The sequence below is a fragment of the Nostoc sp. genome, assembly GCF_036917675.1.
In the GTDB taxonomy this organism is placed as follows: domain Bacteria; phylum Cyanobacteriota; class Cyanobacteriia; order Cyanobacteriales; family Nostocaceae; genus Nostoc.
In genome coordinates, this window is record NZ_JBALCT010000051.1 from 173015 (window position 1) to 230685 (window position 57671).

Sequence of the window (57671 nt, forward strand, 5' to 3'; positions counted from 1 at the left end):
ACCACCGCCAAGTTGACAGAAAAACCTGCTGCTGAAACTCCAGCAGTTGAAGTCCAGTCTTCAGAGGGGGATGCTTGGCAAGATGTGACTCCTCCCTCGCCCAGTTCTGAGAACTCAGCACCCACCGCTCCTTATACCACGCTGAAAGAGTATCTAGAACGCAACAAAGAACACCACGAAAACCGGGTTTTCTACAGCACCGATGGAGCAACCCAAGCTACTTATATAGAACTGTACAAAAATCAAGGCTTGGAAGTCCTGTTTATGGACTCCTTCATCGACACCCACTTTATCAACTTCCTAGAGCGGGAATATCAGGATGTCAAATTTACGCGGGTAGACTCAGATTTAGATAATACCCTGCTGGAACAAGACAAAGCTGCGGAAATTGTTGATCCTAATACGAACAAAACCCGGAGTGAGACGATCAAAGAGTTATTTGAGAAATCCCTCAACAAACCCAAACTCAACATCCGCACCGAAGCGTTGAAATCAGACGATCCTCAAGGGACACCACCTGCGATCGTGCTTTTACCAGAGATTCTCCGGCGTATGCGGGAAATGAACGCCATGATGCAGCAGCAGTCAGTAGAGTTTCCTGAAGACCACATTTTGCTGGTGAATACTGCTCACCCACTGATTCAAAATCTGGTAAATCTTAACCAAGGTAGTATTATTCAAGGTGATGGTCAATCGCCTACAGATCATTTAGTGAATTTGATTTGCCAACACGTCTACGATTTAGCGCTGATGTCTCAGAAAGGATTTGACGCTGAGGGAATGAAATCTTTCGTCGAGCGATCGAATGAGGTACTCACTAAGCTGACGGAACAAGCTAGTAAGTAGTGGGGGATGGGGCATTGGGCATGGGGCATGGGGCATTGGGCATGGCATTGGGCATTGGGAAATAATTCTTATAACTCCTAACTCCTAACTCCCCACTCCCCACTTCTCTCCCCTAAGACCTAGAATGGAAAGGCTGTATTAAAATAACAATCTGGAGATACTTGCTATGTCCCGTCGCTGTGAACTAACTGGTAAGAAAGCAAATAATGCCTTTGCTGTTTCCCACTCCCACCGCCGTACTAAACGCCTTCAGCACGCTAATCTACAAAACAAGCGTGTTTGGTGGGAAGGCGGAAATCGCTGGGTGAGATTAAAGCTGTCTACCAAAGCAATCAAAACCCTACAAATTAATGGGTTAGAAGCAATGGCAAAAGAAGCTGGTATTAACCTGAATCATTACTAAGTAATGTAGATTTCATAACCTGAGATTTTCGTAAGGTGGAATATAGGTGATTCGTAGGGGCGCACAGATGTTATTGCTGTCAAATTAACGTGAAACCCAGTCTATAATTAGCTTTTAGAGACTGTCTCGTTCCCAGTCTCTGACTGGGAATGCCTATGGGGGGGCTGCTGCCTCAAGACTTGCGGCAGAGCCGCAATGAAAAAACTTTTCCAGCCAGAGGCTGGAAACGAGGTTTTAAAAGGGTTTGCGCTTAAGTTTACACCAATGCCCGCCCCACAAAAGTCTTGGTTAAATTATTTTGGCAGTCCGCAGACCGAACAACAGACCGACAGATAAACCAAAGAACAAAGCTAAAAAGCCGATGTAAGCTGCAATTGCAAACATTTATTTTTCTCCACAATACTTCCTAAATCTATTGAATCATTACTTGTTGAAGATTGGGCATTAAGCATGGTGGAAGGTAAACTGGAAAACAACGTAAATTGAGCAGAAGTTGATGTGCTAGTAGCGTTGATTGAGGAGTTATTGCTTAAATTCTCCTGACTCTGACAACACAATTGGAGTAATTTCACCTTATCGTCGTCAAGTTAACGCCCTTATTCAACGTTTGCAATCTCGTTGGCTAGACTTTCTATCGTAAAGCATTGGCACAGTTCACACTTTCCAAGGTGGTCAGAAATGAAATCAGTGCTAGCAGTGGTTATATTGCATTGGGACAAGAGGGAGAACAGGTTTATATTGAGGAGTATCGCCAGCAAGTTGAGGAAAAGCTGATGAAGTTCTTGGATAAAGATAAATAGTACGCTTTTCATACTTATCTCAGTAACTATTTTGTTACACGCCTATATCAAGGCTAGATGAATGTCAAAATAGCCAACATCAGAATTAAAAAAGTACAAATTTTTAATTCAATCATTTAAATAGAAAATGGTTAATTATGAGGTATAGATGACAATTACTGAGAATAGTGTAGTTAAAGAAATTCCACTTGATAAAATTGACATCGGACTGTCTCAAGTTCGTACTAGCGATATTGACGAAGGTATTCAAGAATTAGCAGCCAGCATTGAAAAAATAGGACTCCTTGAGCCAATTGTTGTTTCTCCAAAAGCGGAAGAACGATATGAAGTAGTCACAGGTCAAAGGCGTTTTCTAGCACATCAGTATTTACGACATGAAACTATACGCGCCACAATACTTGCTAAAGCAGTAGAACCAGAAATTGCAAAGGCGATTTCTCTAACGGAGAATATGGTTCGGCAAAATTTGTCAACCAAAGACTACATTGATGCTTGTACAGATTTATACAGAAAATATGGGTCTATTAAAAAGATTTCAGACACATTAGGACTTCCATATTATAAGGTAAGCCAGTATGTTAAGTATGAGCAACTAATTACACCATTAAAAGAAAAAGTTGAAAGCGGTTTAAAACTTGATGTTGCACTTCGGGCGCAAAAAGCAGCGACAGACTCAACTAGTAAAGAAGTTAATAACGAAGCTGCTATTATTTATGCCGAAGAAATGCAAAAAATGAGTGGTCTTCAACAACGACAAATCGAGAAAGTTGCGATTCAAGAGCCAAGTATACCTCCAAAAGAAGTTATACAAAGGAGTAGACGGCAGCAGCAAATAAATCTCAGAGTAGTAGTTGGTGACAAACTATATAATGCTTTAAATCAATTTACACAAGATGAGGAGATTGACCAGAATAATGCGGTTATAACTCTTCTTGAAGCAGCGCTTTCTGAACGGGGTTATCTCTAAGTTAAAAAACTTATGTTAGATTCACTTTCGTCTGAGGAACGGCGAGATTTAATTCTCTCTATTGGAACGCATAAGAAAAATCGCAGGCTATCTCCGATACAAGTTGCTCAATTATTAAATCGCTTGTATCAAATTCAGGAAATTTCCCTCAATCAAATCGCCCAGGAACTTGAATTAAAAGACTCCTCTATTTTGCGTAGGTTCCTTTTGCTATTATCGCTCCCGCCTGAAATACAACCTCTTGTCAATTGGGGAACATCACCAGGCTATCTGTCTTTTTCCGTAGCATCTGAAATTTCGAGGGTTAAAGAGTCTGAAAATATTAACATTTTGGCTAAAGATGCACTTGAGAATCAGAGAAGCAAAGAAGAAGTTCGTGCGATTCTTCAATGCAACCTGCGGGGAGGAGGAAGCTTAACTCACTGTATAGAAACAATTGACTCGACTCGAACCAAGGTTATTCACCATTATGTTTTCCTGGGCAAACTTCCAACTCTAACTAATGGGAGTCAATGGGAAGAACAGTATAGTTTTGAGCTTCGAGCTATGTTATCTAAGCTAGTACATGAGGAAAACGTTCTTTCTACTGCCATCAAAAATGGCCGTTTTAGCTTTACATTAACCGAATCAGCTACTAAAAATCCTAAAGTTGCTCCCCATCTTACACCTCAGAAGGTCGAAGCTTTTGTCGCCAATTTACTGATGAAAAGGAGCAACAATGAATAATCTTCAAGGTGCAGCTACTGTTCGCAAAGATGGATGTATTCTTATTGGTCAGACTGTAACTTGTGATGGATTTGCTCCAGAGCGTTCTATTCGCATATAGACTAATATCAATCGCCTTAATGATTTCAGTACCAGTAAAGGACAGCAAAAAAAGATTGTCTTAAGCCAAGAAACTTATGAAGAATTGTTAAAAAAATCTCCAGATATACAGTTTAGACGTGGGCAATTTGAAGTTCTTCCAGCCGATGGAAGCTGTCATACAGTCGAGAACATTCAAATATGTCTGTTCCCATCGGGTTATATGACTGGTTCAGTTATGCCAGTGATTCGCACTGAAAATGGCATTAACGTAATATATTCATCGGATTTTTCTTGGTCTTCGAGTTTATTCGAGGCTTCTTTCCCTAAAATAGATGTTTTGGTTATAGATGTAAAATCAGACAATTTTGACTCTAATAGTGCTTATTTGAACGGAGTAGTCTCGCTAATACAAGCAGTACAACCAGCTTTTGTTATTACTTACAGTTCGGAAGATGGAAATGCTAGTTTATTGGCTGAGTACATAGAAAAAAACTTAGGAATCAAAGCAAGTTTTGAGGAACAGCCTGTAGGACTTGCTTGGGGAGGGACAGGCGGAACGACAACACCCAGTCAATATGAGACTAGAACTACTTCTGTTAGCTCAACTTCCTTAAAACGGCTCATTGTTGTTGTTCCTTCTGAAAATCAAGATACTCAAACTTGGAAGCCATTAGTTGAAGAACTTAAAAAAGAAACTAGCCTAACTGAAAGTGAATGGCTGCTTTGGGATCAGCATAATCTTAATGATTGGAGTTTTCAGAGAGGCATAAGCTTATGCGGACAGCTAAAAGGCAAAATAGACGCAAAATGGCGAGACAAAGGTCCTTTTGACGAAGTTATCCTTATCGGGCATAGCTTAGGTGGTGTTCTCATTCGGCAGACTTACCTATTAGCATCTGGTATGTACCCCAATTATAATCAAAGTCCTTGGTATGAATACGTTAGGCGATTTGTTCTTTTCGCTTCACTCAATCGCGGTTTGAACCCTACTCAATCTCTAACTCGGCAAATGGCAATGGTCTTCGAGAAAGCTACATCTTTTTCCTTACGGAGATTGATGCCATTACAAGACTTTGTTAGAGGTTCTGCATTTATCACCAATTTAAGACTTGACTGGATTCGACATTTCTCATTCTCAAAACCTTATTATCCAATAACTGTCGTTCAACTACTGGGGGCAAAAGATGGAAAGATAACTCGTGATGACAGTATTGATTTAGAGCAGTTACCTGATGCTTTTCATATAGATGTTTCTGATGCCGAACATACGAATATTCACCTCATTGATCAAGCAGAAGATAGGCAAGAAAGATATAAGCTAATTAAGGAAGCAATTCTTAGCGAAAGATCCTTATATGAAAATCAAAATTTAGAGAGGTTAATTGTTAAAAATAATGTAGTATTTATTCTTCATGGAATTCGAGCTAGTAATAGTGGCTGGGTTGACCAATTAAGAGATAAAATACTTAAAGAAGATCCAGATACAGAAGTTATCACCTCTTCCTACGGTTACTTTTCAGCATTTAACTTTATTTTTCCTGGTCTTCGTCAAATTAATATTGACTGGTTTCAAGATGAATATAGCTACTATTTTGCTAAATATCCTAGCACTGATTTCCATTTCATTGGACATAGTAATGGTACTTATATTTTAGGGGAAAGTTTAAAGAGATTACCTGGAATGAAGTTTAAACGAGTTTACTTGGCTGGTAGTGTTTTACCACGAGAATATCCCTGGAAACAGATATTTGACAAGAAACAGGTAGAGAAGCTATGCAATGCCCGTAGCTGTTTTGATTGGCCAGTTGGAATTCTGTGTAGTGGTTTACGAGGAGTAGGAATGGTAGATATTGGAACTGGAGGATTTGATGGTTTTTTGATGGGAGATCAACGATTGAAAGAGTTGTACTATTTTAATGGAGATCATGGAAAACCTGTAGAGGAGGGTAATCATACCAATATTATTAAGTATATTTTTACAGGCATCATTTCTCAACCTGAAGGGCTGAAATCTGAAGCAGAAATATCTAATTTTCAATTTTTCTCAAGGATTTCACCTTTTGCTAATCGTTTAATTTTTATAGGCATTATAATAGTCAATTTAGTATTGATATTTTATAATTTTTCAGTGATAAAGTTAGCCATAGTTTTAATATCTGATGTAGTAATTTTTTGGTTAATACGAATTTCATTAAGTGTCATATAGTCCAAATCTTGCAAATCTAAGGTCGGCTAAAACTATTTTTTCTACATAAAAGCCAAATGGCACTTATGGCTAAGTCCTTATTATCAGATATAGGTTCACTGTTCCGCTTTTCTTAGTACTATTCGGGCATGGTGCAAGGGGGAGAATTAAAATTACCTCTTTCCCCTCTGCTCCCAGATTGCGATAGAATACTGCCCACGGGCGCTTGTTTGGGGTTGGGCAATGACTTTAATTAATGTAAATTTACCAGAGCAGTCTTATGAGATTGCGATCGCACCTTCGAGTTTAGATGAGCTCGGTCAACAGATGGCCAGTCTCAAGCTAGGCAAGAAGGTACTGCTGGTTTCTAATCAGACGATTTTAAAACATTTTGGCCAAAGAGCGATCGCATCCCTGACATCTGCTGGATTTGAAGTTGCTAGCTGCATCCTACCACCTGGAGAACGCTACAAAACCCTCAACTCCATCCAAAAACTTTACGATATCGCCTTGGAAAATCGCCTAGAACGTTCTTCTACTATGGTAGCTTTGGGCGGAGGTGTAATTGGCGATATGACTGGCTTTGCGGCCGCAACTTGGCTACGCGGTATTAATGTTGTCCAAGTGCCTACCTCTCTGTTGGCGATGGTGGATTCGGCAATTGGTGGCAAAACTGGGGTGAATCATCCCCACGGTAAAAACTTGATTGGGGCATTCCATCAACCGCGCTTGGTTTTGATTGACCCAGATGTGTTAAAAACTCTTCCTATGCGCGAGTTTCGTGCCGGAATTGCAGAAGTTATTAAATACGGTGTGATTTGGGATGCCGAATTGTTTGCCCAGTTGGAAGCAAGTAAACGCCTCGACCAACTCCGCTATGTAAAACCTGACTTGATAAACTACATATTAACGCGCTCTTGTCAAGCTAAAGCTGATGTTGTTGGCAAAGATGAAAAAGAAGGCGGATTACGGGCAATTCTCAACTATGGACATACCATCGGTCATGCAGTGGAAAGTTTGACTGGTTATCGTTTAGTAAATCACGGTGAAGCGGTAGCTATTGGTATGGTAGCAGCCGGTCAAATTGCTGTGGATTTGGGACTGTGGCAAAAGGAAGACACGGAACGTCAAAATGCTTTAATTCAAAAAACGGGTTTACCGACTCAGTTACCAACTGGGGTGGATATTGAAGCAATTATTGAGGCGTTGCAGTTAGATAAGAAAGTCAAAGCGGGGAAAGTGCGGTTTGTTTTACCAACGGAGATTGGTGTAGTGACAGTTACCGATGAGGTGCCATCGGATATCATTCGGCAAGTGTTGCAGAGAATGTAAACAATTCAAAATTACGAATTACAAATTATTGAGCCATGATACTCCAAGCAAAGAATCAATTAACCTTGCAAGAGTTCCTAAATCTTCCACTAGGTGAGAGAGATATAACTTATGAGCTTGTTGATGGTCAAGCAATTCCTAAAATGTCACCCAAATTTTTTCATGCAAAACTTACCCGTGTCCTTCTCAATTTGATTGAGCAGTGGTGTGACGGGAAAGGAGAAGTTTGCCCGGAATGGGCTGTTGCATTAACCCGTCGGGGGCGAGATTGGATGCCAATTCCAGATATTTTATATATCTCTAATGAACGTTTACCCGCCAATTGGGACGAAGATGAAGCTTGTCCTGTTCCTCCCGATTTGGTGATTGAGATTATTTCGCTCGGACAAACCTTTGGACAAATGGCAGCTAAAGCCAAAGACTATTTGGATGCTAAAGTGCTGCGGGTGTGGGTGGTAGACAGTAAAGCTAGAAGTATTACTGTTTTTTATCTAGATGCAGCACCACAAACTTATATGGGAGAAGAATTACTCACAGATTCTTTATTTGAAGGATTGGAATTTAGTGTTGAGCAGGTGTTTCAAAAGGCAAAAATACCATTAGATGCCAAATAACACACTTTTTGCATCTAGCACAATTTGATGCATATCATTTTTATCGCCTGCTTGATATAAAGTCTACCCTATGTTAGTTCCCAGGCTGTCGCCCAGGAACTAGAATAATCTTGCCAAGATTAAGCGTTAGAAAACATTGTAAGCATTACTAATAAAACAACTAATGCACTAATCCAAAGTGCTAACGATCCCCAACTAACTGAATCTTTTTGTACTCTTTGCCAGAAATTGCTGACTAAATTATTCCGAATTGCCATTTTTTAACCTCCAATTTTTATGAAAATTGTTTTAACTATCAGCCTTTATTTGCTGACTCCCAGAGATTAACAAACAGAGATTTATAGCAGATTGCAACAAGCTCCTCTGTACAGATTATTGTCAGGGCACAATATTGTTCATTGGTGTCAACTTAAGCGCAAACCCTTTTAAAACCTCGTTTCCAGCCTTCTTGCTAGGAAATGCAGATCAATTGCGGCTCTGCCGCCACCAAGGGAGGCGGAGCCTCTAAAACGGCATTCCCAGTCGGAGACTGGCAACGAGACAGTCTCTAAAAGCTAGTTATAGACTGGCTTTCACGTTAAGTTGACACGTATGAACATTGTTGTGCCCCTACGTGTGTACCTCATTTACCTGAAAAACGCTGTAAATTAATCCATACAGCGATACCTACAATGGGCTACGCCTACGCAGATGTGTGTCTCAACGCATTACTGAATCTAAAAAAACAAAAATTTACAAAAAGATATTTGTTGATGCTTAACTTGATTTTCCCATACGTAAGTGTTTGCACTCCGAAATTTGGCGATTTTGAGAGAATTCTTAATGTTGCCTTAACCACGTATAAAAAATAGATCGGGAGTGTGTGTACCTCATAGTCTTTGCAAAAAGACAAGTCCCAACAATTTGAGACAGCTTGGCAAAAGCGACCAAAGCCAAGTCTCGATATTCTTGATAACCACTGCTAAAGTTGATACAGCACACAACTATGATGTTATTAGTGCAAAATTTAAATCTCTAGGAACTGCAATCAAAATTAAGTCACTAAATCAGGATTTTCAAGTCAATATTATGGAGCAAATTCAGCCACAACCGCGCCGCGTCGCTGACCAGGTATTTCAAGAATCCCTCGATCAGTTGGAGGATATCTTACAAGAAAATTCCATTGAGGAAGAAGAGACCCCCCAACTGCATACTAGCACTGTCACTGAAGTCGAACTCGATCAAGACTTGATAGATATTGATTTAGCGGCTCTTGAGGACGCAGTTGCTGATATTGAACAATTTCTCGAAGAAAAAACAAAAACCAAAGAAAAGTCATGAGTTTTAACAGACGCGATTAATCGCGTCTGTTAAAACTCATTTGCCGCCGAGCTTCGTACAACATTAAAGCGGCTGCGATCGCCACATTTAAAGATTCTACCCCAGGACTCAAAGGAATTCTGACTTGCTGATCTGCGATCGCTGCTAAATCTGCCGATAAACCAGCACCTTCATTTCCCAGTAAAATCAGACTGGGTTTGCGCCAGTCCACTTCCCAATAAGTTAAAGTCGCACTGGGTAAGGTTGCCACTACCTGCATTCCTGCCTGCTGACTTTGTTGCACTGTCGCTTTTAAATCTTCGGTTACGGCTGTTGCTAGGCGAAACCATTGCCCTGCTGAAGCCCGGAGAACTTTCGGGCTGTCTAAATCTACACTATCTCCATTTACCCACAAACCCGATGCTCCAGCCGCAGCCGCAGTGCGGATCATCGTACCCAGGTTTCCGGGATCTTGCACCGTTTCTAAAGCTAGTACTAAACCAGTAAATGGTAGTTGAGTTTGGCCAACGCTTCGCTTTGCCGTTGCCACCACACCATCCGGTTGGACTGTAGTAGCGATCGCATCCAAGATTTCTCTACTGACAATTTCGGCGCGATCGCATCGGCTACAAGCTTGCTCCCACAGCGAAAGATGGACTGCTTGCCATTCTGGGGTACAACACACTGTTTCTAGTGGGTAATTCACCGCACAAGCTTCTTCTAACAGGTGCGTCCCTTCCAGCAAAAATAACTGCTGCTTGTGCCGTTCCTTCGTGGAGTGTAGCTTGCGGATTTGCTTGACTAAAGAATTTTGTAAACTGGTCAACATCAAAAAGTTAGGAGTTAGGAGTAGAGAAGCGATTAATCACCTCTGTGCAGGAGTTAATTTAGTTTTCTTTCAACTCATAACTCTTCACTTCTAACTCCTAACTTAATAATATGCGGAACCCGGGACTTGAACCCGGAAGCCTTGCGGCACTAGAACCTGAATCTAGCGCGTCTGCCATTCCGCCAGTTCCGCAGGCAATTATCTTGATCACAACTTCCTATTATTGCGTAATTTTTTACCTTTGTCAAGTGAAAACATCACGCTTCGTTAAAAGTCTCAAACTGCAAAGGAGTCTTTCAGGGGATTGGGTCGAATCAAAATATTAACTCAACACAATAGCATTGATTTTTAGAGAACACTTAAGTTATTTTACTGAGTATTTAATTTTGCTTAAAGATACTACTGATTTGTTATTTTTTGTTAAATTTTTCAAACGCTCAAAAAGCTTGCTATTGCTTGTTTTCAGCCCGGATTTTTCACCCAAAAAACAATTTTTTTCTGCCAGATGTTGCCCTAAAACGTGGATAAATTGAATCTTTACTGTAGAATCAAAACCAACTTCAAACATCTAAAATACGTATTACTTTTGGAGGTAGGCTTATTAATCCTTCTACCAGCTTACCAGATGCCAAATTTGCTCCAAAAGCAGACTCCTCAGTCTTGCAAATTTGGGGTGGGCATCCTTTGCGAGGTCATGTGAAAATTAGTGGGGCAAAAAATGCAGCACTGGTAATCATGGCTGGAGCCTTGCTGTGTCCTGGCGATTGTCGCATCCGCAATGTCCCCTTATTGGCGGACGTAGAGCGGATGGGTCAGGTGTTATTGGCTTTGGGTGTACGCTTGACACGCCAAGGTGACATTTTAGACATCAACGCCAGCGAAATTAAAACGTCGAAAGCTCCCTACGAACTAGTTACCCAGTTGAGGGCGAGTTTTTTTGCCATTGGTGCGATTCTGGCAAGATTGGGAGTAGCACAGATGCCCTTACCAGGCGGTTGTGCTATTGGGGCAAGACCAGTTGATTTGCATGTCCGGGGACTGCAAGCAATGGGAGCTGAAGTGCAGATTGAGCATGGCATTTGTAATGCCTACGTCCCTGGCAGCAGCCGGAGATTAAAAGGTGCGAAGATTTACTTAGACATCGCCAGCGTCGGAGCAACAGAAAACTTGATGATGGCGGCGACCCTGGCAGAGGGCGAAACGATCATCGAAAATGCTGCCAGAGAACCGGAAGTAGTTGATTTAGCTAACTTCTGTAACGCGATGGGAGCTGAGATTAAGGGGGCGGGAACTAGCAGGATTATTATTGAAGGAGTCCCCAAGTTGCATTCTGTTGACTACAGCATTATTCCCGATCGCATTGAGGCCGGGACGTTTTTGTTAGCAGCAGCAATTACCCGCTCAGAACTTACCCTCTCGCCGGTGGCTCCAGAACATCTAGTACCAGTGATTGCCAAGCTGCGGGATATTGGGGTGACAATAATTGAGGACAAGCCTGAACACTTACGCATCCTGCCTGCGGAAACCCTCAAGGCAACGGATATTGAAACTCAATACCATCCAGGTTTTCCCACAGATATGCAAGCGCCGTTCATGGCTTTGCTGACATTAGCGGAAGGCGACAGCGTGATTAACGAATCCGTCTTTGAAAATCGCTTACGTCATGCCTCAGAGTTGAATCGCTTGGGGGCAGATATTCGTGTCAAAGGCAACGCTGCTTTCGTGCGGGGAGTACCAAAATTGTCTGGCGCACCAGTATTAGGCACAGACTTACGGGCATCGGCAGCGCTAGTCATAGCAGGACTGGCGGCAGAAGGACAAACTACAATTCAGGGATTACAGCACCTCGATCGCGGCTATGATCGACTCGATGTGAAGTTGCAGCAATTGGGAGCTAAAATCCTCCGCGTGGGCGAAACATCAACAGATGCAGAAATCGCTCCCACCATCAGTAGCCTATCAAGTTGAAATTGATCGGTTGAGACTGACGCAAGAACAAGGGGAATGAGGGAGACAACGTAAAATTTTGTCCCCTACTCCCCGACTCTTTTGGGTAAAAGTTTGGGTGGTTTGAGGTAATATTTATTCATAAAGAATAAAGTTATTTCCAGGCAATATTAGATTCTTTAAAACTATCATTTAGCCAATCAACAAATTTTAAAGAATAGTCATCTAACATCTAATCTGATTTCATTTATTCGCCTGTATCACTTGCAAACTACCACCTGCATATAAAGTTAGCTTACCCACTTCAAACCCAGTTTCAGTTAACAATCCAGCCAAATCAGTTTTCAACAATTGCCAAGCTGTTTCCGTCTCAAACAACAACAAAAATAGTGATACCCCAGGCCAAAATATCGGATTTGTAGGAGCATGAAAATCCACCAGTGTAAACATCCCTCCTGGCTTCAACACCCGATAAACTTCATTAATAATTTTTCGCAATTGCTGAGGCTCCATCTCGTGTAGTGCGACGCTGGTATGCACCACATCAAACAGATTATTTGGAAATGGCATCTCCTGGGCAAAAGCTTCGACATAGGAAGCTAATGGTACATTTAACCGCGCCCGTTGCAAAGACTTAGGTGAAGCGTCCAATCCTGTTACATTTTGTGAAAGTTTTACCAAAAATTGGGTCGTTTGACCACTACCACAACATAAATCTAAGACCTGACTATCTGAGTGAATTGTTAAGCCTTGCAAAGCAAGTTGCCGAAAACGGGCTTCACCACCTACATTTAAGGCTGCTAAACGCGAAATACCATCATACAACCACTGGTAACGATAACTCCAATCCCTTAAAATTGTTGCCATTGCATATTTCCTTGCTATTAAGCTTTATATTTAATAAAGATATATTGTTAACATTAGTAAAAAATCTGAAAAGATTGGGGGAAAGTAACTGCTATGGGTCGTGTAGGCGTCTTATTACTCAATCTCGGTGGCCCCGATAAGCTAGAAGATGTTGGGCCGTTTTTGTATAACCTATTTTCCGATCCGGAAATTATTCGCCTACCGTTTCGCTGGTTGCAAAAGCCCCTAGCCTGGTTTATTGCCTCGCGGCGAACCACAACATCTCAAGCAAATTATAAGCAAATCGGTGGCGGTTCTCCACTGCGGCGGATCACAGAAGCGCAAGGGGAAGCTTTAAAAGAACAGTTGGGTTATTTGGGACAAGAAGCTAATATCTACGTGGGAATGCGTTATTGGCATCCGTATACAGAAGAGGCGATCGCACAGATCACCCAAGATAATATAGAACACCTGGTAATCTTACCACTATATCCCCAGTTTTCGATCAGTACCAGTGGTTCTAGCTTCCGGCTTTTAGAAAAGCTTTGGCAAGAAGATCCAAAACTTCAACCCATTGATTACACCGTCATTCCTTCTTGGTACAAAGAACCAGGCTATCTGCAAGCAATGACCGAACTAGTAGCCCAAGAACTCGGACAGTTTCCTAATCCAGACGAGGTTCATATATTCTTCAGCGCTCACGGCGTTCCTAAAAGCTACGTTGAAGAGGCTGGTGATCCCTATCAGCAAGAAATTGAAGAGTGTACTGCTCTGATTATGCAGACCCTCAATCGACCCAATGCCCACACCTTAGCTTACCAAAGTCGGGTTGGCCCAGTAGAATGGCTCCAACCCTATACTGAGGATGCGCTCAAAGAACTAGGCGCACAAGGCGTAAAAGATTTGGTTGTCGTACCTATCAGTTTTGTCTCAGAGCATATTGAGACACTACAAGAAATTGATATTGAGTATCGGGAAGTAGCCGAAAAATCCGGAATTCACAACTTCCGTCGCGTACCTGCTCCCAATACCCATCCAGTATTTATTAATGCACTGGCAGACTTAGTGATTGATGCGTTGAAAAACCCCAGTTTCAAGCTTTCGCAAGCTGCCCAAATGAAAAAAAGGGTGAAAATGTACCCCCAAGAACGTTGGGAATGGGGTCTGACTACTAGTGCTGAAGTCTGGAATGGTCGGATTGCTATGCTGGGCTTCATTGCCTTAATCATAGAACTGATTACCGGTCACGGCTTCTTGCACATGATTGGACTTTTACAGTAAAGGGCATTGGGCATTGGGCATTGGGCATTGGAAAACTCTTCCTCTTACTTTGTCCCACCGTTCGTATATCGTCTCCGTTAGGAGAAGTTCTGTACCCCGTTGAGGATAGCGTAGCCATTTAAGGAAGTCCGATCTTTTAGACTTGTCTCCATGCCCCATGCCCTATGCCCTGCGCCCTTTGTGATACCAGTCATACCACTGCTTTGCGCTACGAACTGCAAACCAGAGCAGTATTAAAGCAATTAATCCTCCTTGCCAGGGAGCGCCAAAGGCAAAAAGTACTAGAGCAACACACAAGGTATCTTGAAGAAAGACTGCCCACAACGGTAATCCGCGTAAGCGATAGAACCAACCAACTTGAACTAACTGGAGTACTAAAGCTAACAAACCTCCAATTAAGGCAATCACCCAGTCTGGCGTTGCTGTTGCTGTAGCTACTGCTAACCCCATAATTGCTCCCACGAGGGGAGACATTAATAACTGAACTAGTTGTAGCAATCTTTGCCCCCGGAGCTTTTTTGAGGCTAATAATTCAATTAACGACCAACTGGTGAGGCAGCCTAATAATATTGGTGGAGAAATGTGAGATAAAATTGGAACTTGCGACCACAAGTTACTACCCTGCAATAATCCAATGATCAGCAGAGGTGTACCTATTCTCATTCCTGCTGCCGCAGAGGCTGAAAGTGTGGCTAGGATTTCAATCATCAAGGCACTCGAAGCACTAATAAACAAGTAAATATCTATTATTTATACTACCCAGTCCTGGCAAAAATTCCAGCACCAAAGTGATAGTCTTCAGCAATGGAATATTAAAGATTTATGGTATTTTAAAAAATTTGCGTATTTGTTGGATAACAGGTTAGGAATAAGAATTAAATAACATATATTACCTCACCCTCAATCCCTCTCCTTATAAAGGAGAGGGAAGCTAGAGACAGGATGAAGTTTTGCATTTTATTTAATCCACGTTCCTTAGTAGTGAGCGTTTGAGCGCTCACTACAAGCAAATTAATCCTAAATACCCAACCTTTGGTAAACCTCTTCTAAATGCCTCAGATGCTGCTGGGGGTCAAAACATACCTCTAGTTCTGCTGGGGACAACTTTTCGGTAACGCGAGGGTCTTTGCTAATTAAGTCCTGGAAATTACCTTCCGGCTTGTTCCAAGCGGTGTGAGCGCTTTCTTGAACGATCGCATAAGCTTCTTCTCGGTTGCTTCCCTTGTCTATTAAAGCCAGTAGCACTTTTTGGCTGAACACAACGCCGCCGTAACAGTTGAGATTTCGTTTCATGTTCTCAGGATAGACCAACAGGTTCTTCACCAAGTCGGTTATTTCTACCAACATAAAATGCGTCAAAGTGCAAGCATCTGGCAAAATCACTCGTTCTACAGAACTATGGGAAATATCCCTTTCATGCCAGAGAGCAACGTTTTCCAAAGCTGCACCCGCATGACTTCTGACGAGTCGCGCCATTCCCGTTAGCCGTTCAGAACGGATGGGATTGCGCTTGTGTGGCATGGCTGAGGAACCTTTTTGACCTTTGGCGAAGAATTCTTCAACTTCCAGAATGTCTGTTTTTTGCAGATTGCGAATTTCTACAGCAAAACGTTCGATGGATGCCGCTACCAAAGCTAATTGTTGCACATAGTCGGCGTGGCGATCGCGCGAAATAACTTGCGTTGAGGCCGTATCGGGTTTAAGTCCGAGTTTTTGGCAAGCGATCGCTTCTATACGCGGTTCAACATTCGCATAGGTTCCCACTGCACCAGAAATCTTACCCACAGCGATCGTTTGGCACAGTATTCTCAGGCGTTCTTGGTGTCGCAACACTTCTGCTAACCAGCCAGCCAGCTTGAAACCAAAAGTAATCGGTTCAGCGTGAATACCATGCGATCGGCCAGCCATCACTGTATGACGATGTTCCCGTGCTTTTTGGCGAATTACCTGAATCAAATCTTCCAGACGTTGCAATAATATATCCAGGCTGGCAACCAATTGCAATGCTAAAGCTGTATCCAAAACATCCGAACTGGTTAAACCCAGATGAATGTAGCGTCCGGCATCTCCAACATATTCGTTGACATTTGTCAAGAAAGCGATCACATCGTGGCGAACTACAGCCTCAATTTCCAGCACCCTATCGGTGTCAAAATCTGCCTTGGCCTTAATTTCCTCAACCGCCTGAGATGGAATGTAACCCAGTTCAGCTTGAGCATCACAAACAGCAATTTCGACTTGCAGCCAAGTTTTTAGCTTATAGGCTTCACTCCACAGATTAGCCATTTCGGGCAAAGTATAACGCTCAATCACAGTTCGGCACAGAATACAACCGTCATATTCTACAGTCTAATTAATGTAGATCACTTTTTAGTGCTGCTTTTTGCTCAAGGACGGGACTAGTTTTTGAATCTAGGGTGATGATACTAATCCTACCGTCAGCCTCCATATATGCAAACTTCACATCTGTTAAAAATTCCACACCTTGCTGACGTAACTTGCTCATCAACTCATCGTCTGTAATTAACTCTCGTTGCAAATGACGCTGAATCATCCGACCATTTTTTACCAATAGCAGAGGTGGCTGATTCATAAAACGTTGGAACTGGGGTATTTTGTAGCCTAACCAGTTTAGCAAGTAGCTCCAAAAAATTACAGTTCCTACCAGGATACCGCCCTCAGTAATTGATGTATAATTACTTGCCATAGCATTTTGGGCAGCTTCAGCAAATAGCACAACTACGAGTAAATCAGTTATTCCTAGTGTTCCTAGTTGTCGGCTAGGAAGCACGCGTAGCACTGAGAACAGCGCTAAATAGACCAGCGAACCACGGATAATCAACTCAAAGACGCTGATGCTAGGAATAAAGATTGCTTGCCAATTGATGAAAAACCATTTTTCCATTAGTACTGATTTTCTTCCTTTTTCAATAGACTTCTGGAAAAAATCCAGTATGAGTTTATTTATCTGTGGTATTTTTTCATAAAACTGACTTTTATTAGAGGTTAAATACTTCAACATCTATCAGATTTACAAACCTAAATTCCCAATAATGAGTAATTAAAATCGCTGATTTTTTCTTTTTTCTTTTAAGCGCTTGGGCTTTTTGAAAGACTGGAATAAGCGATTAATAAAGCGAGAAGATGGCTTTTTTGATTGCTCCGTTGGATTCGTACCATTATGTTTTGTATTATCAGAGAGAGGTATGGCATTTTTAGTTGGGGTTATGCCGCTTCCGTACCTTCTGGCATAAACTTGGGTAAACTCTGCACCGAAGAAAAGAATTTGTGCAGCATAGTTAACCCAAGCTAAAATGACTACCAATGAACCAGCAGCACCATAAGCTGAACCAAAACTGCCATTACCTAAATACTGTCCTAATAAAAATCTCCCAATAGAGAACAAAAAGGAGGTGAGAGCCGCTCCAATTAAAACATCATTCCAAGCAATTTTGACATCTGGTAGGACTTTAAAAATGAGTCCAAATAGGAACGTAGTGATGGCAAAAGAGACGATAAAATTGAGAAATTGCCAGAGGAAATCTACACCTGGTATCAAGTTGCTAAAGTATGTTGCTAATGCTCCTAACGCCGTACTAATTACCAGAGAAACTAAAAGTAAAAAGCCAATCCCGATCACCATTGCAAAGGACAAAACGCGTAGGCGAATAATGTTACTTATGGCACGTCCGGGTTTTGGCTTTACTTCCCAAATTGTATTGAGAGAATCTTGTAACTCGGTAAATAAACCAGTAGCACCTACGAGCAGAACTACAACACTAATGATAGAAGCGATCGCACCTGTGTGTGGTTTGTTAGCATTCTGAATGGCTGTTTGGATAAATTGTGCCCCATCTTTACCGACTAAACCTTGAATTTGTCCAACGATTTGACCCCTTGCGGCTTCTTCTCCAAATACTGCCCCGGCGATCGCAATTACAATAATCAGCAACGGGGCAATAGAAAAAATCGTGTAATAAGCTAACGCCGCCGCTAACCGTGAGGCTTTATCCTCACTCCATTCTTTGAATGTCTCTTGTAATAACTTCCAAATCGCCTGCAAATTCATCCAATCAGTCTCCTTAGAGTATATCGCTTACTTCATGATATATTTGATACTTATTTATTAGGTAACGGCATCCATCCAAGGGAGTTTGTGCAGCGTCCTGGAGGATGAATTTAGAATTTTATAGTGAGATGACAATACCATGTCTAGGACGGGCTATTCGGCGTCGCGCTAATTGGCGATAATAAAGATGTGGTGATGTTGATAATGTGGCAAAGCAATTTTTACCTAGAAGGAATGACACAGAAGGCAGCAATTACAGAAGCCATTACCACTCTTCAGGATGCAGAAAATCGATTCTGTTTTGTCCGTGTTGAAGACCAGCAGTTTTTTCCAGAGTGGTATGAAGGATTGTCTGAAATTACGGAAGCGGAAAAAAGTTTGGACTCTCACTCATTTATTAAAATCATAGCTTTAGCCTTGCTGTTCTACCTGCTGGTAACACAAACTATCTGCGTCAACCCTAAACAGACTTAAGCCATCATAACAAGATTGCTACTGCATTCTATCTATCGTGCGATATTGAATCGCTTCCGCTACATGATTGGTTTTTAACTCATCGTCTCCCGCTAAATCTGCAATAGTCCGTCCTACTTTGAGAACGCGATCGCTTGCTCTTGCCGATAAACCTAATTTTCTAATTGCTACTTCTAATAAATTGCGGCTAGCATCATCTAACTTATACCATTTCTGGAGATGACGACTTTGCATATGGGCATTGCAACGCAGATTTGGTTCTTCTTGAAAGCGGGTAATAGCGCGATCGCTTGCTTGTAGCACTCGTTGTAGCACTGATATTGATGCTTCTCCAGTAGGTTGTTGGGTGATTTCTTCTGGTTTCAAGCGATTCACCGCAACTTGTAAATCAATTCGATCCATCAACGGCCCAGAAAGTTTTGCCCAATATTGCTCGCGTTGACGAGGAGAACAAGTACATTGTTGAATGGTATCGCCATAATAACCGCAAGGACAGGGATTAGTACTCGCCACCAAAGTAAACTGCGCGGGAAACGTTACTGATAGTTTGGTGCGCGAAATTGTCACATAGCCATCTTCTAAAGGCTGACGCAGAAATTCTAAAACATCTCGTTTAAATTCCGTGAGTTCATCAAGAAAAAGCACACCTCTGTGAGATAATGATATTTCCCCAGGACGAGGGAAGCTACCGCCACCGACAAGAGAAGGCCCCGATGCTGAATGGTGGGGACTGCGAAAAGGGCGATCGCGTACCAAGGAACCACGATTTTTCAATAAACCAGCCACCGAATGGATGCGAGTCACTTCTAAAGATTCGGCAAAACTCAGGGGCGGTAAAATTCCTGGTAAGCGCCGTGCTAACATGGTTTTTCCACTACCAGGCGGCCCGACAAAAATTAATTATATATAGCTCTTAAAAACAATTCTTTAAAGTAAACAACAACAACTTGACAAGTGCATCTACACTATGTAGACTATTTAATATTGAGCAATTCTACATAGTCAATAAAGTCTACAAAGCGCTATGAAAGTTCAGAGGGTACGCATTCCCAAGAGCGAGAAAGTAACCTGGATTGTTCTAGGGGATGATTATTTACCCATAGAACCAATTCGGCAGTACTTAGCTTATTTAGAAGGCATTGAGCGATCGCCAAATACAATTAGGTCTTACGCTCACCATCTCAGTCTTTATTGGAAATATCTTCAAATCTATGATTTAGATTGGACACAAGTTAGTGTAATTGAGCTTGCCGAATTTATGGCATGGCTTAGAAATCCTAATCCTCAAAAAATTGTATCAATTCAAGAAGTGGTTGCCAAGCGTACAGAATCAACTGTAAATGTGATTCTGACCTCGGTTTGTATGCTCTACGACTTTCACGAGAAAACTGGTAAAGTTCCTCATATTCCTCTTTATCGGTCACAAATTATGCCAGGGAGGAAATACAAAAGTTTTTTACACCACATTACCAAGAGCAAACCGATTAGAACTCGTTTAGTTAAGCTCAAGGAACCGAAACGGTTTCCAAAAACACTTTCGCTTGAGCAAGTGAATCAACTTGTTGAAACTTGCAATCGAATTAGGGATAAATTTTTGATTTGTTTGCTGCATGAAAGCGGTATGCGAATTGGGCAAGCACTAGGTCTAAGGCATGAAGATATTCAGTCTTGGGATAATCTCATCAAAGTTATCCCTAGAGATGACAATGCTAATGGCGCTCGTGCTAAAGGCAACTGTCCCTACAATGTCGATGTCACAAAAGAATTAATGGGACTTTATAGCCAATATTTACAAGATGAATTCATGGAAATACTTGGTGATGACCTCAGTGACTATGTTTTTGTAAATCTTTGGGATGGAGAGATTGGCTCTGCGATGACATACAACAATGTTATGGATCTGTTCAATCGCCTCAAAAGGAAAACTGGGATTGCTGCTCATCCCCACATGCTTAGACATACACACGCTACAGCACTAGTTCGTGAAGGCATGGAAATGGCTTATGTCCAGAAGCGACTAAACCACGCAAGTATTCAAACCACAATCGATACCTATGTTCATGTTAACAATGAAGACATGAAAAGAGAATACAACAAATATTTGGACAATAGATATGATGCAGAATCAGCAGGTAATTCAGATACAGAATAAAGTCTCTCAATTTATTAATTGTCCAAAGTGTAAAAGTACCAGTTTTAGAAAGAATGGGAAAAACCAATCTGGCACTCAAATTTATATATGCAAGCAGTGCAATAAAACTTTTACACCGGAAGCACGGAATTTAGCTCAAGAACAGTATGGAATAGATGTAAATCCTAAATCTGAGTATTCTAAAAATGTTTGGGATTGCCGTGCATTGGGAGTTGACGGAGGTGTAGGAAAATCTAGCTATAAACTAAATTTTCTGCCTATAAAACAAGACTGGATTAAAGAAACAGCAAAGACTTATTTAAAAGTTTGTTTGAGTTCTATCACATTTGCTTCTGTACAAGAAAAGCTTGGTTCAATTAGAAAATTATCGAAATTCTTGTCAGAAAACTACCCAGATGTTACTCCAGAAGAGATAGACCGCAATATCATTACTGAGTACACAATATATCTAGCAAGTCAAAAACTAGCATCAAGTACCCGTTATAAGTGCATTAGCGATGCAAAATTATTTTTTGATGCTGCTTATCAATACCAATGGCTTGATGTCCGAAGGTACTTGGTTCGTCCTGAAGATTTTCCCAAGATAGAAAAAAGACTCCCTCGCTACATTCCAGAAGAGGTAATGCAGCAACTCAATCAATGCCTGGATGATGTGGCGGAGCCAATAATGAGAATGGTATTGGTATTGCAAGAGTGTGGTATGCGAATTTCAGAACTAGTAAATCTTAGCTTTGATTGTTTGTTGCAGGATAAGTCTGGAGATTGGTTTTTAAGATACTACCAATTCAAGATGAAAAAGGAAATTACTATACCTATCTCTAGAGAGGTTGCAAGAGTCATTCAAGAACAACAGAGATACATTCGTAAGCATTTTACTCAAAAGGAATTTAACTATTTATTTTGTGCAAATGTAGGGGCAGTTAGACCTGATTTTGTCCCGTCCCCTCATGTAATGCTACGAAAAACATTACCCAATCATCTTAACCGTTTAGCTAAAAGAAAAAATATTTGCGTCAACTCTGGTAATTTATGGCATTTTCAAACCCACCAGTTTCGTCACACAGTGGGAACACGGATGATAAATAATGGTGTTCCTCAGCACATTGTTCAGAGATATTTAGGTCATGAGAGTCCTAACATGACATCAGTTTATGCACATATTCACGACCAGACAATGAAAGAAGAAATTGCCAAGTTTCAAGGCAAGGTTGTGAATATTGCGGGGCAGGTTGTCGAACCCAATGATTTACAGGCAGATATAGCTGATTTGCAGTGGTTCAAGAAAAACATTCATGCTCAGGCTTTGCCTAATGGTTCTTGTGCCTTGCCTACGATTTCTCAGGGATGCCCCCACGCTAATGCTTGTTTAACCTGCACTCATTTCCGAACTACTTCTGAGTATTTGGCAGAACACAAGCAGCAGTTAGAGCAGACCAATCAGATTATCCAAAAAGCTGAAGCCAATGGGTGGGTGCGCCAAATCGAGATGAACCAAAAGCTCAAAACCAATCTAGAAAACATCATTTCTGTATTGGAGGTAGATGCAAATGACGCTTGAACGCAATGTTGATGGGTTGCGTGGTAATGCTCAAAGGAAGCGCCAAGAGGCATTTGAGAAAGTTGAGCAAGGAATTCAGAAGCTCATTAAAGAGCAACGAGTTATAAACTTTAATACTGTTGCCAAAGCTTCTGGACTGAGTAAGGCTTGGCTTTATAAAGAGCCTGAAATTAAAGCTCGGATAGAACATCTCAGGGAAAATAACTCACAAGCTAAGGAAATACCACCAAAACAAAGAAGCTCAGATGCTTCTAAAGATGCAATCATTAAAACGCTTAAGGAAAGAATTAAAAGAGTTGAAGCCGAGAATAGAGGGTTGCGTGACCAGCATGAAGCAATTTATGGACGTATCCTTCAAGCATCTGAAATAGAGCAGCGATTGGAGAGACTGGAAGCAGAAAATAAGAGGCTGAATGTTGAATTAGAAATGTGTCTTACTCAGTCACAGTCGCCTCCAATCTCTAAGAAGTCAGATGTTGCACCTCTTTTAACAAAAAAGCCAAAAGGGGAGATTAGCAACACCATTAGAAATGAGTTAGCTGTTTTGGGTATTAAGCTGACTAGTACCCTTGCTTCCAAGATACGAGGCTCCACTGAAGAAATAGTTTTAACTGCAATAGAAGCCCTAAAAGAGCAACTGCAACATGGAGAAGTAAGAAGACCTGGAGGATGGCTAGCTACCGCAATTGATGATGCATGGCAACCTAATCAGCCTCAAGGAGTTGAGAGTAATCCAGCAGACCTGTTTAGTGAATGGTATGGCTTGGCTAGAGAATTTGGTATTGTAATGGGCAGTCGCAAGGAAGACGATGACTCTATCTGGGTTCAAGAAAATACTGGTCAGTGGTTTCCTTTTGAGGAATTTTCCTCAAAATGGACTTTTAAGTATTTGCGCTCAAAGACTGTGAGGTAAACATAAATCCTGCGTTGAGCCGAAATTAATACAAAGTAAACAAAACTTATCTTGCTCTTTTTAGGAATTTTTACGATCTTTTTTAGATTTATGTGTATCATTAATTGTAATGAGTAAAGACCCTTCTTGAATACAAGAGGGTCTTTACTGTTCAAAATGAAGTTTCACTTTAAGCAGATCAAGTAACGTGAATTTCGACAGCCACAACACTTGTTCTACTTAGATGTGAAGCCCATAACCCCTACCTACAAAGAGGAAGTTTTATATGTCTAGGCTTAATGGTTTAAGTCTAGAACCCTCTGCTGCGGAAAGTCAACCCCCGATCCTTATCAACTTGTTTCAAGAAACTGTAGAGAAAGTACCAAAAGTCATTGAGCTTTCACAGTTGCCATTAGAGGAACTGCAAATTTTGCAAGCTCTAAAAGAGGGAGGAGAATCTGGGGCAAAAACCATTGGAGAGAGGGTTCATTTATCTAGGTCTTCGATCTTAAGTCACTCTAAAAAGCTAGTTGATTTAAAATACGTAGTCCAAAAAGAAATCAAAACTGCAAAAACAGGGATCAAACCAACATACATATTCTCTCTTACAGATGAGTTTCCTGTAGAGATAATTGATGAGGCGGTTGAATACAAAAAGAAAAAAAAGAATAAGGTATCAGACTCTGTATTAGAATCATTGTTTTTAAGCAATTCTTTAGACAAGGATTCTTCAATAGAACTAGATGTCTTGTTTACCCGTCTAAAGGAACGTGCTACCGCATTACCATTAAAAGTTCAACAAGTCTTAAAGATAGTTCCCGATACAGGCATTACATCTATTGGGGCTGCCGCAATACTAGGATGCGATTCCACAACAGCGTATAAACATCTCCAGTACCTTCTAGACTCTGGCTGGCTTACTAGAGAAATAGCTGCATCTCAAGGTAAAGGAAGAAGTGGATACGCTTACTTTCACTCGTCTGGCATAAATAGTGAATTAATAAATGCACTATTTATTGATGTGACCCCAACCAGTCTTAGCCTTTTTGGGCTTAATCCACCAGAAATTCATAACAAAGTAGATACGAGTCAAGAAAATAAAGAGGCAGTTATGAGCGAAGAAGCTTTCCAGGAGCAATCAGTTGCTCATGCTTTTGATGCAAGCGTAGGATCTGAAAAATTGGAACAGGCAGTAGATAAGCTCGATGAATTGATGGCTTTAATAGATCAAGTTGATAAGGTTGAGCAAGAATTGCGAAAACTAATGGGGTCAAAGGCGGAAAAGCTAATAGCTCGAATAAAATCAAGAATCTCATAAACCAAAAGCGGTGAGATATTACTCTCACCGCTTGGTAAACTCATGGGCGGCGCTTGGCGCGGGGCAGGACTCCTAATCTCGGCTCCCAGGGGTTCGATTCCCCTGCCGTCCACAACTCTGAAACTATCGTAATACAAATACAGTTGGCAAGATGAGTCGATCTAGTGTAAAGCTCTTAACCTGTAAATATAAATTGTTTATTCAAATCACATCTAAACATCTATTAAGAGTGATATTATTGCATATGATATCGCTCTAGCGGCACTGTGGGTTTTAACGCAGCACAGTAAAACAGGTAAAAACATGGAGGACAAAATACATTACACAAAAGCACCAATTACTGAGGCTGTTATTGACTTGAGCGTTGACATATCTTTTGAGGGAGGGGTGTCATCTCTTAGTAATTTTGGGCATCTCATAGAGGGCGAATACTCCAAACATGGCGACCTGATTAACCTTGAGAATAAAATCCAGATTGGGCAGGACGGAACCTCTGTAGCTGCTAATCAGACTGTTTTTGGGTATCGCTTTTTATCTTCTGACAATAGACAAATTGTTCAAGCACGTTTAGATGGATTCTCACTCATCAGACTAGCGCCTTACGAAAAATGGGAAATATTTAGAGATGAGGCACGACGACTATGGAATCTATATCAAGTTGCCACTAATACAAAAACTGTTACTAGAGTAGCTGTACGTTACATCAATCGGCTAAATTTACCTTTACCTCTAAATGATCTCAAAGAATATTTGTTAACAGCACCAGAAATCTCGCCTAAGCTATCTCAAGCTCTTAGTGATTATTTTATGCAATTGGAAATTCCTCAAGAAGATATTGGAGGAACGCTAGTATTGATTGAGGCAATTATTCCCCCTTCTAAGGATGATTTGGTTTCTGTGTTATTAGATATAGATTTATTTTCTAATGTTGCTTTTTCTAGCACTGAAGATGACCACTGGAATTTATTAGAAGCCTTTCGTATTCGTAAAAACGAAATATTTGAAGCTTGCATTACTGACAAAACTAGGGAGTTGTTAAAATAATGGCTGCATACACTTTGACATCACCGAATAGCTCCTTTGTTCGTAATTCTGTAAAAAGGCTGCTTCCACTTGAGGGGCAAGAAGGAAAGGAGTTAGACCGTAAAATTCATGAAGTCTCAGACAAGATTAAAACGGATGAATCAATTCAAAGACTTTTAAGATCCTTTGAAGAAGAGAATGAGCAAAAACATGAAAGACTTCTGGATTATATCCAATCTCTGCGCTCTAAAATAGTTGCTAGCGGTGAAACCGAGTTTACAGTGTCAGTTCTTGAAAAAGCCGAGCAGGTTTGGGAAAATCTAAGAAGCGTTTTCTCGTTAAAAGGTAAATCCTTGGAAGTACCAGATGCTTGTCCTGGATGCCAAGATAATTTCATGTATGTTTGGTCAAAAAGAGACCACTATCTTGAATGTGAAATTTTCGGCACTGGAGAAGTGGAGTTTTTTTATCGCAACAATGGTGAGATTTGGGGAGAAGATATAAAAGTTGAACAGGAGTTCTCTGCCGCAATTATTGACAAGATTGCACTATTTGCTTGGTGATCTGTGTATGATGCTGGATTTGGTACAAGATTTAAAATCAGTATCAGGTCATTGCCACGTTATACGCCTTGCTCAAGTGCCAAAAGATTTTTCAGAAAAGAAAAAGGTATTAGCAGTTCAGTTAGATAAACAATTGGAGCCTTCAACTCAAGATAAAGAGTCAAAGCCCCCTCATCTGAGTTTTTGGGTTGAATTTCTTACAACACCAGAGCAAGCATATAATTTTATACGAGAAAAGAAACCTAATTCAGACAAAAAATTGGTTCTTCGCCTGCAAGTTAATGAAATTCGTGAAATTGTGGGGATTGCTGACACAGAAAAAACCTATCCACGATTATTGGATGTTATATGGGTATTTCTGGAAAAAGCTGTAAGAGACGAACGTCTAGGAGCAAAAGGACACTCTGGAATCATTGGTTTATTCGAGCAATCCTTGCCTAGCGTGCTAACTCAAAGACAGGCAAAAAATTTACGCAAGGATTTGCGCTCAAAGCTAGCAGAATTAGCATCTAAAGATTGCTTTATGCTTGAAGAATAAAATGAACTACATCGGCTATATGTCTACAAAGTTACAAGCCTAACTAATATATGTTTTTCTATCTTGGCTAAAGATAATTCCCAGAAAGTTTTTTGTCATTTTTCCTTAAAGATTAAGGTAAAACATATATTGTCTTAAGGCTAATTTTTTACGACTTAGTTAGTTACAAACTATCATTACTTTCTAAGTTTGTTTGCAACTTTAAACTTAATAATTCGTACTCGTGTTTTTCTTTGTCAACGGCAGGAGATAATACTACATAGTCCTGAATGCTTGCTACATAAACCTGTGTTCTACTAATAGTTTCTACGTCTTTCATAGCCGAGTCTGCAATAAAGCTGTTGTATTTTTTCTTTGAACCTACTTCTTGTAAAGTTATTCTTCTACTACTGTAACTAATCTGAGTCAATTTTACATTTACACAAATCTCTGTTTCAGCTCTGAGCTTAGTATGTTTGATAACATCGAGAGCCTTAAATACGGTTTCTAGCTCTATTTCTCCAGTTTGTACTTTCTTATCAGGAGAAGCCCAACCTATATGTAATTTACTTATTCCAATTCTAGCTAAAGCTTCTAAAAATTCAGTATATTTGAAAGCAGTTTTCTTTTTTAATATATTCAGTTTTGCTGGTAATTCTTCTGTGTTTGCTCCAATGTTTACTAACTGTATAAATTCTTTTAAGCATTGTCCTAAAAAAGACTCTCCTAAACTTAAAGTATCTTCTTCATATACACTTCCTTCTAGCCGCATACCAAATGAACCACTAAATACACTAGACATAACTACTTGGGTCTTTTGCTTTACTTCTTGTTGTATTATGTGTCCTTCTGATTTTCCTAGCTTTATTTGTCCTATAGCATCAATTGTTCCTTGTAATGAATATAAAACTAACCCTAGATCACCTACGGGAGCTTCTGAAATCTCTTTTTCTGAAAACTGTAAAATAAAGTCTATAATTTCTCTTCTTTTTTCTTTAGAAACTGTTTCAATATTACTATTAAGAAAATTATTTTCAGATTGAATTACCTGTCCTAGTTCGGGCAAATATTCGTCTGGTATTTCATTGTAATCAACAGTTTTAACAATAGCATTAGAAGCATTCTCATAAGGAACTTCTACCTGATAGACAAAACCATCTTCTGCATTAATAAATATATCTCTAAGCTCAACCCTACCCTGTACTATGTCGTTAAATCGAAATGAAGAGATTGGAGCATATAGCCATATTTCTGACAAGTCAGAATCATCTACGCAAAGTACAATAAAAATTAATCCAGATTTATTTTTACAGGAAAACAACACTGGCTTGTCATAAAAGTCATAAACTTCTATGATTTCAAGATATCCTAGTATTGTCCTTTCCGGCAAAAAACCCATATTTATAATTCTTTATGTTTTAGTAGAATCTTCTTTTTTCACAACAATTATTTCAAAAAAGTTCCAAGGCTCACTTTCCTCTGTTATCCACCAAGTATGGTGCGATTTTTCATTTTTCGATGGAGTGTGTTTTATCCTTCCCAGTTCATCCTTTAAAAAACCCTTTGTAACTTTCATCTTCTTCAACTTGGGTATTCTAAGAGATAAATTTTTGGCATCATCTAACGACGAATGAATTGAAACTCCACACGCTTGACACTCAGATAGCCCTGTAGGGCATTCCTTGTCTGGAAATTCTTGCCGCCAAGATAAAAAATCTTTTGGTTGCGGTTTTTCATGAGCGTTTTTAATAAACCTGTAAAACTCACCTGATGCAATATCGCATTGTGATGGAGGACAGTCATCTGGAAAGTGTTTTGAATAGGTCATCTTTTGATTTTTGGGTATAAAATAATTTTATTTACATTTTTATAACTTATTTTCTATACTACTGTCATTAATTTACTACAAGTGGTAAATAAAATCTGTAAAGTTTCTGAGCCTTTGCTAATGATCAATATGTGAAAAATTATATTTTTATAAAAATTATTATAATCCAGCATATCTCCCAGTAGTCAGAATGTTGCTTTTATTTTATGATTACTGAGGAGAAATTTGTAAAATAAGCAGTTCAAGCTTACTTATCACTCACTTTGTTGACATATAAACGAAGTAGAACATCCGCTAAACAAAGATTGTAGGCATTTAGCTATAGATAACTTTAAATTATGCCCACCAGCAGCAGCAATTTCTAAAGCCCGACGCGCATGAGCTTGTCCTTTGACATCATGCAAATCTGCGCCAGGGTAGGATACTGTTGCTATCTCCCTTGTGTCATCCATCTGCACAGGTTTGTAACGCCCCGGATTATTTAAAAAATCCACCACATCAGACAGATGTTTGCAGCCGTAAACAGCCAAGCCTTCAACCACTGCCGCTTCTTGGGCGTTATCAGCAGGGATAACTAAACCTGCAATTCCCATCTTTTGGGCTGCTGCTGCGATCGGCAAAACACCAGTCACCGGACGCAAACTGCCATCCAGAGAGACTTCGCCCAAAAATAGATAATCTCCCAACAAATCAGCGCTAACTTGCTCAGAAGCCGCCAAAATTCCCACACTAATAGGCAAATCAAAACAGGGTCCTTCTTTGCGTAAATCTGCCGGAGTTAAATTGATCACAATTTTTCGCATAGGAAAGGCAAAACCTGCATTCTTCAGCGTTGCTTTAACTCTTTCTCTTGATTCTTGAATCGCTGAATCTGGCAGTCCCAAGACAACAATTCCCGGCAATCCCCCTGACACATCGACTTCTACGCCTACTTTCACGGCATCGATGCCCACAATTGATGCACTCCAGACTCTAGCAAGCATTTCTTATATAAGAGTAAACCTTTCAAATCTCTAGCAGATGAGTCGGTAGATTGGCATTGGTGAAACCACAGAGACGATTTTTGGATCAAATTATCTGGTTCTTGTTTGTTGGAAAAGTTAACAAGCCTTTTTAAGGAGATTAGGGAGGATGAAGTATAAAAAGTAATAATTAATCAACAACAATATTTTTCAACAAATAGGATTGCCAAATTCATAAAACTTATTTCCGTAATATTACAGAAGCTATTAATATAAACAAGCAATAAAATAACAGGCGTATTAATAAATAACACCTAAAAAATTTACATTTGTAATATTATTCAGACCTATGAAACGGCGCAACTTTCTTTGGTATTCGCTACTGTTTGCTGCTGGTTGTACAACAGGAGCAAATTTTACTAATAATAGCTCAGATCAGATCGCAATAAATACACCGAAAAATCTCAAATTTGCAGTTACAGATGTCACTGGAATTAAAGATTTGCAACGAGATTATGGCGTTTTTCGCACCACATTAGAAGAGATATTAGGTATAAAAATTGAGTTTTTTCCTGTAGAAAATCCCACAGCAGCAGCACCAGCACTGTTATCGGGAGAGGTGGATATTGTCTTTGCAGGACCATCAGAATACTTGATTTTAAATTCTAGAGCAAAGGCTATTCCGATAATTGCCATTGAGCGCACGAACTACCGTTCTATTATTGTAGTTCGTGCAGATAGCAAAATTAAATTATTATCTCAATTGAAAGGCAAAACAATTGCCATGCGAAAAATTGGCTCAACTGCTAGTCATCTTGCTCCCACAAAGCTACTAATAGATGCTGGATTAGATCCAAAAACTGACTTCAAAACTGTCATGTTGGGTGATCAGGGAGTACAAGCCTTAAAAAAAGGTGATGTAGATGCTTGGGCGACTGCATCTGACAGATACAAAAACATTCTGGAATCTGAGGGCTTACTTGAGAAGGATTTCTCTATAATTTTGCAAGGTCCATTACTTCCTGGTGATGTATTTGTTGCTAGTAACCAGTTGGCATCTAGCTTTATAGCAGATATGCGATCGCGCATGATTAAGGATCAGGATAAACTAATTCAAAGTTTGCTGACTGCTAAAGCGAACCAAAAGTATAAAGGAGGCAAATTTGCTCTAGTAAATGATGCTGATTATAATATGATTCGTGAAGTTTATAAAAAAATCGGGCAAGGAGATTTCTTGTAGTAGCATAAGTAAGTTAATCTAAAATAAATAAGGTTTGTAGTAAGCGCTTAATAGCTAATCACAGAGATAAATGAATGATAGTTAATCCGACAAACTATTTTAAAAGAATTTTTAGTTTGTTTACTCACTTAAGCGATAACTGGAGCATTGCTAAAAAAATTAGTTATGGCTATACTCTGGCAATTAGTATTGCTTTTATCGGTACGACAAGTGGCTTGTTGATTGCATACCGCTATGAAAGCCTTGCCCAGCAACAGTTGAATTTATCTTATCAACAAAAATTTCTCTTAAAAGATTTAGAAAATACAATAACTAGAGTGAGGCTACATCCCCAAAGGTTAGTTACTGTATTAGAAAATTCTATTTGGTTAGAATTTGAAAAAAACAGATTTTTAGACGAAATGAGTCAAGTTAATCAGCGTTTAGCTGAACTACAAATATTTATAAATAACCATCCTGATGATTCGACAATAAATAATATCGATGTGTTGAATTTATTAAAAAAGTATAAAATTAACACGGAAATATATACTCAAATAGTAAAAAAGTTTTGGCGGCAGATTGAACAAAATAAATTATCAGCAAACGCCAGAAAAGCTGATCAGGAACAACTATTAGTGTTTTTTAAGGAAGAAACTAATATCTCGGTTGAGTTTGAGAAACTTTCAGACGATTTAATTGGGATTATAGGACATGCCGAAATTCAACAAAAGCAAGCAAATACTAGTTTTGATAGTGCCCAAAAATTGCGAATTCAAGTTATTATTGGAAGTATGCTGTTATCAGCTGCGATCGCAGCTATACTAGCAGTATATACCAGTAGGTTAATTGCGCGTCCCCTAAAAATAGTTACTAACGTTGCCAGAAAAATCACGCAAGAGTCAAATTTTCAACTTAGAGCTAATGTCACAAGCAACGATGAAGTAGGGACATTAGCTACTTCCCTGAATCAATTAGTGGAATGGGTAGGAGATTATACCCAGGAACTTAAGCTAGCTTACCAAAGTTTAGAGCAACGAGTAGAAGAACGAACCCAAGAACTTCAAAAAACCCTACAAGACTTAAAAGAAGCTCAAGGGCAATTAATTCAAACCGAAAAAATGTCTTCTCTTGGGCAGATGGTAGCAGGTATAGCTCATGAAATTAACAATCCTGCTAATTTTATTTATGGTAATATTCAATGTGCCAGTGACTATACTCAAGACTTGCTTAATTTAGTGAGTTTATATCAGCAACAATATCCAGATCCCATCTGGTTAATTGAAGAAAAAATTGAAGAAATTGATTTAAATTTTATTCATAAAGATTTGCCACTCTTACTTTCTTCTATGAAAACTGGGACTCAGCGCATCCGGGAGATTGTGTTATCTTTGCGGAACTTTTCCCGATTAGATGAAGCTGATATGAAAGAGGTAGATATTCATGAAGGAATTGATAATACACTGTTACTTTTAAATCACAGACTTCAGCCAGAAATTGAAGTCATTAAAAAGTATGGAGATTTACCCTTAGTTGAGTGTTATCCAGCACAACTCAACCAGGTATTTATGAATATTATAAGTAATGCAATCGATGCTATACTAGACCAAAAAGCTGATTCAGATAAAAGTAAACAAATTATTATAGATACATTAAAGATAGATGATATTTATATTAAAATAGGAATCAGAGATAACGGGCATGGAATTTCACCAGAGATTAAAAACAAACTATTTGACCCTTTTTTCACAACTAAACCAGTGGGTAAAGGTACTGGTTTAGGTTTAAGTGTTTGTTATCAGATAATTGACAAACACAAAGGTAAAATAGAAGTAATCTCAGAGTTTGAACAATGGACAGAGTTTGCAATCATTTTACCTATTAAAACACAAGCAAACTAGTACCGCTATTTATAGTGAACGCAGAATTTAAAATTACCAAACTTCTGTTTTTTAAAAAATTTATGAGCGAGTAGTTATAAACTCATAATTCATAGCTCCTGACTCTCAGACGTACCAACAAATTATTTAAAGCTACCTTCGCCGAAGGTATTTCAGGTAATGGGCTAGATTCATAGGACTCCTGCAACTTATTACGCAGACGTTCATATTCTCTTTGATGAAAATCTACATTAATATCTGATAAAATAGACCTTTCTCTACCTGCTAATTTTTGGGCGATTAAATCAGGAATATATGGTAAATTAAAAACTTCATTGAGCTTAATTAAATTAGCTTCAACTACTCCTGTTTCCATTAGATAAATTCCAGTCAATAGAACTCGATAAACATAAAGTAATGGTTTGATTCGATGCGTATGTTCTTTATCAAAAAGTTTCCATTCTGTTGCAGCAAAACCAATATAATGGTAGCTATGGTGACGGGTAATGCAATTTTTGCCAATAAATTTTAATTCCTCATGTTCTGGTGAAGTTGTTAATATTAAAGGTGAATATAGCTGTTCTAAGACATAACCATTCTTTTTAAGTAGCATCAAAAAGAATTTTTTGACATCATGAGTCACTAAATCAATTTCTAAAGATTCACGAACTTCTGAAACTTCAATAGTTTCATTCCCAGTCTCTAATCCCACCACTTCTTGAACTGGTAAAATATGCACACCACGTAAGTCATAATCAGAATCAGGTGACGGAAAACCATATAAGTGGGAACCACTGATGATGGTGAATAAAAGCGGGTAAGGCTGTTGCCCAATAATTGTGTTAATAGAAGGTGGAATATTCATAATGTGCCGTTTACTTGCTTACCTCGGTTCGCCTGTTTCTTTAGAACATCTTCTGTATAAACCAGAACACTCACTGGTAGTCCAGAGTTATCAACCCCGCGAAATGACCTCTGGGGTAATAAATGCAGATGGTTTTGGTGTGGGTTGGTATCATAGTCAAAAAGATATCGAACCTTTTACCTACAAAAATATCCTACCTATTTGGAATGATATAAACCTACCCAGTCTCAGCCGTTACGTTGAATCCAAGTGTGTACTTGCTTATGTCCGCAGTGCTATACCAGGACAAGCCTTAGATTTTGCTAATTGTCAGCCCTTTAATCATCAACAAAAGCTATTTATTCACAATGGACGAATCGAAAATTTTCGGAAAACATTATACAGAAAAATCCGCAGCACTTTAACCCAAGATTTTTACGAAAAAATTAATGGCAGTACTGACTCAGAACACATTTTTGCATTGTTACTTTCACAATGTCAAATTAACAAACATCGACCTCCAGAATATGCTTTACGCAACACATTATTAACGCTTTTAGAGATGGCAAAACGCTATCAAGTAGAAGCCTCACTCAATGTAATTTTTAGTGATGGACATTGTTTAATAGCCTCTCGTTTTGCTACCACTTCACCGCCTCCATCTCTTTACTGGATACGAGACGATCCGACTTTTCCAAAATCTGTAATTATTGCGTCCGAACCTCTATTTATAGGTAATTGGATTGCTTGCCCAGAAAATAGCATCATTAGTGTGGGAGCAGATTGTGAGATCCAAATTGATAAAATCTAGTGTGAAAGAGGCTAACAATAGTACTTAAGCGCTTACTTGCTGTCATTTGAATAGGCAAATCGCTAAAAATAGCTCTAAAGCTTGAGTAATATAGCTCAAGCATGATTTTATTAGCTACGGCTATGTGTTTCACTGATTGGGATAAAGGTCTGCCATCAAAGGTAGCCTATTACGCCAAGCAAACGGAGGTTTCATGTCGATATCTAAAGCTGTTACCAGCAATCTTACTTCTCAAAACAGCGTTGAAAAACGCTTGCAGATAGAGCGTTTGGTAGTAACAACTCAAATAGTTGCACCTAGTGCTGGGAGCGATGTGGTTAAGGGATTAACTCAAACACCTAAATCTCTACCCCCTTCTTACTTTTATGATGACCGTGGTTCTGATCTGTTTGAGCAAATCTGTGATTTACCAGAATATTACCTCACACGCACAGAAACAACGATTTTACAGCAGTTTGCTAGTGAAATTGCCAAGATAACTGGCGCTTGTGAATTGGTAGAACTTGGTAGTGGCAGTTCTAGCAAAACCCGCATTTTATTAGATGCCTACCAGAATCTAGGCTATCCCTTGCACTATCTACCAATTGATGTGTCTGGAGGTATGTTGGAAAGTAGCGCCAAGCAGTTATTAGAAGATTATCCCTTACTGCAAGTTTATGCACTAGCGGGAACCTATGAATTAGCCCTTGCACAACTCCTACCGACGCAATTACCCAGTCGGATGATTTGTTTTATTGGTAGCAGTCTAGGTAATCTTAGACCTGATGAGTGTGATGTGTTCTTCTCTCAAATTACCGAAGCCCTACAAGTAGGTGAGTATTTCTTGTTAGGGATAGATTTACGAAAGCCGAAACAGATTTTGGAACCAGCTTATAACGACAGCCAAGGAGTGACGGCAGCATTTAACCTCAATATGCTGGAGCATTTAAATCAGCGCTTTCAGGGGAATTTCGACACCACCCAGTTTGAACACTGGGCGTTTTACAATGAAAGTGAGCATCAAATAGAAATGCATTTACGCAGTCTGCGATCGCAAATTGTAGAATTACGCGCTCTTAACCTCAAGGTTAATTTTGCACTAGGTGAAACTATCCTCACCGAAATCTCTCGCAAATTCGACCTTAATACTATCAAGCAGCAACTCACCGCACAGGGTTTATTACCTCTTCATGTGTGGACAGATCCAAATCAATGGTTTGGTTTACTCCTCTGTCAACTGCAAGCATAAAGCAAATCAGGGTATGTCTCACATATATAGTGGTTCTCAGTTGAGTCCAATATAGACCTAACAAAAACAGCCCTTTACGCCAGTTGCTACAACGGGGAGGCAGCGCGATCTTGGGGGTTTCCCCCATGAGTGACTGCTCCCTATTAGCCTAAGCAAGTAAACTAAATGTTTAGCGGCTAATTATTGCCGCATCGAAGCTCTGGAAAAAATTCTGCTGAATATAGGAATCCTTGGCTGAGGCTTAGTTGCAGTTATATTGGCATTAGCAACAGAAGAGTTATTAACTGCTTCAGCGAGAATAGGTGGTTTGCTATTAGTAGAATTGGCAAAATCACTCAATTGGATAGCAGAAGGTGAATTTGAAGATATGGAACTAATATTATCAGTATTTTGACTATTGGTTTTTACCGGAGTTTCAGCTTGAGATGGAGTAACGATGAGAGTCGAACTTGTTGCTAATACCAGTATGAGCAAATGAGAAATATATTGTTGCATGGGGATTGGTAAAATGGGTTGATAAATATTCAAAGCTTAAAGAAGTTGTGTTTGTTATTAGGTGGAAGTAAAACCGCAATTTTCCAGGATAAATCATCACGCTGTTGTTCAATAAAACCTGAATACAGCGATTTTCAAATGAATAGACTACCAGCGCTTAGTTCATTAATTTGCTAACAAAAGCCGAACCTTCCTCAATCACCTTTCCTGCAAAGCAAGGGGAAAGTAAACTTCTCTTTCGTAAAAAGAGAGCGGTTATTTTAACACTACTGAATCAGTGTTCTAGAGAGTTGGCAAATACATACACCTGGAATAATTGACGTTTTTTGATCAACTAAGCCAGCACAACTATTAATATTTTAGTTAGATTTAACTTATTACTAAAAGAGGAATCTTACTGAACTTTTTTAAAAAGCTGATTTAGAGAAAATCAACTCTTAATTCGCATATTTAACTAACTAAAGCAGAAAGTATATGAAATTTTAATAAAGCCTGAGTTTGATCAAGTAGCTTCTGTAAATAAATACGTGTATACGTTCAGCAATAGATACTAATCTGACTATATGCTCAGTAGCAACTGGGCAACTACTGGCGGCTAGGCGATCGCAACTGTAAAGCTTAGACATTATCGTTGTCAGTATACACCTGCTGATTTATCCCTTGTAGCTGAAGCTGGTACAGATGCCGTTATACTTGGCGAGTTTCTAGTTAAAGAAGAAGATACTTTTTTTGAGGTTGGCGTAGATGCGGAGCGGCTTGTCGTCAGACATCGCTCCTTAAACCGCAGATGTTGTATATTTCAGTTTATTAGTATAACCCTGGACTTTTACAGATACCGGGTTGACAGTTTATAGACTGGCTGAAGATTCACAAATCTATGCGGAATTGATACCAGAGGCACTGAAGTTGATAGCAGCAACATCACTTATCAGCAAAATTATGAATACAACCCAGAGATATTTTTTACGCCTTATTTTTCTGACAATGATTGTTAGCATCAGCAGTTGTAGTTCTAACCCCACCGCTCGTAATATTGACAATGGAACGCCATCCCCCACTACAACACTGACGAATAGCCCATCGTCATCGTCTCAGACTCCCAGCCAAATTTCTAGCGTCGCTCAGTTGAGAGAAAAATCTCCTAATCAAGAATCTCCTAAGGAAAATACGCCTTCCTCATCAACTTCTAAAGCTGCCACTAGCAAAACTACCAGTGTTAATCTATATACGAGTGATACCCAATGTCAAGAACTGATTCCAGAAAAGGTTTCAGTACCAGCCGAGGAACCAGTGACAAATGTAGTGAGTAAAATTTTAGAAAAACGAGATACAAGCGACTTTAGCTTGTCTGGGTATCGTGTCAATATAAAAAATGGCATTGCTACAGTTGATTTGCGAATATCTCCTGAGTCAAAGCGGCAAATAGCTTCTCTTTCTAGTTGTGAACAGTTTGCTCTATTTGGTAGTCTCCGTAAAACTCTAACGAGTAATACCCAATGGAATATTAAAGAGGTTCGCTTCACCGAGCGAGGTGAGGATATTGTTCTTTAGAATCTGAACAGCGACAGGATTCATGCATCAGCAGTTGTGAAAACTGTGTATATTCTAGTTTATATAGTGGTATTCTTCATTTTAGCCATAACTTTATAGCAGCAATTCGCGGGTGTAATTCAGTGGTAGAATCTCACTTTCCCAAGGTGATCGTCGTGGGTTCGAGTCCCATCGCCCGCTTTCAAATCAGAACCTAAGCTAGCTATGTGATTGCTGCCGTTGGTATAGTTGCTCACAAGTTTGTTGAGCCAGACTTCACTAGGGGTCTAGAGTCTGCGGGCATCCTTACTACACTCCATATACTACAGGTTGCCGATCAAGCGCCGATGTTCAATAGACTGATATTTCTATTGGGATGGGAATTTTCAGCAGCAGGGAGTTTAAATTCAAGACCATACTTTGTCGAGGCAATTGCAATCGCTTTTTCGAGGTCGACAGGATTAACGACTCCCAATTTAATAGTATTATCAGCAGTTTTTTAACAATTTACGCACAAGCATCTAGGTACTCGCCAATTGATGGCAGCTAATGGTAAAAAACAATTAGCGATTCGCAATTAGCACTATGGCAAATTTTCTCCAACCGCCAAGGTTACGCATTGGTGAAGACACTGAAGAAGAACGACACGCCACTTGGCTAGAACTTTTTTATGATTTGGTTTTTGTAGTTGCAATTTCTCAACTCGCCCACAATCTCAACGAGGATATCTCTCTATCAGGATTGTTTGGGTTTGTAGTCCTATTTATACCAGTTTGGTGGTCATGGATTGGTACTACATTCTACGCCAACCGCTTTGACAGCGATGATGTTGGACATCGACTGCTGATTGGTATACAAATGCTGACAGCAGCAGCAATGGCTATTAATATCCACCACGGTCTGGGTGAGAGTTCCCCTGGTTTTGCCATTTTCTATGCTCTCGGTCGGATTGTGCTTGTAATAGAGTACGTCCGGGCTGGAAGACATATCCCTTCAGCGCGTCCTTTGACCACTCGCTATGCTATTGGTTTTGCGATCGCAGCCTTCCTTTGGTTAATATCAGCATCTATACCCATTCCTTGGCGCTTCGGATTTTGGACACTGGGAATCATTATTGACTTTGCCACACCCTTAATAGGACATAAGTTTCAGATCAGGTTACTCCCCCACGCCTCACACTTACCGGAACGTTTCGGGCTATTTACCATTATTGTTTTGGGCGAAGCAGTGATTGCGGTGGTCAATGGTGTTTCTGAGCAGAAATGGGATACTTTAACTGTAATTTCTGGCGTGTTTGGTCTAATTATCGCTTTTAGCTGGTGGTGGGTCTATTTTGATAATCTGGGTGGCACACCCATTCAGATAGCGCGAACACATGGAAAAGTTGGTGTTGTCAATCTCTGGCTCTACACCCATTTACCGCTAGTAATTGGAATTACTGCTGCTGGAGTTGGTGTAGAACAAATTTTGTTGAGTAAGCCAACTTTAGCACTACCCGATTCCCAGCGATGGCTCATCTGTGGTTCAGTAGGATTATGCTCTCTAGCTGTCAGCATTCTCCACAGATTTGGGGTGATCCGTTATTGCAAAATCCGTTCCCAGTATCGACTTGGGGGTGCATTTGTGCTGCTAGCGATCGCCATCTTAGGCAAAAATTTGTTACCTGTTACAGTCATTGCTCTTGTAGCTGTAGTTTCTGCTGGGCAAGTAGTTCAAGATTTGTATCAGAGTCGTCCCACTACCCGCTTAGTTGACCCATAAATCTAGCTCATAGCGCAGTGGCGCACATCTGTGCGCCACTGCGACGTATCCAGGTAATTTAAATCTAAATCATTTTTTAAAATACATCTATCCTATGGAGTATTTTTTATTTAAATAAATAAATATTTATATAGTTATTTAAAGATGATGTAATCTCAGCATTCAAACTCGACGCTGTAATGCAGATAACTCAACGCCTTGCCGTCTATCAGAGGTGACAGAACCAAGGGAGGAATGTCAAGATTAGGAGATGTACCTTTGGTCGATGAAGTCAAGTAGGTGAAATATTTATTAATATAATTAATAGCAAGTGTAAATTCAGCGTCAGGAGTCCGAAAAAATTCCTAATGGCAGGTATTTCGCATCAATCACCAAATTCTTCACCAACGGAACAGAAGATTATGAAAGACCAAGAACCATCAGACTCTAAGGAATTCGTCGGAAATCTCAAGAATGGGATTTGGCTGTTTGGGCTGTCATCCTGGGTATTTGGCATTACCGATCGCAGTATTGCTTCATTTGCGGATGGCTATCTCTCGGCTTTGGATTTAACGCAACTATTTACGGCGGCTACGTTTTTTGTGGCGTGGCTATTTTTGAAACCGACATCTAGAGTTTAAGATTGGCCACTGGTTGAGTATCAAGTCACGCTAGTCTGATAAAGATTTAGAAAGTTATCTATTTGATCGCCATAAGGGGTGCGCCACAGAATGCATAGATTCCTTTGCATTGATCACAATCAGGGTAATTCGTAAAATCTCCCAATTACCCTGATTTCTAGTTTTCAGGGGAGAGAATCAGGATCTATACCGAGTTTGCGCTACCTACCTTTGTGCCAGCATTTTGGCATGTTCTTCCAGCGTTAGTAAACGTCGTTCTATGCCAATTCCCAAACCTACCTCTGGTAGCCAAACAGGATTTACTGACAGTGATTGATACTCGTTATTGACTGTGACTACAAAAATTTTTCTAATTTTCCGGAATTGATTATGCTCAGGTGGTAGTATCTATCAGACTACCGATTTATACTGAAACTCTATAACGAACCTTCGGGGAATATAACCCCATTTCGGATTAAAAGCCCGGTCATCATGGCCGGGCTTTTGACAAGGAATTAAAAAAAATTGGGGTAACTCTGGAAAATCCCAGAATTACCCCAATTTTTAAAAGTTAGAAGTTGGGAATTGTTTTTAACTCCTAACTCCTAACTACTGATTAATTAGGCAAAGGCGGCGGTTGTCACATCGTTATTCGAGAGAATTTCTTGCAACTCTTCGGCGTCTACCGTTTCTTTATCAACCAACATTTGCGCTATTTGATCTAAAATGTGGCGGTTACGCACCAACACTTCTTTAGCGCGTGTATAGGCTACATCTACAAGTTTGCGGACTTCTTCATCAATGGCGGCGGCGGTTTCTTCAGAAAAATCGCGCTCTGACATAATATCCCGTCCCAGGAACATATTACCTTGCTGACGACCAAGGGCAACTGGGCCTAAGCGATCGCTCATCCCAAATCTGGTGATCATCTGACGGGCAACACGGGCTACTTGTTGTAAGTCGTTGGAAGCACCAGTGGTCACTTCTTCTTCACCAAAGATTAATTCTTCAGAGATGCGACCGCCCAAAGCCACTGCCATCTGATTTTCGAGATAAGCGCGGCTGTACAAACCAGTGTCCATCCGGTCTTCGCTGGGGGTAAACCAAGTTAAACCACCTGCGCGACCGCGAGGAATGATGCTAATCTTCTGCACAGGATCATAGTCTGGCATCAAAGCACCAACCAAGGCGTGACCAGCTTCGTGATATGCCACCAAGGTTTTGCGCTTTTCACTCATTACTCGGTCTTTCTTCTCTGGCCCAGCTAATACGCGATCGATCGCGTCGTTGATTTCATCCATCGAAATTTCAGTCAAATTCCGGCGTGCTGCCAGAATTGCGGCTTCATTTAACAGGTTGGATAAATCTGCGCCAGTAAATCCAGGGGTACGACGGGCGATTTTATCCAAGTCCACATCTTTGGCCAAGGTTTTGCCACGGGCGTGTACTTTGAGGATTTCGCTACGTCCGGCATAATCAGGACGATCTACCACAACTTGACGGTCAAAGCGACCAGGACGCAACAGCGCTGCATCAAGGACATCAGGACGGTTAGTAGCGGCAATAATGATGATGCCAGTGTTGCCTTCAAAGCCGTCCATTTCGGTGAGCAACTGGTTGAGGGTTTGTTCCCGCTCATCGTTACCACCGCCTAAACCTGCACCCCGTTGACGACCTACCGCGTCAATTTCATCGATGAAGACGATACAAGGCGCGTTGGTCTTAGCTTGTTCAAATAAATCGCGGACGCGGGATGCACCCACACCTACGAACATTTCCACAAATTCCGAACCAGATATCGAGAAGAAGGGTACACCTGCTTCACCAGCTACGGCACGAGCGAGGAGGGTTTTACCTGTACCAGGAGGGCCAACTAAGAGTACACCTTTAGGAATTTTTGCACCAACGGCGGTAAAGCGATCGGCGTTTTTCAGAAAGTCTACGACTTCGTTTAATTCCAACTTGGCTTGGTCAATACCAGCGACATCGCCAAATGTCACCTGAGTTTGTGGTTCCATTTGCACTCTGGCTTTGGATTTGCCAAAGTTCATTGCTTGGCTACCTGGGCCACTTTGAGCGCGACGTAGCAAGAAGAATAAGCCAACCAAAAGCAATACAGGGAAAAATAAGCTGCTTAGTGCCTTAAACCAAAATCCTTCGTCGGTTTGGGGCAAAACAGAAATATCAACGCCTTTTGAAGACAGAGTATTGATCAGGTCTGGATCGTTGACTAAGGTAACAATCCGTTTATTTGGGTCATATTTGGGTGTAACTAGTGCTGTAGAGCGATCTGCACTCAAACTGACTTTTTCTACTCTGCCTTGTTGAACTTCCTGAATAAAGCGACTGTATCGCCATGTCTCTCTGCTTTGGGGTTGTTTGTCAAAAAATGCTGTTCCCAGCGCAATGACGACAATAAACAGCAGCGCGTACAGCCCTGCATTTCTCCATTTTTTATTCACTAAGGTCTATCCTCCTGTATTTTTCGCGCGTTAGCTGTTGAGCGGGCGCTTTGCGCCATCGCTTACCGTCTCTGCTCGGAAAGGTCATTATTAAGAATTATGTTAACTTATCTTAAGTGTAACAAAGTGGCGTAGCTTTCATGGTGCAAAAAGCTCCCTGATTTGCTGAAAACTAGGATGGTAGGGATTATATTGTAGCGACCCTGTAGGCTGATGAACGGTATGAATCGGAATAATTTCTACCACACTATTAGTGTAGGCGATCGCTTCAAATCTCTGGACTAATTCGACGCTCCAAGTTTCTTCCCGCACTGCCTGCTGGTGGTTTTGTAACCAGTTTACAAGTTGCGATCGCAAAATTCCCGGCAAAATTCCGGCATTTTTTGGTGGCGTCCACCAACTGCGATCGCACCATCCCCAAAGGTTGCCTGTGCTGGTTTCTAGCCAATTTCCTTGGGCATCGACTAATATTACTTCTTCAGCATCTAAGCTAGTTTTTGCCAACCAAGCACTTAAATAGTTTCCGGTTTTATGAGAGGGGAGAGAGCGATAAAATTCAGGACTAGCAACGGCACACAAACTACCATGATTTTGTTTTTCTGTCAAATTTTGTGGTAAGAATCTGCCAGTTATCCACTCGCGTCCATCGGGAAAAAGGGTAATTCTGAGAACGGGGAAGTGTGCGAGGATAATTTGGGCGCCTTGACGCAGACGGTTCCAATCGGGTTGCTGCCAACCAAAAGTTTGTATTGAAAAAAGTAAGCGATCGCAGTGTGAGAGCCAATTGGTTAAACTACTATCTAGGGAGTTCTGATAAACCCGCAATGTTGTAAAAACAGTTGCCCCATAAAGTAACCCTGGATCGTTAATGTCTAACTCTAGGGTTTGAGAGTGAATTAATTTGCCGTCATACCAAAAAATATTATTTGTCACAACCAAATTGCTTGTTGCTACAACTCCATTGAAAAGTGATGACTTGTAATGCTCATACGCTGCATGAGATAAAACCTGTGAGCGGCAAATCGCTGAACACCAGAATCTAGACTCAGGTGTTCACACTGATGATTTTTTGCATATTCAATTAGCCACTGAAATAACTGTTGACCATAACCTTGTGACCGCTTCAATTCATCAACAACTAAGTCATCAATATATAAAAACTTTCCTGATGCTAAACACATAGAAATGCGAAATCCAGCCACTGCCACAGCTTGCTGCTCTACTTCCATGAACGCAAGTTTATATCCTTCTTTCATTTGATATCGAACTTGTTCTACAAACTTAGCCTGCTCAAGGTGACGACCCAACTGGGAGATAACAGGAAAACACCTTAATATTTGAAAGTCAGATTCTGCCAATTGTATTGACATCACTATTGCTCCTAATGATGTTGCTTGTGTTCATCTTACTTTCCAAAGCTATCGAGAGGATCGCAAGTTCACAAAACTTTCTTTTTGTTGTAGTAAAATGCTATAGCGTTTTCTAATAAGAGTGAGGTTAAGCTATACCTCACCCCAATAAAGTTGTGCTTTATCTCCCCTCTCTTTCCTAAGTAGAGAGGTTGGGGGTGAGGTTTTGATATGTACTTCATACACCTGGGAACCGTTATATGAATATCATTTAATCCTTTGGCGGAAATAGAATTTTATTAGTCCCTTCAGGAGTTGTAATTACTTTTCCTCCTAAAGCTTCAATTTCCCTAATTGCACGTTTTTGAGTTCTCTGATCAACTTGATTATTTAAAACCATTGCCCAGGTAGAAATTTGAGCATATTTACTGTTAGGATTTCGACTCAAAAATTCAGCAGTTCTTTGGGAAGTATTAGCTATAACCTGACTCTCTGCATCTGAAAAGTTACTAGCCCAGTTTGCCGCCGTTGCAAAAGATTGTTGGGCAGCTTTAGCATTGCCTAAAAATAATAACTCATCAACTCCTTTATAACGCCATACGTAATAAGACTTTTCGGGAACTGAGGGAGATAGTGATTTTAAGCCTTTTTCTGACAATGCGATCGCGCGTTCTGGCATGGCAGCATACAATGAAGTACTGATAGAAAGACTCCGATACACTGCTAAAAATCGCGGGTCACGTTTTATAATTACTTCAAAATATTCTGGACTTAAACTATAACCTGTTTTATCCCGAACCTCATCATCTCCAAAATATTGTAAAAAATCGAGATATACTAAATCTGCAATGAAGTTATCATAACCAAAACTAGGCATTTTTTGGAGAAAATTAAGACGGAGCTTTTCAGATTTTATTTCTTTCTGGAGAGTTTCTAAAGAGGCAGATTGTTTGCTATTTATTAGTTTTTGCAATTGGGGGAATTGAATTAAGCCAACTCCTAAAATACATAGACAAGCTACTAAAGGTGTAGCAAAAGCATTACGCGATAACAACAACATATTTTTCTGATTTTTATCCGCATAGTCATATCATTGTATACATAGTGATATAGGAAAAGTCGGCCAGCACTTGCGCGTTTAAGCTTTGCTAGGTCAAATAGAAAATAGGTAAACTAAAATAAATTTATTTAAATTACTAGTCTTAAGTTATACTTATATACTCTCTTTATTCTAAATGTTTTTTTTTGTACAAGTAGTAGCTAATTTATACCTATGAGAACGAAGCGCCCAAAAGCTAATTAAATAATTCTTTCAGAATTACACCACTTAGGACAACGGGGAGAACTCCTAGCGTAGTGCTGGACTTACCCGCAGTGGCTCCAATATCTATAATGGGGTATTATCCTTTGTTTAAAATAAATTTAGCTTTGAGAAATCACGACCACGACTTTTACTTTTATTTATAAAAAGCTTCTTAAATTATTAAGTTTTTTTACTTTAGTTACTTTTATTAAGTAAAAGCCTTGAAAGTTTTGACATAACCTAAAGTTGTGTCTATAGTGAAGTCTTTAACCTCTAAAATAAAATGTCATGGTAAATCCTACTGCTGAAAACACAAAAAGTAATGGTCAACCTAGCCAAAATGGAGAAAATAATAGTCAAATTGGTAAGCCAAGTAGTGAGTTTAAAAGAAAAGTTAATCAGATGAATACTAAGGGGGAAGGATTCAATATTGATGACGTTATTGATGCTATTAAAACAGCAATAGTTGAAGTTGTCGAGTTAGAAATTACCACTTGGGTTCCAGACTCATCTACTCAGTTTGAAGAACTACAAGGGCAACAAATTGCTAAACCAGGTAATCGAATGTATACCACAATAAATCTAATTGATGGTGATATAAACAATGAAGTTGGTAGTCAATTTGTTGGGAGTGGAGCATATACAGAACTTCGTGACTTTCATTTAAGTCAAGTCAAAGAAAGTCGGGAGATTATGCAAAAAAATCTAGAAACTTTGCAGAAGTTGTATGGATTTTTTATAGAAATTGTGAAATCTCGCAAAACTTTACAACAATCGCCATCCCGTCCATAGTAGTCGTTATTTTTTAATAGTCACACTAAAATACCTAGAGCATAGGAACCTGGCCAAATCTATAGGTTAATTTGCTTTAGACAAATTAAGTAAATTATTACTATGTCTAACAAAATTCAAGAACAAGCCACAGATTTGCTACAGAAACTAGTCTCATCTGTACATGGATTAGTCGATGATATTACAGCTTTAGAAGTGAATACGATGGTTGTGGAGCAAATTACTGGCGCAAAGTTTAATGCTTGGCAAGGATATGAACAGATTTATTCAATAAATGACAAAGACTACTTTGATAGCAAAGGAATTCCAAATCCTGACAATTTAGCAGAACCAGAAAAAACTCAAGCTCAAGAGCTACGCAAGCGTTATACAAGTCTATTTTCACAGCTTGAAAGAGAATATTTTTACATTCTCCTTGAACAAAGTAGTGATACTAGTGAGCCAGACCCCAGAATAATACAATATCAGGAGCGTCTTAAATATAAAGTGGAACATCAAGCAAATATTGTTCAAACTGATCAGGTATACATAAAGCTAGCTCAACCAATATTGCCTGCTCCTGCTCCTCTTGTAAATGAACAAGATAATCAAAAAAATTTGCGCCAAAGGTGGGAAGAGATTGAAACCCTTTTGAATAATAGTAAATTTATTCGTACTCTGCGAAAAATGTCTGAACTTAAAGCTGCACTTGATAGTGGTGACATTAAAAGCGTAGATATTGATGTTATTTATGCTCAAACTGTTATGCAGTTAGATGGAGATATTATCAGCCGTTACCATAAAAACCTATTTGAATTACCTGAAGGTGATAGAGATTTAATCATAAAAATACACAATGAAGGGATAGTTGCTGGAGAAAAACAGTGGCGTGGAACACTAGATTTTCTAATTAGTATTGTACAAAGTTTCGCTAAATTATCCCGACAATGAACCCTTATCAAACACATACAGATTATCAAGCTGATGTTCAACTCTCTTTCTTTGTGCAAATCCCTCAAAGCACTCCTATTGAACTTGAAATTAAGGTTGAGCCAGGACAGTATACTTTTTATCTAAATATGGCAGTTTTAAAACAAATTGAGCAAGCCCGAAAAATAGGCTGCTCTCTCTATATTCCGCCAAAATTACTAGCTTATCTTTGGTACTACAACTGCTTTAGCGATAATATTTGCTTTAGTAATAATCCTGTGCAATACAATAAATTAGTAATTAATAAAAAAAAATTGAAACCTTTTGAGAATACTTTTATAGTAAGTTTTATTAAATTATTGTGGAGTAAATCATTACAAAATAAATCGACGTTACAGCATGGACTTACTTTTAATTTTTATTATAGAGAAGATACATCAGCTTTATATTTTTGGAAAGAACAAGATATTGTTTTGCAAAGTAATATCTTATTTTATGGCGATATAATTCACAAAATTAGGAGTGATTTTATCCAAAATCCTGAGTGTTTAAATATTACTTATCTGCATTATTGGCTTATTGAACAAATATTAAACTATCTTCGGACTAATCTAAATCTGCTAGTTTGGGAGATAGCTTCTCTCTTTCCTGCTGGTTTTGTAGTTTACAATCTCTATCTAGCAAATGTAATGATATCAATATTTGCTTGGATCGGGTTAACTATATTATTTGCTACTACCCGCTATGTACTTGTTAATCAACTTCAAAGAGGTACTTCCATCAACTCTAAATTTATAAATAGGTTGATATGGACGCTGATTTGTCTCATCCCTAGCGTTGTTGTTGGTGCTACTAGTGGCTTTAGTAATGTTTATGCCTTATTATTACCGCTTTTGTCGGTTATCGCTCCACAACTTGTAGAGTGCATTTTAAGTTTTATCAGTCCGCGAGTTTGGAGACTTATTATACGTAGGTTCCTGTCGTTATGAGTATTTATCGAAACAGAATTCAGGAGTCAGAATTCAGAATGAATTCTGTATGACTGGCGGATAGCGACGCGAAAAGCGAGTCCGCGAGCGTCTGAATAACAGGGTTTAAGACTTCCACAAAACAAGAAAACTTGCTGGTCAAGAAGAAAGTCGCGGGTCTGAATCTCCAAATTAATTGATTCTGACTCCTGAATTCTGACTCCTGAATTCTTCTTCAAAACTATTTTTTAATAACTGCCAACATTGTTGAGCGATCGCCCAATCTTCTTGAGTATGAATAACTAATACCCGTACTGTTGAATCGGGTGTAGCAATATCCTTATCTACAGGCTGCTGCTGATTTTTCTCAAGGTCTATTTTCAGTCCGATAAATCCAAAGGCTTCACAGGTAGCTTGGCGAATTTCTGGAGAGTGTTCACCCACGCCTGCTGTGAATACCAAAGCATCTAATCCGCCCAAACTGGTAAGCATTGCACCGATCGCAGAACGCAAGCGATGTACGTAGATATCCCAGGCCAATTGAGCGCGGGAATTACCTTGAGCAATCGCTTCTCTCACCTCACGCATATCGCTAGATACACCCGAAATTCCCTTTAAGCCAGAAGCTTTATTTAATATCTCATCCAACTTTTCGACGGAGTAATTGCAGTATCGCAACAAATAAATCAGAATCCCCGGATCAACTGAACCAGAACGACTACCCATCATCAATCCTTCTACGGGCGTAAATCCCATTGTGGTATCAATACTGCGGCCATTTTTAATCGCCGCCAAAGAGCAACCATTGCCCAAATGACAGTTAATTAACCGCTCAGGTGGGACATCTCGACCGAGAATTTGAGCAGCACGTTGAGAACAGTATTGGTGACTTATACCATGAAACCCATAGCGACGGATACCTTGCTCTACCCACTCATAGGGTCCGGGATAAATTGCTGCTGCATCGGGTAGAGTGGCATGAAATCCGGTATCAAATACTGCTATTTGGGTGACATCTTTTAAGATTTTTTCAATTGCTTCTATACCTTCTAAAGCGACTGGATTATGGGCTGGAGCGAGGTTAGATAGACGTGCGATCGCCTTTTTGACATCCTCAGTAATTACCACACTATTTCGATAATCCTGTCCACCATGTACTATTCGATGCCCCACCACATCGATTTCTGACAACTGATCAATTACCTTGGTAGCATCATAAGTAAGTGTATGCAGCATATAGGTGAGGTGTGCCTCTGGGGAATCACCAGAGATTGATTTTTTTAGCGTTGCACCCGTAGTGGTTTTTACCTCAATTTCTGCCACACTCCGATCTTGAGTCCAGTTGATTTTGCCTTCCCAAAGGGGTTGGGCTGCTTGGGTGGGTAGAGCCTCATCTGCAATCTCATACAGACAACTTTTTTGGGTACTCGATCCGGCATTCAGCACCAATATCTTCATAGGACAACATAAAAACATCACCTGGTTTGATCATGTCACTAAGTGTAGCCTCATGCTTCTAGCCTATAGGGATAATATGCAGGCTCATTGCTGCTAGTTGGTGACGGCAGGTTTTATCTTTTCACGCAAGAGAAATCTCTTTGTCATCTATCTGGGGATAGTTTCCTAATCGATAACCACGCGATCGCCAAATTTTTCCACCCAAATGCCTCAAATTCTCGCCAAGTACCACTAGGGGCAATTACTCGTAGTAAGTCACCGGGTTTCAGGGGCGATGGTAAGATTTTGGATGGCATGAAAAAAGTTAGGAGTTAAGAATAAAGACCATAACCCATAACTCCCATAAAATTTTGTTGAATCATTTTTCAAAGCGATCGCTCCTGTCATTTATTATTAGTTATTCTCCCCCTACTTTTTTTTTCTTATTCCGGTAAACCCTCAACCCGCATTAAATCCAATTCCCGTTCAAATATTTCATCAATTGGCAACATTTGACCATCAACAGTCATAAATTTATGATCTTTTGTTGCCCGAATCAATGAACCATCTTCCAAACAATACTCAAACACCTCTTGTTGTCCGCGATCGTGCCACTGTGCCACAGGTTGCATGTAAATATTTCCATTATTATCAACGCTATATACAGTACATTCAATGCGTTTTTCTACAATTTCCCCAATCGGCAGTAATCCATATTCTACTGTCAATATTTCCGTTTCATAGGTTAAACAATATTCAGCAAACTTTAACATTTGCTCAAATAATTCATCCGCAACTTTTTTCTGAACACCATTTTTTGCTGCGCCATCCACGAATTTTTCTCGCTGCTTTTGCATCTCAGAAACTTTCTTTTTACCCATCGCCCGACGCAGCAAGTCAGCTTGTCCTAATGTATATCCAGCCATATCCTGAGCAATTTTCATGATTTGCTCTTGATAGACCATAATTCCATAGGTTTCGTCTAATATTGGTTCCAGAATGGTGTGTTGATAATCAATGTTTTCTCGACCATGTTTGCGGTTAATAAACTTCGGAATTAGTCCCGCATCTAATGGCCCAGGTCGATAAAGTGCCAAAATTGAAGAAATATCTTCTATATTAGAAGGCTTCAAATCTCGCACTATCTGACGCATTCCAGAAGATTCTAATTGGAATATCCCTTCTAACTCACCTGCTTCTAATAGGTCATAAGTTTTTTGGACATCTTTTGGGAGAGTACTATGTTCACCTTTAGCTAATATCTTCTGGGCTTTTCTCTCCTGGCGAGGAATTTCATCGGGGTCAATACGATATCCTTTAGTTTCTTGAATTAAATCAACGGTTTTTTGAATCAGCGTCAGGTTCCGTAAACCCAGAAAATCCATTTTCAACAAACCCATTGATTCCAGGTCTTCCATGAAATACTGGGTAATTACAGAACCGTCATTATTCTTCTGTAGTGGCACAATTTCATCAAGGGGATCGGCAGAAATTACCACACCTGCTGCATGAACACCAAAGGTTTTGTTAGTTCCTTCAATTCGCATCGCCATATCAAGCCAATGGCGAACATGGGGTTCTTTATCATATTTCTCTTTAAACTGTGGTTCTGGGGTTTCCTTAGAAATCATCACCTTGAGTTTTGTTGGTTTCCCCCGCACCACAGGAATTAATTTCGCCATTTTGTCAGCTTCCCCGTAGGGAATATTCAATACTCTGGCGACATCTTTCAAAACTGCTTTAGAAGTTAGGCGGTTAAAAGTAATAATTTGGGCAACTCTATCTGCACCATATTTATCAGTTACATATTCAATAACTTTATCCCGTTGTTCAATACAGAAATCCGTATCAATATCAGGCATAGATTTGCGTTCTGGGTTCAAAAAACGCTCAAATAGTAACCCATGATGCACAGGGTCAATATTAGTAATTCGCATCGCATAGGCAACTAATGAACCAGCCGCCGAACCCCGACCGGGACCCACAGGGATATTATTATCTCTAGCAAATTTGATGTAGTCCCAGACAACTAAAAAGTATTTGGAAAAACCCATCTGCTGAATCATTTTCAGTTCGTATTCCAATCTTTCTTTATAGACGGAATCGACTTCCTGGCGAGATTTACGGTTTAACCTTTCTAAAAGTCCATTCCATGCAACATCTTCGGCGTAAGTATCAGCAGTATGACCAGAGGGAATTGGGGGTGTAGGAATCTGAGGCTCACCCATAATATGGTAAGGCTCAACTTTATCAGCGACTTCTTCAGTGGTAGCGATCGCTTCGATAATCACATCATCCGGCAAATGGTCACGAAATAGCTGCTGCATCTCCTCACCAGATTTGAGATACTCTGTGCCGCTATAACGCATCCGCTTATCTTCAATAATTAGCTTGTGAGTCTGAATACATAGCAAAGCATCGTGGGCTTCAACGTCAAAACAAGAAATAAAATGCGAATCATTGGTAGCAACAAATTTAATCCCTAGCTCCCGCGCAATTTTGATAATTTCAACATTAACAATTCGGTCTTCTTGGGAGCCGTGATCTTGAATTTCTAGATAATAATCATCACCAAATACATCTTTATACCACTGAGCAACTTTCCGGGCTGCATCTGGTCTACCACTGAGAATCGCTTGAGGAACTTCTCCACCCAAACAAGCACTAGTAACAATCAAGCCTTCATGATATTCTTTTAGTAAATCTTTATTAATACAAGGACGAGAAAAAATTCCTTGACCTTGAACACCTTTAAGGTGAGAAATTGTGGTTAATTTGACTAAATTTTTGTAACCTTTAGTATTTTTAGCTAAAACAACTTGATGATATTTGGGGCGGCGTTCTTGTTTGCCAATATCGCCGTTAATTACATACATTTCATTGCCGATAATCGGCTTAATATTTTGACTACGGCAGATTTTGATCAGTTCAATAGCGCCATACATGACACCATGATCAGTAAGAGCGATCGCTTTCATCCCCAGTGCGATCGCTTGATCCACCAACTCTGGTAGCTGACTTGCCCCATCGAGTAGACTATAGTCACTGTGAATATGTAAAGGTACAAAGGACATAAGCTAATTAAAAATTAAAAAATAGAGCGATCGCAAGCATTAGAGCTACTGATCAGATACAGTTTCAATGCTAATCAACTGAACTCTAGGGGTCTACCCAGTCGCATACCCTTTCGAGCCGGATTTTAGAAAGCAATGGGATCTTAGATTAACTTGTTTCCGAAATTTTCACTTCCGAAAGTGAAGTTTTAATAGTTACAGCACTTAACCAGTATCTAGCCAATGAGTCAAACAGAGAGCAATACTTCGCCTAAAACCAAAGCTAGCCCTTGGTGGCAGCGTATCCCTCTGACTTTACAAATTGTCATCGCCTTAGTAGCCGCAGTTAGCGTCGGAATTGCCCTTGGTGCGGGGAATCCCAATCCCAGCAATGCCGTCTTAATCAACAATTTGGCAATTCCGGCTGAATTGGTGTTAAAGGCTCTCCGTGCCTTGGCTACGCCCCTGATTCTGGTAGCGGTGCTGCATACCTTGATGACTACCAACATCCCTGGTACAGCCGGACGGCGGTTGGCAGTGCTACTTTTAACTAACACTACCGTAGCTATTTTGGTGGGACTTTTGGTAGCGAATGTTCTGCATCCTGGGACTTGGGGCAATGTAGCCACCTCAACAAATACACAAATAACTCCTCAGAACCTTGACCCTTGGGGAATACTCAAAGATGCTGTACCGGAATCTGTCCTCAAGCCATTAGTTGATAATAATGTCATCCAACTAATTGTGATTGCCCTGAGTTTTGGGATTATCCTGCGGGGATTAAAATCTGAACAAATTGCCCAAGATAAGAACGGATACCAGTCGATAGAGGATGTGATCGGGATTTTATTTGAAGCGGTAGTCGGTGTCCTCAACTGGGTAATTGCCTTAGTGCCTTTCGCCGTCTTTGGGATTGTTGCCAAAACCGTTGCTATGCAAGGATTTACACCCTTTAAATCTTTGGGTGCATTTATCCTGGCGGTACTGTTAGCACTGGTATTGCAAGCGTGCTACTACCTAATTAGAGTAAAATTTGGTTCTTGGGTACACCCGCTAAAATTCCTCGCTGGCGGTTCTGATGCCTTTTTGACAGCTTTCTCAACTTCTTCCTCTGCGGCGGCAATGCCCGTAACCTTTGAGGTTTTGCAAACAAAAGTCGGTTTAAGGGAATCTTCTGCTGCCTTGGGGGCATTAGTCGGGGCAAATTTCAATAATGATGGTACTGCCCTTTATGAAGCAATGTCTGCGTTGTTTATTTCCCAACTAATTGGACAACATCTGAATCTGGGACAGCAGTTAATTGTCATCCTTACCTCGATTTTTGCATCTGTAGGTGCGGCCAATATTCCCAATGCTGGATTGGTAACGATGACACTGGTGTTCACTTCTGTAGGCTTACCTACCCAGTACATCGCTTTGCTAGTTACTGTAGACTGGTTTCTAGATCGCTGCCGCACTGCGATTAATGTCATGGGAGATATGACTGTTAGTGCTTTACTTGACGGCAAAAAGCCCCGTTCTGTAGACGAGGCTTAGTTTGCCAGCTTTTAGTTGAGTGCAGCAGCTTTTGAGATAATCTAATGCTGTTGAGGCCCTTTGGCATCACATTCTTTAGTCCAGCAGCGTTCTAGAAGTCGAAGACGCCAGAGCAATGCAAAGCGATGGGGATTCAATACCAATTTAGGATCGTGACTAAATAAGGGCTGGTTCAGATATTGCCAAAGGGGAAATTTAATCTTGGTGTGTTTTGGAGCCATAAGAACAACAAAATATTATAAACGTTTAGTGACAATACTTAACATTTTGTCTAGGAACTGCCTGATACTGTTTTTCTAGTTAAAGGCTACACTGTGTTTTTGGAATTGTCTTGGTGGCAATTGCGGAATTTTAGCAAGTGAATTTATGTTGTTTACGCTTTAATACTTATTTTACATCCGGTGAAAAGTCATACAATTTCAGGAAATTCCTACAGATATGTTGGAAAAGGTCTACAGATGTACGCCTTTACAGCCGATTCATCAGTTGCAAAGATTTTTGAGCTTGAACCAAAAGAAGCCTCGCACTCACCTGTCATGAATTATGTCAGCAATTGCAAACTGCTTAAATCACAAGTGTTTCGGCTTTTCAAGTGTGCCATTCCAATATGTACCGTTGTTTCTTGCTGATAGACACTTGAAATTGAGAACTGCCCACCACAACGTTCGAGGATTTTTTGCACAAGCTTTAAGCCCATGCCTGTGCCCTGCTGTTCGTAGGTTTTGCGTTCAAACTGCATGAAAGCACCGATTTTAGATATCTGTTCTTCTGTCATGCCCCATCCGAAATCATGCACGGAGACATTTAGCATTCCTGCCACCACCTGACTACTGATCTTAATTGCTGTCCCACTCTGGGAGAATTTGAGCGCATTACCAACTAATTCATGGAGGATAATCGCTAGATATCGATCCGATATTGACACATCAGCCTCCTCAATTGCAAATATGAAATCTTTGCTGCGATTAACACTTTCAGTATGGGATTGCAAAGCCGCTTCAATCGCTACCATTGAAAAGTGAGTTGACTGAGGTTTGATGTTTGACTGCTGATGTGTTGATAACTCTAGTTCTAAATAGATCAAAAATTGTTTGGTTAATTTTTCTAGGCGACGGGCGGATTGATCTGCCATGCCTAAAAGTTCACGGATTTCGGCACTATCCATGTCGTCAATATTTTCGATGAGTAGGCTGATGGTTCCGACAATGCCATTTAGTGGTGTATTGAGTTCATGGGGTAAACTAGAAACCAAGTTGCCGCGTAGTTGAATCAGTGTGCTTTCCAAGACTTTGATGGTACTTGCTTGAATATTCGATAAAGTTTGGATGTTGTCGTACTGTTGCTTAATCCTGAGCATTGAATGAATGCGTGCCCGCAATTCGACAGCATTAACGGGTTTACTAATGAAGTCGTCTGCACCTGATTTTAGGCAGCGAGCGAGGTCTTCTTTGGCGGTGAGAGCCGTCACCATGATGATGGGAACTGGCTGCCATTGCGGCATGGCTTTAATTCGCTGGCACACTTCTATCCCATCCATTCCCGGCATCATCAGGTCTAGCAAAATCACATCTGGCTGAAATAGCTTGAGGGATGCGATCGCCTCTTGACCACTGGCAGCATAGTGCAGCTGATAATTTTGCTTACTTAAGAGGGTTTCAATCACATCAAAGTTATCTGGTTGATCGTCAATTACTAAAATAGAGGGCATATTCATTTGTTAGCATTTGTTGCAATTAAAAGCTGTTGAATAGTGGTGGCTAGTTGCTTGAGTTTCACGGGTTTAGTTAGGTACTCGTTGGCTCCTGCTTCTAAACAGCGATCGCGATCGCCCGTCATCGCTAAGGCCGTCAGGGCAACGATCGGAATCTCAATCAAGTTAGGATCGAGGCGAATCTGTCTCATTGCCTCTAAACCGTCCATTCCCGACATTTGGATATCCATCAAAATTAAGTTAGGGTGGTGAGTTCTGGCCAGGTCGATTGCTTGTTGACCATTTGTTGCTAACAGAATGTGATAGCCTTTGGCACCGAGGTAGCTAGAAACAGTACTGATATTGGCTTCGTTATCTTCTGCTAGCAAGATCAAGGGGACATAGTTTGCGGTTTCCTTGGCAGGAGGGAAATCCAGTTTCAGAATAGCAGAGGGTTGATTACCTGCCGTCAATTCCGGCGAGAAGGGAGAACGGGGAGTATAGGGTAGCTCAATCGTAAAGCAACTGCCCACATCCAGTTCACTGGTTAGCCCCACCCTACCGCCGTGGAGTTCGACAATTCGCTTCACCAATGCCAGTCCCAAGCCTGTACCCGGATATTGACGGTTCAGGGCGCTATCGATTTGGATGAAGGGCTGAAATAGTTGTTTGATATTCTCTGGCGAGATGCCGATGCCTGTATCGTTCACGGCAATTTGCAGCAAGTGTTGCAAGCAGGAATCGGTAGTGGTGATGTCGGGGGAAAGTTGAACAACTTCTAGGGTAATGCGTCCCCCCTCTGAGGTGAATTTCACCGCATTGTTAAGCAGGTTAATTAACACTTGCCGAATGCGTAGTTCATCCACGAGCAGGTCAGGTAGATTCAGCTGAAGTTTGATTTCAACCTTAATCCGTTTTTGGAATGCCTGCTGTTTGATAAACGCCAGACTGGATTGACACAGATCAGCAACTGAAACTGAGGTGCAGTCCAGTTTAATCTGTCCAGCTTCAATTGTTGCCACATCAAGGATGTCGTTGATCAACTCCAGCAAATGAGAGCCACTGCCCTCAATGATTTGCAAGGCTTTGAGTTGTTGCTCGTTGACGATGCCAAAGACTTCCTCTTGTAGCCCTTCGGTCATGCCCAAAATGGCATTGAGGGGGGTGCGAAGTTCGTGGCTCATGTTCGCCAGAAATTCGTCCTTGAGGCGGGTGGCGCGGGCGATTTCTTGGTTAGAAATTGCCAGTTGTTGATTGCTCTCGGTTAGCTTTGCCTCTGCCTGCTGTCCTTTTGCGAGTTCTTGCTGTAATTGCTCAAAAAGACTCGCTTGCTGAATGGCGATCGCCAACTGGTTGGCAATTTGTCGCAGGAGTTGCGCTTCGGAGTCTTTCCACACTCGTTTTTCTCGGCAGGCATGGACAACCAAAACCCCCCAGAGCTTGTTAGTTTTCCAGGGGGCAACCCAGCGATGGGTTTCGCTGCCTCGCACGTCTTGTAAAATCGGTGCGATAATTTTGGACTGGATTTGACCAACGATTGAGTATTCCACCAGGCAATCCGTCCAAATATCGTTCATCACATCGGGGACAATGCGGGGCTTACCCTGCCAGTAGCAATCGAGAATTTCTGGAGACCAGATTTCGTCATCCCAGTGGCAGTCTTTGAGGGCGGGGAACTCACCAGATAAGGCTTCTTCGACAATTTGACTTTTGCCGTCAGCAAAGAGCTGGAACACGATGACGCGATCGCTCTGCATCACGTCTTTGACCTGCTGAGTCACCGTTGCCAGGATCTCGTTGATATCTAGCGACTGGCGAATTTTTTGGATAATCGCCCCCAAGGCGTGTTGTCGTCGCAGTTCCAGGGCAATTCTGGCTTCGGCTTGCTGCCGCACCAACAGTTCCGACTGGATTTGCTCGTAGAGATTCGCTTGTTGAATGGCGATCGCCAACTGGTTGGCAAGTTGTAGGGTAAAGTCAATTTCAGACTGCTGCCAATGGCGGGTTGTCGCACACTGATGGATGCACAGCAAGCCCCATAACTTATTACCGCAGAGGAACGGCATAATCAGATTGGCACGCACTTGAAACTGAGCCAGGATGTCAGTGTGGCAGGTTGTCATCCCACCGTTATAAATATCATCGACAACATAAGACCTACCCAAGGCATACAGGGATGAATAGTTTTCGCCAAAGCAGTAGTCGTGTACCCGAATCGCCACCACTGAGGAAAACCCTTCTACAGCTGATTCAGCCACAAATTCGCCCTCATCAAAGTTGGATTCGGGATTAA

Annotated in this window: 52 protein-coding genes, 3 tRNA genes and 3 pseudogenes (2 of these 58 running past the window's edge); 32 read left to right on the forward strand and 26 right to left on the reverse strand. The window is 40.4% G+C overall.

Annotated elements, in window-relative coordinates; translation table 11 throughout:
• Both htpG and rpmB read left to right on the forward strand, forming a co-directional pair.
• A protein-coding gene (gene htpG / locus V7K31_RS18790) for a molecular chaperone HtpG (RefSeq protein ID WP_335096000.1) crosses the window boundary here: on the forward strand, window positions 1-846 show its end. The gene continues 1146 nt to the left of window position 1, outside the view; 846 of the gene's 1992 nt are visible here — the last part of the coding sequence; its start codon lies beyond the left edge, outside the window; it ends in the stop codon at window positions 844-846.
• A gap of 166 nt (window positions 847-1012) precedes the next feature.
• Window positions 1013-1249 (forward strand): 50S ribosomal protein L28, encoded by a 237-nt coding sequence (gene rpmB, locus V7K31_RS18795; RefSeq protein WP_104906789.1) that lies wholly within the window; start codon window positions 1013-1015, stop codon window positions 1247-1249.
• Between the two features lie 288 nt (window positions 1250-1537).
• Here rpmB and petL read toward each other — a convergent pair whose 3' ends face one another.
• Complete coding sequence (petL, locus tag V7K31_RS18800) at window positions 1538-1633, reverse strand: cytochrome b6-f complex subunit PetL (protein ID WP_094332720.1); 96 nt, start codon at window positions 1631-1633, stop codon at window positions 1538-1540.
• 260 nt (window positions 1634-1893) lie between these two features.
• Here petL and V7K31_RS18805 point away from each other — a divergent pair, with 260 nt between their 5' ends.
• From V7K31_RS18805 to V7K31_RS18835, 7 genes are all read left to right on the forward strand, one after another.
• Window positions 1894-2049 carry a hypothetical protein gene (locus tag V7K31_RS18805; RefSeq protein WP_335096001.1) on the forward strand — a complete coding sequence of 52 codons (156 nt, stop codon included), beginning with the start codon at window positions 1894-1896 and terminating at the stop codon, window positions 2047-2049.
• 148 nt (window positions 2050-2197) lie between these two features.
• Window positions 2198-3016 (forward strand): ParB/RepB/Spo0J family partition protein, encoded by an 819-nt coding sequence (locus V7K31_RS18810; RefSeq protein ID WP_335096002.1) that lies wholly within the window; start codon window positions 2198-2200, stop codon window positions 3014-3016.
• A 12-nt stretch (window positions 3017-3028) separates the two neighbouring features.
• Entirely contained in the window at window positions 3029-3742 is a 714-nt protein-coding gene (locus tag V7K31_RS18815) for a hypothetical protein (RefSeq protein WP_335096005.1), read from the forward strand.
• A gap of 301 nt (window positions 3743-4043) precedes the next feature.
• Window positions 4044-6029 carry a lipase family alpha/beta hydrolase gene (locus V7K31_RS18820; protein ID WP_335096008.1) on the forward strand — a complete coding sequence of 662 codons (1986 nt, stop codon included), beginning with the start codon at window positions 4044-4046 and terminating at the stop codon, window positions 6027-6029.
• Between the two features lie 222 nt (window positions 6030-6251).
• Window positions 6252-7340 (forward strand): 3-dehydroquinate synthase, encoded by a 1089-nt coding sequence (aroB, locus tag V7K31_RS18825; RefSeq protein ID WP_335096010.1) that lies wholly within the window; start codon window positions 6252-6254, stop codon window positions 7338-7340.
• A gap of 35 nt (window positions 7341-7375) precedes the next feature.
• Entirely contained in the window at window positions 7376-7954 is a 579-nt protein-coding gene (locus V7K31_RS18830) for a Uma2 family endonuclease (protein ID WP_335096013.1), read from the forward strand.
• Window positions 7955-8902: 948 nt separating this feature from the next.
• Entirely contained in the window at window positions 8903-9274 is a 372-nt protein-coding gene (locus tag V7K31_RS18835; protein ID WP_335096015.1) for a hypothetical protein, read from the forward strand.
• Between the two features lie 16 nt (window positions 9275-9290).
• On the opposite strand, the gene V7K31_RS18840 is transcribed toward V7K31_RS18835, so the two are convergent.
• The 3 genes from V7K31_RS18840 to V7K31_RS18850 all read right to left on the reverse strand — a co-directional run bounded on the left by V7K31_RS18840 (window position 9291) and on the right by V7K31_RS18850 (window position 10650).
• The gene (locus V7K31_RS18840; protein WP_335096016.1) at window positions 9291-10082 is read right to left on the reverse strand and encodes a TrmH family RNA methyltransferase; all 792 of its coding nucleotides are present in this window, start codon (window positions 10080-10082) and stop codon (window positions 9291-9293) included.
• 111 nt (window positions 10083-10193) lie between these two features.
• Window positions 10194-10274, reverse strand: a tRNA-Leu gene (locus V7K31_RS18845).
• Window positions 10275-10446: 172 nt separating this feature from the next.
• Window positions 10447-10650, reverse strand: coding sequence for a hypothetical protein (locus V7K31_RS18850; protein ID WP_335096019.1), 204 nt, complete (start codon window positions 10648-10650; stop codon window positions 10447-10449).
• A 32-nt stretch (window positions 10651-10682) separates the two neighbouring features.
• Here V7K31_RS18850 and murA point away from each other — a divergent pair, with 32 nt between their 5' ends.
• A complete protein-coding gene (gene murA / locus V7K31_RS18855) occupies window positions 10683-12050 on the forward strand; it encodes a UDP-N-acetylglucosamine 1-carboxyvinyltransferase (protein WP_335096095.1) in 1368 nt (455 codons plus the stop codon).
• A 222-nt stretch (window positions 12051-12272) separates the two neighbouring features.
• Here the strand turns inward: murA and V7K31_RS18860 are convergent, their stop codons facing one another.
• A complete protein-coding gene (locus tag V7K31_RS18860) occupies window positions 12273-12896 on the reverse strand; it encodes a class I SAM-dependent methyltransferase (protein ID WP_335096022.1) in 624 nt (207 codons plus the stop codon).
• Window positions 12897-12989: 93 nt separating this feature from the next.
• Here V7K31_RS18860 and hemH point away from each other — a divergent pair, with 93 nt between their 5' ends.
• Window positions 12990-14156, forward strand: a complete 1167-nt coding sequence (hemH, locus tag V7K31_RS18865; protein WP_335096024.1) for a ferrochelatase — start codon at window positions 12990-12992, stop codon at window positions 14154-14156.
• On the opposite strand, the gene V7K31_RS18870 is transcribed toward hemH, so the two are convergent.
• The 5 genes from V7K31_RS18870 to V7K31_RS18890 form a co-directional block, all read right to left on the reverse strand.
• Window positions 14148-14315, reverse strand: a complete 168-nt coding sequence (locus V7K31_RS18870; RefSeq protein ID WP_335096026.1) for a hypothetical protein — start codon at window positions 14313-14315, stop codon at window positions 14148-14150. The genes hemH and V7K31_RS18870 overlap by 9 nt on opposite strands.
• Window positions 14316-14318: 3 nt before the next feature.
• Entirely contained in the window at window positions 14319-14864 is a 546-nt protein-coding gene (locus V7K31_RS18875) for a DUF4126 domain-containing protein (protein ID WP_335096027.1), read from the reverse strand.
• Window positions 14865-15173: 309 nt separating this feature from the next.
• A complete protein-coding gene (gene purB / locus V7K31_RS18880) occupies window positions 15174-16469 on the reverse strand; it encodes an adenylosuccinate lyase (RefSeq protein WP_335096029.1) in 1296 nt (431 codons plus the stop codon).
• A gap of 40 nt (window positions 16470-16509) precedes the next feature.
• Entirely contained in the window at window positions 16510-17061 is a 552-nt protein-coding gene (locus tag V7K31_RS18885; protein ID WP_335096031.1) for a DUF421 domain-containing protein, read from the reverse strand.
• 156 nt (window positions 17062-17217) lie between these two features.
• The gene (locus tag V7K31_RS18890; RefSeq protein ID WP_335096032.1) at window positions 17218-18225 is read right to left on the reverse strand and encodes a YihY/virulence factor BrkB family protein; all 1008 of its coding nucleotides are present in this window, start codon (window positions 18223-18225) and stop codon (window positions 17218-17220) included.
• 234 nt (window positions 18226-18459) lie between these two features.
• Between V7K31_RS18890 and V7K31_RS18895 the strand changes: the two genes are divergently transcribed.
• A complete protein-coding gene (locus V7K31_RS18895; RefSeq protein WP_335096034.1) occupies window positions 18460-18699 on the forward strand; it encodes a hypothetical protein in 240 nt (79 codons plus the stop codon).
• A gap of 18 nt (window positions 18700-18717) precedes the next feature.
• Here V7K31_RS18895 and V7K31_RS18900 read toward each other — a convergent pair.
• Window positions 18718-19599: pseudogene (locus V7K31_RS18900) on the reverse strand (YifB family Mg chelatase-like AAA ATPase); the annotation flags it as partial.
• 124 nt (window positions 19600-19723) lie between these two features.
• Between V7K31_RS18900 and V7K31_RS18905 the strand changes: the two are divergent.
• The 8 genes from V7K31_RS18905 (at window position 19724) to V7K31_RS18945 (ending at window position 26743) form a co-directional block, all read left to right on the forward strand.
• The gene (locus V7K31_RS18905) at window positions 19724-20851 is read left to right on the forward strand and encodes a tyrosine-type recombinase/integrase (protein ID WP_335096036.1); all 1128 of its coding nucleotides are present in this window, start codon (window positions 19724-19726) and stop codon (window positions 20849-20851) included.
• Window positions 20814-22409 (forward strand): tyrosine-type recombinase/integrase, encoded by a 1596-nt coding sequence (locus tag V7K31_RS18915; RefSeq protein WP_442941316.1) that lies wholly within the window; start codon window positions 20814-20816, stop codon window positions 22407-22409. Before V7K31_RS18905 ends, V7K31_RS18915 begins: the two co-directional genes overlap by 38 nt.
• Complete coding sequence (locus V7K31_RS18920; protein WP_335096038.1) at window positions 22399-23322, forward strand: DUF6262 family protein; 924 nt, start codon at window positions 22399-22401, stop codon at window positions 23320-23322. The genes V7K31_RS18915 and V7K31_RS18920 overlap by 11 nt, the downstream gene beginning before the upstream one ends.
• Before the next feature lie 265 nt (window positions 23323-23587).
• Window positions 23588-24619, forward strand: coding sequence for a hypothetical protein (locus V7K31_RS18925; protein WP_335096039.1), 1032 nt, complete (start codon window positions 23588-23590; stop codon window positions 24617-24619).
• A gap of 44 nt (window positions 24620-24663) precedes the next feature.
• Window positions 24664-24731 (forward strand) — tRNA-Arg (locus tag V7K31_RS18930).
• Between the two features lie 191 nt (window positions 24732-24922).
• Complete coding sequence (locus tag V7K31_RS18935; protein ID WP_335096040.1) at window positions 24923-25663, forward strand: TIGR04255 family protein; 741 nt, start codon at window positions 24923-24925, stop codon at window positions 25661-25663.
• Complete coding sequence (locus V7K31_RS18940) at window positions 25663-26205, forward strand: hypothetical protein (RefSeq protein ID WP_335096043.1); 543 nt, start codon at window positions 25663-25665, stop codon at window positions 26203-26205. Before V7K31_RS18935 ends, V7K31_RS18940 begins: the two co-directional genes overlap by 1 nt.
• A 7-nt stretch (window positions 26206-26212) precedes the next feature.
• Window positions 26213-26743, forward strand: coding sequence for a hypothetical protein (locus tag V7K31_RS18945; protein ID WP_335096044.1), 531 nt, complete (start codon window positions 26213-26215; stop codon window positions 26741-26743).
• Window positions 26744-26906: 163 nt separating this feature from the next.
• On the opposite strand, the gene V7K31_RS18950 is transcribed toward V7K31_RS18945, so the two are convergent.
• The 3 genes and pseudogenes from V7K31_RS18950 to V7K31_RS18960 form a co-directional block, all read right to left on the reverse strand.
• Window positions 26907-28121, reverse strand: coding sequence for a DUF6575 domain-containing protein (locus V7K31_RS18950; protein WP_335096045.1), 1215 nt, complete (start codon window positions 28119-28121; stop codon window positions 26907-26909).
• Between the two features lie 12 nt (window positions 28122-28133).
• Window positions 28134-28550, reverse strand: a complete 417-nt coding sequence (locus tag V7K31_RS18955) for a hypothetical protein (RefSeq protein WP_335096046.1) — start codon at window positions 28548-28550, stop codon at window positions 28134-28136.
• A 332-nt stretch (window positions 28551-28882) separates the two neighbouring features.
• A pseudogene (locus tag V7K31_RS18960) lies at window positions 28883-29533 on the reverse strand (magnesium chelatase domain-containing protein); the annotation flags it as partial.
• Between the two features lie 328 nt (window positions 29534-29861).
• Between V7K31_RS18960 and phnD the strand changes: the two are divergent.
• Together phnD and V7K31_RS18970 are read left to right on the forward strand one after the other, a co-directional pair.
• Entirely contained in the window at window positions 29862-30752 is an 891-nt protein-coding gene (phnD, locus tag V7K31_RS18965; RefSeq protein ID WP_335096048.1) for a phosphate/phosphite/phosphonate ABC transporter substrate-binding protein, read from the forward strand.
• 74 nt (window positions 30753-30826) lie between these two features.
• Window positions 30827-32632 (forward strand): sensor histidine kinase, encoded by a 1806-nt coding sequence (locus tag V7K31_RS18970; protein ID WP_335096051.1) that lies wholly within the window; start codon window positions 30827-30829, stop codon window positions 32630-32632.
• 82 nt (window positions 32633-32714) lie between these two features.
• Here V7K31_RS18970 and V7K31_RS18975 read toward each other — a convergent pair whose 3' ends face one another.
• Window positions 32715-33476, reverse strand: a complete 762-nt coding sequence (locus V7K31_RS18975) for a nucleotidyltransferase domain-containing protein (RefSeq protein ID WP_335096052.1) — start codon at window positions 33474-33476, stop codon at window positions 32715-32717.
• Between the two features lies 1 nt (window position 33477).
• On the opposite strand from V7K31_RS18975, the gene egtC reads away from it, so the two are divergent.
• Window positions 33478-34266 carry an ergothioneine biosynthesis protein EgtC gene (gene egtC / locus V7K31_RS18980; RefSeq protein ID WP_335096054.1) on the forward strand — a complete coding sequence of 263 codons (789 nt, stop codon included), beginning with the start codon at window positions 33478-33480 and terminating at the stop codon, window positions 34264-34266.
• A 193-nt stretch (window positions 34267-34459) separates the two neighbouring features.
• Entirely contained in the window at window positions 34460-35494 is a 1035-nt protein-coding gene (egtD, locus tag V7K31_RS18985; protein WP_335096055.1) for an L-histidine N(alpha)-methyltransferase, read from the forward strand.
• A 180-nt stretch (window positions 35495-35674) separates the two neighbouring features.
• Here the strand turns inward: egtD and V7K31_RS18990 are convergent, their stop codons facing one another.
• Window positions 35675-36022 (reverse strand): hypothetical protein, encoded by a 348-nt coding sequence (locus V7K31_RS18990; protein WP_335096056.1) that lies wholly within the window; start codon window positions 36020-36022, stop codon window positions 35675-35677.
• Window positions 36023-36928: 906 nt separating this feature from the next.
• Here V7K31_RS18990 and V7K31_RS18995 point away from each other — a divergent pair.
• The 4 genes from V7K31_RS18995 (at window position 36929) to V7K31_RS19010 (ending at window position 39900) form a co-directional block, all read left to right on the forward strand.
• On the forward strand, window positions 36929-37540 hold the full coding sequence (locus V7K31_RS18995; protein WP_335096057.1) for a sporulation/spore germination protein: 612 nt from the start codon (window positions 36929-36931) through the stop codon (window positions 37538-37540).
• 108 nt (window positions 37541-37648) lie between these two features.
• Window positions 37649-37720: transfer RNA gene (locus V7K31_RS19000), tRNA-Gly, on the forward strand.
• A 384-nt stretch (window positions 37721-38104) separates the two neighbouring features.
• Window positions 38105-39280, forward strand: coding sequence for a low temperature requirement protein A (locus V7K31_RS19005; protein WP_335096059.1), 1176 nt, complete (start codon window positions 38105-38107; stop codon window positions 39278-39280).
• Window positions 39281-39681: 401 nt separating this feature from the next.
• Window positions 39682-39900 carry a hypothetical protein gene (locus V7K31_RS19010; protein ID WP_190729975.1) on the forward strand — a complete coding sequence of 73 codons (219 nt, stop codon included), beginning with the start codon at window positions 39682-39684 and terminating at the stop codon, window positions 39898-39900.
• A 599-nt stretch (window positions 39901-40499) separates the two neighbouring features.
• On the opposite strand, the gene ftsH3 is transcribed toward V7K31_RS19010, so the two are convergent.
• From ftsH3 to V7K31_RS19030, 4 genes are all read right to left on the reverse strand, one after another.
• The gene (gene ftsH3, locus V7K31_RS19015) at window positions 40500-42341 is read right to left on the reverse strand and encodes an ATP-dependent zinc metalloprotease FtsH3 (RefSeq protein ID WP_334826665.1); all 1842 of its coding nucleotides are present in this window, start codon (window positions 42339-42341) and stop codon (window positions 40500-40502) included.
• 138 nt (window positions 42342-42479) lie between these two features.
• Window positions 42480-43274 (reverse strand): aminotransferase class IV, encoded by a 795-nt coding sequence (locus V7K31_RS19020; RefSeq protein ID WP_335096060.1) that lies wholly within the window; start codon window positions 43272-43274, stop codon window positions 42480-42482.
• A gap of 17 nt (window positions 43275-43291) precedes the next feature.
• Window positions 43292-43711, reverse strand: a complete 420-nt coding sequence (locus V7K31_RS19025) for a GNAT family N-acetyltransferase (protein WP_335096062.1) — start codon at window positions 43709-43711, stop codon at window positions 43292-43294.
• A 250-nt stretch (window positions 43712-43961) separates the two neighbouring features.
• Window positions 43962-44750, reverse strand: a complete 789-nt coding sequence (locus tag V7K31_RS19030; protein WP_335096064.1) for a hypothetical protein — start codon at window positions 44748-44750, stop codon at window positions 43962-43964.
• Window positions 44751-45281: 531 nt separating this feature from the next.
• Here V7K31_RS19030 and V7K31_RS19035 point away from each other — a divergent pair.
• The 3 genes from V7K31_RS19035 (at window position 45282) to V7K31_RS19045 (ending at window position 47683) form a co-directional block, all read left to right on the forward strand.
• Window positions 45282-45785, forward strand: a complete 504-nt coding sequence (locus tag V7K31_RS19035; RefSeq protein WP_335096067.1) for a hypothetical protein — start codon at window positions 45282-45284, stop codon at window positions 45783-45785.
• Between the two features lie 102 nt (window positions 45786-45887).
• Window positions 45888-46715, forward strand: coding sequence for a hypothetical protein (locus tag V7K31_RS19040; RefSeq protein ID WP_335096068.1), 828 nt, complete (start codon window positions 45888-45890; stop codon window positions 46713-46715).
• Entirely contained in the window at window positions 46712-47683 is a 972-nt protein-coding gene (locus V7K31_RS19045) for a hypothetical protein (protein WP_335096071.1), read from the forward strand. Before V7K31_RS19040 ends, V7K31_RS19045 begins: the two co-directional genes overlap by 4 nt.
• A 171-nt stretch (window positions 47684-47854) precedes the next feature.
• On the opposite strand, the gene V7K31_RS19050 is transcribed toward V7K31_RS19045, so the two are convergent.
• The 3 genes and pseudogenes from V7K31_RS19050 to V7K31_RS19060 form a co-directional block, all read right to left on the reverse strand.
• Window positions 47855-49120: an acetate kinase gene (locus V7K31_RS19050; RefSeq protein WP_335096072.1), complete on the reverse strand. Its 1266-nt coding sequence runs from the start codon at window positions 49118-49120 to the stop codon at window positions 47855-47857.
• A gap of 124 nt (window positions 49121-49244) precedes the next feature.
• Window positions 49245-49416 (reverse strand): annotated as a pseudogene (locus tag V7K31_RS19055) (LD-carboxypeptidase); the annotation flags it as partial.
• 126 nt (window positions 49417-49542) lie between these two features.
• On the reverse strand, window positions 49543-52173 hold the full coding sequence (locus tag V7K31_RS19060; protein WP_335096074.1) for a DNA polymerase III subunit alpha: 2631 nt from the start codon (window positions 52171-52173) through the stop codon (window positions 49543-49545).
• Window positions 52174-52395: 222 nt separating this feature from the next.
• Between V7K31_RS19060 and V7K31_RS19065 the strand changes: the two genes are divergently transcribed.
• Window positions 52396-53688, forward strand: a complete 1293-nt coding sequence (locus V7K31_RS19065) for a dicarboxylate/amino acid:cation symporter (protein WP_335096075.1) — start codon at window positions 52396-52398, stop codon at window positions 53686-53688.
• Between the two features lie 41 nt (window positions 53689-53729).
• On the opposite strand, the gene V7K31_RS19070 is transcribed toward V7K31_RS19065, so the two are convergent.
• The 3 genes from V7K31_RS19070 to V7K31_RS19080 form a co-directional block, all read right to left on the reverse strand.
• Complete coding sequence (locus V7K31_RS19070) at window positions 53730-53909, reverse strand: hypothetical protein (RefSeq protein ID WP_335096077.1); 180 nt, start codon at window positions 53907-53909, stop codon at window positions 53730-53732.
• Window positions 53910-54229: 320 nt separating this feature from the next.
• Window positions 54230-55402 (reverse strand): hybrid sensor histidine kinase/response regulator, encoded by a 1173-nt coding sequence (locus V7K31_RS19075; protein WP_442941319.1) that lies wholly within the window; start codon window positions 55400-55402, stop codon window positions 54230-54232.
• Window positions 55399-57671, reverse strand: the 3' portion of a protein-coding gene (locus tag V7K31_RS19080) for a CBS domain-containing protein (protein WP_335096080.1). The gene runs 1930 nt beyond the window's last position; 2273 of the gene's 4203 nt are visible here — the last part of the coding sequence; the start codon falls outside the window, past its right edge — the gene reads right to left on this strand; the stop codon is at window positions 55399-55401. The genes V7K31_RS19075 and V7K31_RS19080 overlap by 4 nt, the downstream gene beginning before the upstream one ends.

Coding starts and splice junctions, on each gene's coding strand:
- rpmB (WP_104906789.1), top strand. CDS start 1,013: ATGTCCCGTCGCTGTGAACTAACTGGTAAGAAAGCAAATAATGCCTTT.
- petL (WP_094332720.1), bottom strand. CDS start 1,633: ATGTTTGCAATTGCAGCTTACATCGGCTTTTTAGCTTTGTTCTTTGGT.
- V7K31_RS18810 (WP_335096002.1), top strand. CDS start 2,198: ATGACAATTACTGAGAATAGTGTAGTTAAAGAAATTCCACTTGATAAA.
- V7K31_RS18815 (WP_335096005.1), top strand. CDS start 3,029: ATGTTAGATTCACTTTCGTCTGAGGAACGGCGAGATTTAATTCTCTCT.
- V7K31_RS18820 (WP_335096008.1), top strand. CDS start 4,044: ATGACTGGTTCAGTTATGCCAGTGATTCGCACTGAAAATGGCATTAAC.
- aroB (WP_335096010.1), top strand. CDS start 6,252: ATGACTTTAATTAATGTAAATTTACCAGAGCAGTCTTATGAGATTGCG.
- V7K31_RS18830 (WP_335096013.1), top strand. CDS start 7,376: ATGATACTCCAAGCAAAGAATCAATTAACCTTGCAAGAGTTCCTAAAT.
- V7K31_RS18840 (WP_335096016.1), bottom strand. CDS start 10,082: ATGTTGACCAGTTTACAAAATTCTTTAGTCAAGCAAATCCGCAAGCTA.
- V7K31_RS18850 (WP_335096019.1), bottom strand. CDS start 10,650: ATGTTTGAAGTTGGTTTTGATTCTACAGTAAAGATTCAATTTATCCAC.
- V7K31_RS18860 (WP_335096022.1), bottom strand. CDS start 12,896: ATGGCAACAATTTTAAGGGATTGGAGTTATCGTTACCAGTGGTTGTAT.
- hemH (WP_335096024.1), top strand. CDS start 12,990: ATGGGTCGTGTAGGCGTCTTATTACTCAATCTCGGTGGCCCCGATAAG.
- V7K31_RS18870 (WP_335096026.1), bottom strand. CDS start 14,315: ATGGGGCATGGAGACAAGTCTAAAAGATCGGACTTCCTTAAATGGCTA.
- V7K31_RS18875 (WP_335096027.1), bottom strand. CDS start 14,864: ATGATTGAAATCCTAGCCACACTTTCAGCCTCTGCGGCAGCAGGAATG.
- V7K31_RS18885 (WP_335096031.1), bottom strand. CDS start 17,061: ATGGAAAAATGGTTTTTCATCAATTGGCAAGCAATCTTTATTCCTAGC.
- V7K31_RS18890 (WP_335096032.1), bottom strand. CDS start 18,225: ATGAATTTGCAGGCGATTTGGAAGTTATTACAAGAGACATTCAAAGAA.
- V7K31_RS18895 (WP_335096034.1), top strand. CDS start 18,460: ATGACACAGAAGGCAGCAATTACAGAAGCCATTACCACTCTTCAGGAT.
- V7K31_RS18905 (WP_335096036.1), top strand. CDS start 19,724: ATGAAAGTTCAGAGGGTACGCATTCCCAAGAGCGAGAAAGTAACCTGG.
- V7K31_RS18915 (WP_442941316.1), top strand. CDS start 20,814: ATGATGCAGAATCAGCAGGTAATTCAGATACAGAATAAAGTCTCTCAA.
- V7K31_RS18920 (WP_335096038.1), top strand. CDS start 22,399: ATGACGCTTGAACGCAATGTTGATGGGTTGCGTGGTAATGCTCAAAGG.
- V7K31_RS18925 (WP_335096039.1), top strand. CDS start 23,588: ATGTCTAGGCTTAATGGTTTAAGTCTAGAACCCTCTGCTGCGGAAAGT.
- V7K31_RS18935 (WP_335096040.1), top strand. CDS start 24,923: ATGGAGGACAAAATACATTACACAAAAGCACCAATTACTGAGGCTGTT.
- V7K31_RS18940 (WP_335096043.1), top strand. CDS start 25,663: ATGGCTGCATACACTTTGACATCACCGAATAGCTCCTTTGTTCGTAAT.
- V7K31_RS18945 (WP_335096044.1), top strand. CDS start 26,213: ATGATGCTGGATTTGGTACAAGATTTAAAATCAGTATCAGGTCATTGC.
- V7K31_RS18950 (WP_335096045.1), bottom strand. CDS start 28,121: ATGGGTTTTTTGCCGGAAAGGACAATACTAGGATATCTTGAAATCATA.
- V7K31_RS18955 (WP_335096046.1), bottom strand. CDS start 28,550: ATGACCTATTCAAAACACTTTCCAGATGACTGTCCTCCATCACAATGC.
- phnD (WP_335096048.1), top strand. CDS start 29,862: ATGAAACGGCGCAACTTTCTTTGGTATTCGCTACTGTTTGCTGCTGGT.
- V7K31_RS18970 (WP_335096051.1), top strand. CDS start 30,827: ATGATAGTTAATCCGACAAACTATTTTAAAAGAATTTTTAGTTTGTTT.
- V7K31_RS18975 (WP_335096052.1), bottom strand. CDS start 33,476: ATGAATATTCCACCTTCTATTAACACAATTATTGGGCAACAGCCTTAC.
- egtC (WP_335096054.1), top strand. CDS start 33,478: ATGTGCCGTTTACTTGCTTACCTCGGTTCGCCTGTTTCTTTAGAACAT.
- egtD (WP_335096055.1), top strand. CDS start 34,460: ATGTCGATATCTAAAGCTGTTACCAGCAATCTTACTTCTCAAAACAGC.
- V7K31_RS18995 (WP_335096057.1), top strand. CDS start 36,929: ATGAATACAACCCAGAGATATTTTTTACGCCTTATTTTTCTGACAATG.
- V7K31_RS19005 (WP_335096059.1), top strand. CDS start 38,105: ATGGCAAATTTTCTCCAACCGCCAAGGTTACGCATTGGTGAAGACACT.
- V7K31_RS19010 (WP_190729975.1), top strand. CDS start 39,682: ATGAAAGACCAAGAACCATCAGACTCTAAGGAATTCGTCGGAAATCTC.
- V7K31_RS19025 (WP_335096062.1), bottom strand. CDS start 43,711: ATGTCAATACAATTGGCAGAATCTGACTTTCAAATATTAAGGTGTTTT.
- V7K31_RS19030 (WP_335096064.1), bottom strand. CDS start 44,750: ATGTTGTTGTTATCGCGTAATGCTTTTGCTACACCTTTAGTAGCTTGT.
- V7K31_RS19035 (WP_335096067.1), top strand. CDS start 45,282: ATGGTAAATCCTACTGCTGAAAACACAAAAAGTAATGGTCAACCTAGC.
- V7K31_RS19040 (WP_335096068.1), top strand. CDS start 45,888: ATGTCTAACAAAATTCAAGAACAAGCCACAGATTTGCTACAGAAACTA.
- V7K31_RS19045 (WP_335096071.1), top strand. CDS start 46,712: ATGAACCCTTATCAAACACATACAGATTATCAAGCTGATGTTCAACTC.
- V7K31_RS19050 (WP_335096072.1), bottom strand. CDS start 49,120: ATGAAGATATTGGTGCTGAATGCCGGATCGAGTACCCAAAAAAGTTGT.
- V7K31_RS19060 (WP_335096074.1), bottom strand. CDS start 52,173: ATGTCCTTTGTACCTTTACATATTCACAGTGACTATAGTCTACTCGAT.
- V7K31_RS19065 (WP_335096075.1), top strand. CDS start 52,396: ATGAGTCAAACAGAGAGCAATACTTCGCCTAAAACCAAAGCTAGCCCT.
- V7K31_RS19070 (WP_335096077.1), bottom strand. CDS start 53,909: ATGGCTCCAAAACACACCAAGATTAAATTTCCCCTTTGGCAATATCTG.
- V7K31_RS19075 (WP_442941319.1), bottom strand. CDS start 55,402: ATGAATATGCCCTCTATTTTAGTAATTGACGATCAACCAGATAACTTT.